This window comes from Caldimonas taiwanensis NBRC 104434 (assembly GCF_001592165.1).
In the GTDB taxonomy this organism is placed as follows: Bacteria; Pseudomonadota; Gammaproteobacteria; order Burkholderiales; family Burkholderiaceae_C; genus Caldimonas; species Caldimonas manganoxidans.
On the sequence record NZ_BCWK01000018.1, the window covers coordinates 1 to 55,992 of the forward strand.

The following is a 55,992-nucleotide window of genomic DNA, read 5'->3' on the forward strand; positions in this document are numbered from 1 at the left end:
TACGTCGGGCTGCCGCTGGAGTCCTGAGTCGCGGTTTGACGCGCACGACGCGGCGCCGGCCTCACTGCAGCATGAAGGTCTGGTATTCCAGTTTTCGGAACAGCCGCTGCACCAGGGTCAGGCCCAGCAGCAGCGCACCCAGCAGGGCCAGGGCCAGGCCGTAGCCGAAGAACTCGGCCCCCAGCTCGATCGACCAGCGAGACAGCACGAGGTTGAGCACGACCAGGCTCAACGTGATGGCCACCACTTCGCGCCGCCGGTCGAGGTAGTACAGCACGTTCAGCACGGCCAGCAGCATGACCTGGAAGCTGGCGGCTGCTGCTTGCACGAGGAACAGCGGAATGTACAGATCGCTGATGCCGATCCAGTCGAACAGCGACGGGACGAAGGTGTAGACGGCCAGCAAGGTGATCGTCTGCACCTTCATGATCTGGTACAAGCCTTCGCGCACGGTTTCTTGCATGCGGTCGTGGTAGTGCGCGATGTCGTACAGCGAGCCGCCTTCGCGCACGGCGTTGTAGAACTTGTCGTACCACTCCACGAAGTCGGTTTCGAATTTGACCAGGAAGATGCCCATGCCAGGGATCACGCACAAGTAGGCGAGGAACACCGGCAAGTCGTAGATCACCGAGGCGCGCATCCAGCCGATGATGTGCTGCGAGGTCGCCTCCGACCACCAAAACACCAGCTTGTCGATCCAGACACCCAGGTTGTAGAACAACCCGGCCCACAGCAGCTCGGGGTACATCTGGCGTCGGCCGAAGCAGGCCAGCGAGATCGGTTCGCGCAGCGGGAAGTTGCGCAGGATGAGGGCCACCATGCCGAACCACAGCGCGAACTGCCCGCCCAGGAAGCCGGCGAACAGGCCTTCCATGCCCAGGGGGCGCAAGGCCCATGCCAAGCCCACCGACAAGCCGTATCCGCCACCGTACAACCACAGGATCGCCCGATACTGCTTCAAGCCCGACAGCAAGACCGTGGCCACCCAGATGTTGTTGAGCAGCGCAAAGCCGCACACCAGCAGCACACGGTACAGATGGCTGGCCTCGCGAAAACCGAACCAGGCCACGACCCAGGCCAGCGTGCCGCTGAGGGCGGTGGTCACCAAGGTCACCCCCAGGAAGTTGGGCACCACCACCTGGGGGCGTTTTTCGAACAATCGGTCGGCCACCCAGCGGGTGAATGCCAGTTGCAGGCCGCCGGTGAAGATGAGCGAGCCCATGATGAGGTGCGTCACCGTCACCTGGAATTGCACGATCAGCACATCGGGGTAGACCGTGCCCAGCGACAACACGCCGATGGCGATGAGGCCGACGATGGAAAACACCCACGGCCCGGAGCTGATGATGGAGGCGTAGGTATAGGCCCGCAGCAGCCCGAGGTAGGACTCGGTGCGCAGCAGTTTGCGCAGCTCGAAGCCGATGCCAGCCATCAGTGGGTTCCTCCAGCGTCTGGCCAGGGGGCTTCGCCACGCAGGATGGCCGCGACTCGGCCGACCTCGTCGGCCTGCCCTTGCGCTCGCTGGCGGCTGCGCGCCAGCGCATCTTCATAGACCAGGCGGTACTTGTCGAACATGAGCGGTTGGGTGTAGTAGCGCTCGACCCGGGCGATGCCGGCGGCTTGGGCGCTGCGGTAGGCGCCGGGGTCGCCGAGCAGTCGTGCGCAGGCCATGCCCAGCGCTTGCGCATCGGCGATCCCGACGACTTGGCCGGCAGCCCCCAGGGCTTGGTCCTCGGGCCCCAGGCCCTCGATCAATTGCCGGCATGAACCGACATCGGTGGTGACCGCGGGCACGCCGGCCGCAAAGCCTTCCAACAGCACCAAGGGCAGCGCTTCGCTGATCGAAGACAACACCACCAGCCCGATGCGCGGCATCAATTCCACCAGCTTTTGAAAGCCGAGGAAGCGCACCTTGTCTTCCAGCTCCAAGCTGCGCACCAGCTCGTGACATTCGCGGGCGTAGTCGGGGTTTTCGTCTTCGGGGCCGGCGATCCAGCCTTGCAGCCCGGGCACGCGATTGCTGGCCACGCGCACGGCACGAATGAAGGTTTTGACGTCCTTGATGGGCACGACACGCCCGATCAGGCACATCACTGGCGGTGGGGGGTCGGGGCGCTGCGCGCGGGTGGCGGCCAATGGGGTGATGTTGATGCCATTGGCGATGTTGCAGGTGGTGCGAGGGTCGGCACCGTCGGCGATCTGTCGCTGGCGATTGGCCTCGTACAGGGCGATGACCGGGTCGGCGGCGTCGTAGCACATCTGTCCCAGCGACTCGAACATGCGAATCCACAGCTCACGGAAATAGCCGGTTTGTCCCGCGCTGCGTTCGAGCACCGGCAAGTTGTCGCTGATCCACTGTGCCGAGAACAGGTCGATGCGGCGCTCTTTGGTGTAGATGCCATGCTCGGACAGCACCAGCGGCCGGTCGTGGCGGCGTGCCAGCACCGCGCCCAAATAGCCGGCATAGCCGGTCGAGACCGTGTGATACACCTGCGCCGGCGGCAGTTGCTCGGCCAAATCGGCCAGGGTCCACAGCGGGGTGTGCATGGTGCGCACCGTCCAAAAGTAGTCGACGAAGGACGGGTCGGTGCAACGCAACTGATACTGCTCGGTGAGGTACCGCCAGGCCTCATGCGAGTGCAACAGATACGACAGGGTCATGTCCTCGCGCATGAGCTTGAGGCTGCGCGCCAGCAGTTCGGCCCGGGCATGGGCGTCTTGCTTGCGGCGCAACTCCTCGTGCAAGCGTTCGACCACCTCGGCCGTGCGGCGCTGGCCACGCCATTCTCTGGGCGCAGGCAAGGCCGACTCGGCAAACAGGTAGTGGTGCGTCAAGCCGACCACGTTGGACGGCATTTGGTAGCGCGGTGCGCCGTAGTCTTCGGGGCGCGACCCGATGAACACGATGTGAAAGCGCAGGTCGGCAAAGCCGCTGACGATTTGATGCACCCAGCTGGAGACGCCGCCGGACACATAGGGGTAGGTGCCTTCCAGCAGCAGCATCACGTCGATGCGTTGGCCAGGGGCAGGCACACGGTCCAGTGGGGGGCGACTCATACCAGGGCCTCGGTGATGTCACTCAGCGGGCGCGCATCGCTCAAGGGCGCGGGCCGCGAGACGCGTGGCTCGCCGCGCTGCGGGCGCGCCCACACACGCACCACCGGGCGCAGGCGCGGGGCGACTTGGTCGGCGTGCATCGGGCGCAGCACCTCGCGCACGTCTTGGTAGCGTCGTTCCTGCCACGCCAGCTCGGCTGCATAGGGACGCCACATCGTTGGGCTGGCATCGGTGGCGCGCAGCCGCAGCAGCATGTCGCGCGCTTCGCCGTGCGCCCCTTGGGCCAGACTCAGGCGCAAGTGCATCATCAACAGGCTGGGCTCCTCGGGGGTGGCTTCCAAGGCGATGCGGCAGTAGGTGCGGGCTTGATCCATCGTGAAGTCGCGCAAATCGCCTTGGGCCAAGCCTTGGTAGACGAACTCGAGCTGTAGCTCGGCCACTTGCTGGGCTGCGCGCGACAGCACCGGGCCGTGGGCGCCTTGCGCGCGCAAGGCCTGCAGCTCGCGCAGGGCGGCTTGCAGCTTGGCGGTGAGCTCGCGCTCCCAGACCTCGACGATGCTGTAGGCCAGCAAGCGGATTTCTTCGTCGGGGTCGGCCAGCAGCGCACGCAGGGTGGGCACGGCCACGCGCGGGGCCATCTCGCGCAACGCCAGCACGGCCCGGATGCGTTGCGCGCGCGCGCGGCCCGGATCGCGTGCCATGCGGGCGACTTGTCCAGCGGGCAATTCGTCGGGGCGTTGTTCGATGTCCAGGCTGATGGCAAAGACCTCCAGTGTGGGCGCCTCGCGCAGATGGTCGCGCCGGCGCACGCGCGCTGGCAGCGCATGGGCCAGCCAAGCGGCCAGCACCACGCCCACCACCCCCAACACGGGCATCATCAAGGCCACGGTGTAGGACAGGGCCAGCGACCAGCGCTTGGGCCGTTGCAAAGGGGGCGGCAGGAGCTTCCAGCCCAGCAAGGCGGTGGGTGCGGCCGCTGCGGCGTGGCCGGCCCAGAAGGCCCAGTACATCGCCGGATCGGGGCTCCACAGCAGGGCCAAAGCGCCAGCTTCCAGCGCCACTGCGCCACTGGCCAACTTGCTCAGGCTGGTCGTGTCCATGGCGGCTCAAGCGGTGGTGTGCAAATGGCGTCGCACCTCATCGCGCAGCTGCGCGAAGCTGTGCGCGGCCTGGATGTCGTAGATCGACGGTTCGAACTCGCCGGCCAGCGCGGTTTGCAAGACCTCGCGGGCTTGTCGCAAATACGCGTCGAGGGTGGCTGCACTGCTGAGCGGCAGCACGGTCACCCAGGCCACGCGGCCCGTGGGGCCGGTCAATTGCCAGCTTTCGCTTTCCACCGGTTGGGCCTGCTCCATGCGGGCACGCGCGTCGGCTGGCAGGTCTTTGGGCAAGGCCCACAGCACGGCATGGCTGTGCAGCCGAGCGCGGCGGCTCAGGCGGACCAGCGCCGTCCATTCTTGTTGCAACTCGATGGGGGCCTCGGGCCAGGTTTCTCGCTGCTCACCGACGCCTTGTTCCCGTTCGACGAAGTCGCGATAGGCATCGACCAGCACTTGCAGGCGCTGCAGATTGGTGTGCTCGAAGGCCATGAAGGGCATGGTGTGGGCCACCAGCAGGGCTTGCACTTGGCCTTGTTCGTCGCTGCGCAAGACCGCGGCATACACCCAGTCGCTGGTGTCCACATCGCCCAGGGCTTCCTGGGCGATGTGGGCCGCATGGCCATTGTCCAGCACGGTGGCGATCAGGGGATGGGTGTCGTCGAGCTCGGGCAGCTCGTGGCCGAGCACCGCGGCCTGATGCCAACCGCTCGGTTGCGCGGGATCGCGCACGAAGATCGCGGACTCCACGACCCGGCACGATTGGCTGAGCAACTGCAAGAACCCGACGGCTTGCGGCAGACGGATGCGTTCGGCGTCGTCGGCCTCGGGGTGGGTGCGCTGCCACTGCGCGCACAGTTGCCGAAAGTCCAGCAAGGCATCTCGCAGCGTCAAGGGGCGGTCCACCAGTTCTTGTTCCAGCGTGGCCAAGGCTTCTTTGACGATGAACAGCCGGCGCTTGGTGCGCTCCAGGCGCACGCTCAAGTCCCGGGCGGTTTCTTGGTGCAGGCGTTCGCTGCGCCGATACGCGGAGCCGAATTCGCCGAGCACGAGCGTCATCAAGGTGCCGCCGAGAAAAAATTCGCCGGGAAAGTGCCCCCCGCTGGGCCCGAACAGTGCCACACCGGCCACGGGCGCGCCGTGTTGCCACCACCACACGATGGCATACAGCGCCGCGCCGGCCAGTCCATAGCCCGCCCCGTAGCGCACGGCCGCCAGCCAGGCGCCGAACCACACCCACGGAAAGGCGGCATGCAGCGCCAGCGGATCGGACGGGTTCAAGCGCCAGGCCACCCCCAGCGCAATCACCGGCAGCAAAGCGCTTTCGGTCCAGGCCCACCAGGCGGCGGTGGTCGCGCGCGGGCGCCACACCCGGCTCAGCCAGGAGCGACGGCGGCGCAGTCGGCTACGGGCCCGTTTGGACAGCATCAGCGCGGGCCCTCGCTGGTTCCGGCAGCGCGCACTTGCACGCCTCGCAACAGCTCTTCGATTTGCGCTTGTCCCACGGCGGCCAAGGCTTGATAACCCCAACCGGTGCGTGCACCGGTGGCCGACCAGACGACCTCGCCGCTGCGCAGGTCGATCAGTTGCAGGGTCAGACCGACGGCGGGCTCACCGTCCACGCCGCTTTTGTAGCGCCATTCGGTGACCGTGCCGGTGAGGGCCCAGGTGGCGCCTTCGCGCCGCGCCCACTGCAGGGCTTCGGACGTGCTGGGCGGCACACTGGCCTGCAGCGGGTTGTCGGTGGGGGCTTGGGGATAGAGCGTGGTTTTCAGGCCGCGCTGTTGCAGCAGGGACAGCAAGATGGCCTGGGCGCGTCGGTCGGCGTAAGCCGCCTCGGTGGCATTGTGCAAGGGCAAGACGGCCAGCGTGTCTTGCGCTGCGATCGTGAAGGCGCGCGGCGGCAGGGCTTGCACCGCGCAGGCGCCCAGGCTCAGGCTCAGCAGGATCGTCCAGCAGACGCTCCACCAGCGGCGCGTGGTCATCGAATCGTTCATGGGCGAGGCTCCTTGGGCATGTGCTTGGTCGGGTGGGTCAGCTTGAAGGGGGTCATCGATCGAACCAATGTCGGTATTGCCATTGCACGGATCGGCTGGGGCCGGTGTCGGACTGACTGTGCTGCACGCTCAACTGCCACTCATCACCGCCCAGCAAAGGGCCGCGCCAGCCGAGGGATGCGCTGGGCACCAAGCCGTTGCGGCGGGAGTGCGCCAGGCCCAGTTCCAACTGCGGCCACCAGCGGCGCGAGGCCAGACCGTCGGCTTGTCCCCAGCGCACGCTCAGTCCGACTTCGTCTTGCGAGCCGGGCATCACTTGCGCGCCGGACAGCCCGGTGTCGCCCGAGGCCAGCCAGCGGCCCAGCTCGGGGCGGGGGGTGTCGTCGGTCCGTTCGCGCCGCACCGCAGCATACCCTCGCACGGCCAGAACCGGTTCGGTGCGGCGCAGCCAGTATCCGGCCTCGGCGCGCCATTGGCTGGCCTGACCGAGCCGGCCGCCGGCGTCGGTGTGGTAGCGCGCCAGGCTGAGCTGGGTGCTGGCATACAAACGCCCATGCGAGCCTTCCCACTGGGCTTGTAGCTGGTGACGGCGGGCTGCCACGCGCAGCAGCTCGGTGTCCAAGACAGGCGCATCCAGTGCGACATGCAGCTGCAGGCGCTGATGGTCGGTGAGCTGGTAGCCGGTGTCGAGCCCCCAGGTGTTGCGGCGCGCACCCAGTCCGTGGGTGCGCCACCAAGCCCCCAGCGACCAGCGTTCATCATGCCAAGTGGCGCTCAGTCCCCCCATCCGAAGGTCCGAGGGCAGGGGCGCCAGCAGGGAGTCTGTGCGGCGCCTCAGCTGCTCTTGGCCCAGGTGCGCTTGCAGGGTCCAGCGTTCGCCCCAGGCCAGGTCGGCTTGCACTTGGGTGCGTTGTATCGACAAGCCGGCCAGCGTGTCCTGTGTTTGCTCCAGGCGCAGTTGATGCGCTTGCTCGCGTTGCCGCTCGGCCGTGAGGGTGGCGATGCTGCGCAGGCGCTGCGGATCGTCGTCGCGCGCGGCGGCGGCTTCCAGTTGTGCGCCCAGCGCGGCCAGGGCGCTGCCGCGCTGGCCGATCGCCCAGGCGGCTTCGGCCTGGTCCACCGGGCTGAGGGCGGCGCGGCCGGGGTCCAGATGGTCGCGCACGCCCTGGACGTCGCGGTGCGCGAGGGCGCGCAGCACGCGCAAGCCCGCGCCGAGGGCCCCGCTCAGGGTGCGGCGGGCCAACCACCAATCGGCCCAGGAGTCGAGCTCCATCGCCAACAAGGCGTGCACCAGGTTGGCGTCGACTTGCGTTTGGCTGTCCGCGTCGAGGTCCCCCAGGCGCAGGCGCTCGCGCAGCCCGGCCAGCAGCGCTTGTACTTGCTCTGGGGGCATGCGCCCGGTGGCCAGGCGCAGTTGCAACAACTGCGCTTGCAAAGCGCGCGCGGCCTGGGCCGCATCGGCCGGCGCGTCGGTGCCGGAGCGAGGCGCTCGCAACAAGGCCCAGGCGCGCTCACGCGCGTGTCGGGCCTGAGCCTCCTGGCCGAGTTCTTCGAGCACCTCGGCATAGGCGGCCAGCCACAGCGGGTCGTGCTGGCGTTGCTCCCGCTGCGCGCGCATCAGCCGCAGCGCCCAGGCCGGGTGGTCGAGCGCGCGCACGGCTTCGGTCAATACCAGGCGCCCTTCGGGGTCGCGTTCGAGCCGCTGGGCATGCTCGGACAAGGTGTGCCGCAAATCGTCCCAGCGGCGCTGATCGACCAGCCAACTCACCCAGTCGGTCAGGATGGAGACGTCTTGCGGTGCCAGCGCGTGGGCGCGTCGCAGCAAGGGCTCGGCGCGCTCGCTGCGGCCCAACAACCGCCACACCGCGGCTTGGCGCTGCAGCAGGCTCGGTCGCTGTCGGACCAAGGCCCCTACGGCGGTCTCGGCCATGGCCTGTTCCCATTGACGCAAGGTGTGCACGCTGGGCTGCTCGGCAATGACATCGAGCCACAGCTCGGCCAAACCTTCGGAGGCACCGCGCAGCCACAATGCCGGGGCCAAGCGCAGGGCGGCTGCAGCGCCGTCCAGGCGTCGCGTCAAGGTCAGCAGACGCTGGGCCCGATAGTCACTCATCTCGGCATCGTTGCTTTGGGCTTCACGGTACAAGCGTTCGTAGTCGCGCCGGGCGTCTTGGTGTCGGCCCAGTTCCCAGGCCAGATCGGCGCGCAATTCCAGATAGCTCTCGCGCAGCGCGGCAGGGGTGGGTGCCGGGGGATCGGGGGCGAGCAGGCCGGCGGCTTCTTCCAGGCGCAAGGCGATCAGCATGGCGCTGGCGGCTTCCAGGCGGGCTTCGGTGTCGAGCCAGCCGCCGCGTGCGGCGCGCCGGTATGCGGCCAGGGCGTCGTCGATGTGTCCTTCGTTCCACAGCAAGGCGGCCAAGACGCGATCCAGCGCGGGGTGCTGGGCCGCGGCCTGTCGTGCCACTTCGACGGCTTGCTCGCTCAGGCCTTGCTGGCGCAGCAAGTCGATGTAGCTGCGCCACTCTTCGGCCGACAAGGTCGATGTGGCCGCGCGCGTGCGCCAGTAGCCGATCAAAGCGTTCCAATCGAACAGGCCGGGAGCCAGGGCGCGCACCCTTTGCTGCGCCAGACGGGCGACAGGGCCGCGCATCAGCTGCACCCACAAGGCCAAGGCCTCTTGGGGGCGGCCGCTCCATTCGAGCACGCGGGCGTGCCGTTCGGCCCACACGGTGCTGTGGGGCGCGAGACGGCGCGCTCGATCGCTGATGGCCAAAGCAGCGGCATGGTCCCCTGCACTGACGAAGATCGCCCAGGCTTCTTCCAGGGTGGCTTCATCGAGGGTCGGGGCTGCGCCCAGCCTCTCGGGTTCGTGCAGCCGCAGGGCCAGGCGCAGCCAGCGCGCGGCGGTTTGCGGCTGATCGGTCATCAAGGCCAAGCGGGCCAGCAGCCAGGCGTCGGCCTGTGGCACCGGTGTGCGCGCGGCCAAGGCCTGGGCGGTGTGCCAGGCCCGCAGGGGTTCGTTGGCGCTCAGCCAAGCCTGGACGGCGGCGCGCCACAGGGCCGGTTGGGCCGCCGCCGTGCTGGCTCGCGCGGCTTCGGTGAGCAGCTCGGCCGCTGCCCGTGGGCGCGCCAGCCCGAGCAAGCGGCGCGCCAAGGCCTGGGCTTGCGAGGGCGCACGGCGTCCCCAGGTGCCGGCTTGCTTCAACCAAGGGCTTTCGGCCTCCAGGGCCTCGAGTTCGTGCAGCCGTTCCAGCGTGTCGATCCAGGCCTCTGCCGAGGTGGGGCGGCGCTGGGCGAGGTGTCCCAGCAGCCAGCCCCGCCAGCGCTCGGCCTCTTCGAGACGGCCTTCGGAGCGGGCGGCGCGCCAGGATTGCAGCGCCACGCGCTCGCGCAGGGCCTGGGCCGAGGCGTCCTCCACGGTTTGCAACACGTCCCAGGCGCGCTGCACCTCGCCGATGGCCAGATAGCGCTCGGCCAGCAGCCGCAGCAGCCGTGCATCGCCCGGGTGCAAACGCAAGAGGTTGTGCAGGTAGTCGATGGCCAAGGCATGATTGGCCGAGCGTTCGACCAAGCGCATCAGGCCCTCGCCGGGAAAGACGATGGCCAAGACGGCCAGGCACACGCCGCCGACGCCCAGCAAGGCGCCTCGCGGTAGCAGTCGGCTACGGCGAGGGTCGTCGGGCGACACACTCAGCAGTGGGGCCCGGGGCGGAGCCTCGGCGGTGGAGGCTGGCGTGTTCAACCCGGCAGGCATTGCACCTCGAGCCAAGAACTGGCGCTTTGCATCACGGCCAACGGGCCCTCTCGCCGCAGGCGCGCAGAGGTGAGCACTCGCCAACCGGCGGGCAATTCCACGCGCAATTCCACCGGCACATGGCCTTGTAGCCGGGCCTGCCAGCCGCCGTCGGGCCGTTGTCGAAACGCCACGATCGCGGCGTTCGCATCGACGATGCGAGCGGCCGCAGCGCCGCTGCGCAGCTCGGCCCGGTCGGCCGTGAGGTGCACATAGCGCAGCGGGCCATGGTCCTGCCAGCCGGCCACCTGTCGGCTGCGACTCACCGAAGGCGGCTGGGCGGCGCGGGGCTGTCGCCATTGCCGCAGCGGCGCAGGGCTGCTCAAGCGCCAGCTGCCGTCCAGCCGCCGTCCGACGGCCGCCGCCCGCCACGCATGCACGGTGTCGTGATACTGACGCGCGGTGATCGGATGCAGGGCTTGGTCCAGCGCCCAGGCAAATGCCGCATGCAGCGCCTTGGCGCCGGCCGGCTGGGTCACGAGATATGGATGAAAGTAAATGTTCACTGGCTTGAGTCGGTAGGGCCCATCCGTCATCGTGAAGGTATCGACCACGTGTTCGTAGCCGGTATACGGGGGCTGCCAGTTGTTCGTGTAATCCATCTCATTGGATGCGGGGGCGTAGACCTGGTACTCGGCTTTTTTGGGCAGGCCCATGGGCCACAGCGCGGTCAGGCTGGGGCGCAGGCGGCTCATGGTGCCACCGCCGCCGTTGAGCGTGCCCAGGCCGGCTTGCCGCGCCAGTGCCAATGCCGAGGGGGGCGGGTTGCAATCCCCCGACCACAACAACATCTCCACCGGTTTGCCGGGGGGGCAGAGGCGATCGGCGATCCAATCCTTGGCCCCGACGATTTCGGTGCGCATGTCGAAAACGTAGCCGGGCAGCTTCAGGTGGACACCGTAGTGCAACTCGTAGGAGGCATCGGCCTTGCCCGAGGCTTCGCCCCAGTGAAACGGATGCGACCAGGTGTGGCTGGCGGCTTGCACATGGGGCAGCGCCAGGGCTTGGCGCGCCCATTCCTGGGCCAGCGCAGCCTGCTCGGGAAACACCCCTTGCTCGCTGAGTTCCCCCACGATGAACGAGGCGGTGATGGGGATCCGGTAGCGCATCAAATACTCGCGCACCAGGTACTCGCCGGCCGTGGGCGTGCCAGGCAGGTTGCAGCGATTGAGCCAGCCGTCGCCGTCGAAATGCACGAAAAAGGCGCGGCGGCCCACGCAGGTGGTGACATCGGGCATGGGGTCGAGTCCCCGCCGCAAGGCGCGGCGCAGGAACTCGATCGGCTCCACGCACCAACGGTGGCCCAGCCCCCCGGGCAGGTTGTACAGCGCAAAGCCTGGCAAGGCGTAGCCGCCCCAAGGCGTGATGGCCGCACCGTCCATGCGGCGCCCCTGGTCGTCCTCGGCCCACAGCCACACTTGCGCCTGGGCGTTTGCGCGCAGCAACACGGAAGCCTCGGGCAACACGCGGGGCAAGGCTTCGGCGGCTGGAACGTCCGGGGCGCGCCGCACCTGCACCGGCGCTTGCAGCCGGCCCGAGGTCAGCGTGGCGCCCCAGCGGCTCAGCAGGGCCGCGGGCACTTGGCCCAGCAGCACGACCGGCACGCCCTCCGACCGGGCACGGTCCAACAGCGGCACGGCAGCGTCGGCATGGGCCACATTGTCCAGGTAGAGCACCACGCCGGCGTAACGGCCCGCCAGGGGGCCGACCGGGGCCGGCGCATCGACCGCGAGGTAGCGTGGCACCAGGCCCAAGGCTTCCAAGGGCAAGGCGCCGTACAAATGGGCCGAACGCTGTCGGAGCTCCAGATGGTGGGGGTCGACCGGATCGTGCAGCAGCAGCACCTCGCGCGGCACGGCTTCGATGGCGCCCACCCCGAGCGTCTCCAGCGCCGGATCGGCCACCCAGGGGATCAATCCATGGGCGGCGATGCGTTGCGCCGTCTGCCGGGCCAGGTCGCGCTGGCCGAGGGGCACGTAGTCGATGGCGATGCCGGGCAGGCCCCGGCGCTTGAGTTCGGCCCAACGCTGCAACAGCCAGCGCCGATCGGCCTCGGGCACCTCGACATAGGTGTTGCTGGCGGCATCGTAGCGCCGATACAGGGATTCGGCGGCCACGGCCACCACGTGCGGGGTCAGCTCCTCGTCGATGAGCTCGAACCCACGATTGAGCATCAGCCGCACCTGCGGCCAGCGCCGCACCATGGCGCGCAGGGTCTCGCGCAGGGCTTGGGCTTGGGCGCCGCGGCTGGCCTCGTCCGTGGCGAACAGCAGGTAGGCGTCGAGCGTGTCGAGGAAGAAGGCTCGAAAGCCAGCGTTCCACAGCGGCGCAATCACCCGGTCCAGGAAGAAGGCTGGCCAGCCCGGCGCGCTCTGGTCGATCACCCAGGAGCCCCAGGCTTCATTGCGTTGGCGCACCCAGGCCGAGGGCAGGGCCGCAGCATAGGGGCGCTGAGGGTGGACCTCGCCCACAGACACATAGGCAAAGGCCAAGCTGTGCGGCGCCAGCCAGGAGGCCACGTCGGCACGCGCGGCCAGCGCGTGCTCGGGTTCGAGCACGACCCAGTCGTACAAGCGCAAGGCATCCAGCGGCGGCTGCGGGCCATAAAAGAAGGCAACGGCCGGATCGTCGCCGTCGCCGACGATCATGGAACTGGGGGTGGGGCTGGTTGTTTGGGCTTGGATCAGCGGCCAGGCGCTCCATCCGGCGGCCCATGCGGGCCATTGCCGCAGAAAGTCGCGTCGATGCATCACGGGGCGCATTGTCGTTCAGCCCCTGGCAGCGCGCCGTGGCGGCGCGCCAAAGCCGGTCGGCTGACTTGGGCTTACGGGTTGGGGCCGCGCGGCCTCGCACCACCGGTCAGTGCACGAACCCGATCGGGCTGCGACGTGTGCCCAGATCGGGCAGGTCGCGCACCTCGATGCGGCTGCGCCGCTCGAGCTTGGCGTTGCCAAAGGCCGTCATCCAGGCGCGGCGCATCTCGCGCGGGGCCAACTCGGCCAAGCGGTCCAGCACGGCTTCCTGCGGTTCGGGCTCGAAGCGCGCGCCCCAATCGTGCTCGGCGCGGATGGAGGCATACAAGCGCAGCGCGATCTTGCGCGCGGCCTCGCGGTCCGGCGCGGGCACGGTGTAGACGTTCATCCGGTTCAGGATCGGCTCCGGGATGGCGCGCTCGTCATTGGCCGTGGCCACCCAGATCACTTGGCTGGCGTCGATGGGGACTTCGGCGAACTCATCGGTGAAGCTGCCGGCCGTGTCGTGTTCGAGCAGGCTGTACAGCGAGCCCAGCGGATCGTAGGTCGAATCGGCCGAGGCTTTGTCGATTTCATCGACCACGATGACCGGGTTGGCATACTGACCTTCCACCAAGGTCTCGAAGACCTTGCCAGCACGCGCGCCCTTCCATTGCGATGAGGCGCCCGAGAGCACCCAGCCGGCGGTCAGGGAGCTCATCGCAACGAACCCCATGCCCGTGCCCAGCAGCTGCGCCAGCCGCCGGGCAAAGTGTGTCTTGCCCACCCCGGGCGGGCCCAACAGCAGCATCGGCGTGATCTCCAGCGCGTCGCGGCTGTCCTCGCACAGGGCGAGTTGGCGCTTCACGTCGTCGAGCACTTCGGTGAAATTGGGCAACTCGTCGTACAGCGGAGCCATCGCCGGCAGGCCCGAGGGCTTGACTTGGAAGCGCTCGGGGCCGCGTTCGATCATGCGCTCATACGTGGCGCGCAAATGCTCATGTTCTTTTTGCGGCAGCTTGTCCAGCCGGCGCTCCACGTCGCTGAGGCGGTAGACGCTGCGCATGTGCGCGATCGGAATGGTGGTGTCTTTCACGGGAACCAGATCATGCGAGCTCATCGACAACCTCCACTGCTGCGGCCGGTGGGGTCATTGCAGCAAAGCCTAGCGGGATGCATGTCCCGATTAAACGGGGAAACCCCCGCCTGTTGATGGCCGAAGCCCGGCCCGGGCCGCATCACGTGAAGATTCGCACATACCAAAAGCCAGTGGTCTTCGGGGGCTTTGCGCAACCTGCCGTGCGCATCGACGCATGAGAGCCTTCCCGCGGCCCGCCTGTTCCCCTGCTTGAGCCCCGTCCCTGCGCCCCGGGGCTGCGGTGGGCCCGGGGGGGGGGCTGCGCGGCTTGCCGGGGTCTACTTCACCCAGGTGTTGAGCTGGATGATGGGCAGCAGCACCGCCAGCACGATGAGCATGACGATCACGCCCATGCCCACGATGAGCACAGGCTCCAGCACGGTGGCCAGTTGCAGGGCTCGGCGTTGCACCTCCTGGCCCAGTTGGGTCGAGGCCCGCGCCAACATCGTGGGCAAGGTGCCGGTTTGCTCGCCCAGGCGGATGAACATCGCCAGCAAGCCGGGAAAGCGTTTCTTGCTGGCCAGTGCCGCGGCCAGGGGCGCTCCTTCGCGCACCTGCACCAGGGCGTCCAGCGCATCGGCACGCAGTGCGCGATTGCTCAGCGTCTCGGCTGCGGCTTGCAAGGCCTTCAGGATGGGCACCCCCGCGCCGGCCAGCATGGCCAGAGTGCCGGCAAAGCGAGCGGCGTTGTACCCGCGCGAAAGCCGTCCCAGCAGGGGCAGGCGCAGCCAGGCCGCATCGAAACTTTCACGGAAGCCGTCATGGCGCAAGGCATAGGCCAGCAGCACGCCAGCGCCGGTGAGGCCCAGCGCGGCCAGCCAGCCCCACTGGCGCACGAAGTCGCTGAGGCCCAACATGGCCACCGTCAACCAGGGCAGGGCGCGTTTGCTGCCGGTGAACACCGAGGCCACTTGGGGCACCACATAGGTGACCAGAAAGACCACGATGACCACGGCCACCAGCGAAACGATGGCCGGGTACAGCGCCGCACCGACGAGTCGGGCCTTGAGGGCTTGGCGCTCCTCCAGGTCGTCGGCCAGCTTTTCGAGCACCTGACCCAGCCCGCCGCTTTGCTCGCCTGCGGCCACCACGGCCCGGTAGATCTCGTCGAACTCGCGTGGGGCCGTGCCCAGGGCTTTGGCAAAGGACGAGCCGGCATTGACCTCGCTGCGCAGATGCGCCACCAGTTCGCGCTGGCGCGGGTCCTCGGCCTCGTCGGCCAGTGCGGTCAGGGCCCGCTCCAGCGGCAGCCCCGAGCCGACCAGCCCGGCCAGCTGGCGGGTCCAGATGGTCAGGGCCGTGGTGCTGAACACCCGTCCACGCAGACGCACCGCACCGGGCGTGTCGGCGACGGCCCCGATGGGGCTGACCGACAGCGGCACGAGCTTTTGCGCGCGCAGTTGCGCACGCGCCGCCTTGGCATTGTCGGCTTCGATCAGGCCGGTGCTGGTGCGCCCGGCGGCATCGAGGGCTTCGAAGCGGTAGGCCGGCATGGGCTCAATCCCGCGTCACGCGCAGCACCTCTTCCAGCGAGGTGATGCCTGCTTGCACGAGGCGCTCGCCGTCTTCGCGCATGGTGCGCATGCCGCCTTGCTCGGCGGCCACGAAGATCTGCGATTCGGCGGCGCGGCCGTGGATGAGCGCACGGATCTTGTCGTCGGCCACCATCAGTTCGTAGACGCCGGTGCGGCCTTTGTAGCCGCTCATGCCGCATTCCTTGCAGCCCACCGGATGCCAACGGCCGGATTCGTCCTGGCGCTTGCAGTGCGGGCACAGCTTGCGCACCAGGCGCTGGGCCAGCACCCCCAACAGGCTGGAGCTGAGCAAGAAGGGCTCGATGCCCATGTCGATCAGCCGGGTGACGGCCGAAGGCGCGTCGTTGGTGTGCAGCGTGGCCAGCACCAAATGGCCGGTCAGCGAGGCTTGGATGGCGATTTGCGCGGTTTCGAAGTCGCGGATTTCCCCGATCATGATCACGTCCGGGTCTTGCCGCAAGATGGCGCGTAGCGCCTTGGCGAAGGTCAGGTCGATCTTGGGGTTGACTTGGGTCTGCCCGATGCCGGGCAGTTCGTATTCGATCGGGTCTTCCACCGTCAGCACATTGCTGGTGCTGGTGTCGATGCGGCCCAGGGCGGCATACAGTGTGGTGGTTTTGCCGCTGCCCGTGGGGCCGGTGACCAGCACGATGCCGTGAGGCTGGTCGATCAACCGAGAAAACCGCGCCAGGGTGTCGCCGCCCATGCCCAGGCTCTCCAGTGTGAAGCGGGTGTCGCCCTTGTCCAGCAGGCGCAGCACGGCCCGCTCGCCATGGGCCGAGGGCAGGGTGGAGACGCGCACATCCACCCCGCGGCCGCCAATGCGCAGCGAGATGCGCCCGTCTTGCGGCAGACGCTTTTCGGCGATGTCGAGCTCGGCCATGATCTTCAGCCGGGAAATCAGCGCCGCATGCAGGGCCTTGTTGGGCTGCACCACTTCGCGCAAGGTGCCGTCCACACGGAAGCGCACCGAGGAGCTGCGCTCGTAGGGCTCGATGTGGATGTCGCTGGCTCCGTCCTTGGCCGCCTGGGTGAGCAAGGCGTTGAGCATGCGGATGATGGGCGCATCATTGGCGGCCTCCAGCAGATCCTCCACCGCAGGCAGGTCTTGCATCATGCGCGACAGGTCCACGGCGCTTTCGACCTCGCCCACCACCGCTGCGGCACTGGACTCGCCGCCGGCATAGGCCGCGGCGATGCGCGGGGCCAGGCTGGCCTGGGGCTCGTGTTCGAGGCGGTCCACCCGGAAATGGCGCAGCACTTCGGACAGTGCCGGGGCGGCGGCCTGGGCGTCGGCCCACAAGGTCAGCTGTTGGCCATCGTCTTCCAGCAGCAAGTGGTGGGCCTTGGCGAAGGCGTAAGGCAAAGGGTATCGGGCAGCCATCGCGACGCGGGCCTCTTCAGTTCGGGGGCGCTGCAGGGGCCGGCACTGGGGGTGTGGCGGCATCGGCCGGTGGCGGCAGCTCGCGCGCAGGCAGCACCGGGGCTTCGTTGACCGGCAGCAGCACCCGTGGCACCGGCTGGGAGGCCAGCTGCTGAGCGCGCATGTGGTCGTAGCGGTCCCAAGACAGGCGGTTGGAGGCGTCCTGATCGCGCATCACCACCGGACGCAGAAACACCATCAGATTGGTTTTCACGCGCGAGCGGTTCTCGCTGCGGAACAGTCCGCCAAGCACCGGCACGTCACCGAGCACCGGCACCTTGTCGCGGTTGTCGGTGAATTGGTCTTGCATCAGCCCGCCCAGCACGATGATCTGGCCGTCATCGACCACCACGCTCGATTCGATCGAGCGCTTGTTGGTGACCAGTCCCGCGGTGGCATCGGCCACGCCTTGCGAGACGTTTTGGTTGACCACGCTGGAGACTTCTTGATAGATCGTCAGGCGCACCGTGCCGTTTTCGCCGATTTGCGGCTTGACGCGCAGGGTGATGCCCACGTCCTTGCGTTCGATGGTTTGGAACGGGTTGACCGTGCCGCTGCTGCCGGTGTTGGCGTACTGGCCCGTGACGAAGGGCACGTTCTGGCCGATGGTGATCTTGGCCTCCTCGTTGTCCAGCGTCACGAGATTGGGCGTGGACAGGATGTTGCCGTCCACGTTTTGCTCCAGGAAGCGCGCCAGCGCAGCCAGCGAGTAGGTGCCCAGGAAATTGCGCACGATGCCCACGTTCAGGCCGGCCGAAGGCAGCGAGCCGCTTTGCCCGCCGGTGGCCGCGGCCAAGGACAGCTGGATGATGTTGTTGCCGCCGCTGCCGAAGTTGGTGCCGCCGATCAGCCCCCATTTGTCGCCGTCTTTGCCCAACAGCCCTTGCCACTGGAAACCCACGTCGGCGGCCTTGGTGGCATTGACCTCGACGATCATCGTCTCGACATAGACCTGGGCGCGTCGCGAGTCGAGTTGGTCGATCACCGCGCGCAACTGGCGGTACAGCGGGTCGGGGGCGGTGATGATCAGCGAGTTGGTGGCCGGGTCGGCCTGGATGAAGCCGCCGGTGGACGGCTGCGCCGTGGCGGCCACCGGGGCCGTGGCCTGGGTCGAGCCGAGGCTGCTGCCGGCGGCGCTGCCCAGCGTGGCGCCGGTGGCGCTGGCCGGCGCGCCGGTGAGCGTGCCGCTGCCACTGCTGCTGGCGCTGCCGCCGCGCCCGTCGCTGGGGAAGGCAGCGCGCAGCACCTGGGCCAGCCGCACCGCGTCGGCGTTCTTCAGATAGACCACGTGGATGTTGCTGCCGCCGGCGCCGGCAGCACCGGGCACGTCGAGCTTGGCCACGATCGAGCGGATCAGCGCCAAACGGGCCGGGTTGGTGGCGCGCACCAGCAAGGCATTGGTGCGTGAATCGGCCAGCACCACGCCGGCCGAGGTGCTGCCGCCGGCCACGGCTTGCGCGGCGCCTGGGGCGGCGGCGGCCGGGGCGTTGCTGGCGGCCGTGGCGGTGCTTTGCTGATCGACCAGGCGCTGCACCAGCACGGCCACGTCGGCCGCCACCGCGTGTTGCAGCGGGATCACTTCCACATCGGTGGCATTGGGCAGGTCCAGCGCGGCGATGATGCGCGACAGCCGCCGCAGGTTGTCGGCATAGTCGGTGATCACCAGCGAGTTGTTGCCCGGGTTGACGTTGATCGTGTTGTTGGGGCTGATCAACGGGCGCAGGATGGTGACGAGGTTGTTCGCGTTTTCGTGTTGGATGCGGAAGATCTGGGTGAGGATGGTGTCTCCGCGTGCGGCCACGCCCGGCCCGGCGGACACCACGCCGGTTTGCAGCTTGGCGTCGGCTTCGGGCACGATCTTGTACAGGCCCTCGACCTCGACCACCGCAAAGCCCAGGCCGCGCAGCGCGGCCAGGAAGCTCATGTAGGCCTCCGCACGGCTCATGGGCTGCTCGCTGTACAGCGTCATTTGCCCTTTGACGCGCGGGTCGATGACGAACTGGCGGCGCAGGATCAGGCCCATCGCGCGGGCCACGCCGTCGATCTCGGCATTGACGAAATTCAGCGTGACTTGGCCGCTGGCGTCGCCGGCTGGCGCCTGCGCCCAGACCGCCACAGGGGTGCACAGGCACAGCAGGCCGGCGGCCAGGGCCGCTCGCAGGGCTTGCAGGCCACGTCGAGCCGAAAGAATGCGTTCCATGCTCATCCGATCGAGATGACCGAGCGCGCGCCATCACGCCGCCCGATGATGTTCAGAAGATTGTCCAGCGCGTCCTGGAAGCCTTCGCTGGCGCGGGCCTCGCCTCGGAAGCGTACGCCGCTGGGCCCCCAAAGGCCATCGCCACTGAGCTGCAGCGCGCCTTCCCGGGTGGACAGCACGATTTGCACCTGGCCCTGCTCGTTGCTGAACAGGCTCAAGCGATAGCTTCCCAGCTGACTGAGCGTGACCAGGGGCGAGGACGCGTCGAGGATGTCCAGGTCGGCGCGGCCTTGCACCAGCCATCGGCCGGCGGCGCTTTCCAGCGTCAGGCCCGGGCTGGACAGCCGCAGCACGCCGCCGAGCTGCAACGTGTTCCAGGGCGTGCCCAGGCCGCCCAGCAAGGCGCTGGGCCATTGAGCCGCCCAGTCCGGCGGGGCTTGCAGTTGCACCGACAGGCGCGACCAACCGGCGCGCACACGCAGTCCCACCTCGCCATGGAGACAACAGGCCTGGCTCAGCCGCACGCTGACGCCCAGACCGGCGGGCCGCAGCCTCCAGTGCAGGCGCCCGGGCAGGGCCGTGGCGTCGCGGCTGCCCGGGCCGCCAGACAGCACCAGCACCGCATCGCCATTCCAGACCGTGCCCCGGGCCTGCGCCAGCAGCACGCGTTCGCCGCTGGCGGCTGCCACGGCCGAGGCCAGCCACGTGGCCGGGGCGTACAACAGCACGGCCAGCAGCGCACCGGTGAGGGCGCCGGCCCAGCTCCAACGGCGCAAACGGGCTTGGCGGGCCCGGGCGGCGGCGCTGGCGGCCGAGTCCAAGCGCGACACGGGGAAGCGCGAAGCGCCGAAGCGGGACGGTCCGAACTGCGAGACCGCAAAGTGCGAATCCCGTGCATCGGTCCGACGGCGGCCGGCGCGCCAGCGGCCCAGGCGGGTGGCCAGCCAGCTCATGGCGCGTCTCCACCGAGCACCAGCACGATGGTGCCGTTGTAGCCATTGCCGCTGCGGGTGAGCTGCACATCCACCGGACGGGCCCGCGCCGCATTGCGGGCCTCGCCCAGCCAGGTCCACAGCAGGTCGCCGGGCACGCCTTGCACGACCAAGGTGGCCTGCGGCCCCTGCAGATTCAAGCGGGCTGATGGGCCCAGCCGCTCGGCGGCGGCCTGCAGGGCCCGCGTGGCCTGCGCCATGGCCACCGTGGGCGCTTCACGCAGGCTGCGGGCCTCTTGGGCCAGGCGCTGCATGTGTTGCAATTGGGTGCTGACATCGGCCAGCCGCGCCGGGGTGTCGCGCAAGGTGCGCAGCGCCGGTTGCAGCCCCACGGCCCACAGCAGCGCAAGCAGCACCATCGTGGCGGCGGCGCGGATGAGGCGGCGTTCACGCTCGTCCAGCGCGCTCCAGCGCGAACGCAGCCGTTGCTGCCAGTGCTGACGCAGTTCCTCCAGCGTCATGAGCGCCCTCCCATGGAGCGTCGCACGGTGACTTGAGAGCCGTTGCGCTCCACGGCCCAGCCCTCGGGGGCGAGCTGCCGGGCCAGCTCGGCGATGGCCTCGTCGGGCCAGTCGCCCACCGCCAGGGTGAGTTGCCCGGGCTCGAATCTCAGCCCTTCGAGCACCCGGCCTGGCGGCCAGGCCCGGGCCACCGCTTGCAGCATCGGCTCCAGATCGGTCTCCCCCGGGCGGCCGGCACGGGCACGCAGCAGCTCGATTTCACGTTGCATCTGCACGGGCGCGTCGAGCACCGCGCGCACGTGCGGAAACGTGGCCTGCAGCAAGGCCACTTGTTCGGCCCGCAAGGCTTGCAGCTCCTGTCGCTGTTTCCAGGCCCAGGCATTCAGCCCCACGAGCTGCACGCCCAGCAGCACGGCCAGGCCCAGCCGCACGGGACGCCACGTCGGCCCAAGCAGGGTGCTCCAGGCTTTGCGCAGTGCGCGCACACCGCGCGGCCGACTGCTCAGCTCGAACTGGCGCAGGTTCCAGGCCGATTGAGCCGCCTGCAGCGCTGCCTCGGGGCGCGGCCACACGTCCACGGGCTGTCCCAGCATGGCCTCGGCAGCGGCCACGGCCGCCGGTTCGGCGGCCCAGGACACGCCCCAGTCCCCCGATTGCAGCTCGCTGAGGCATTGGCGCAGCCAGGTGCCCGTCGGCTGCAGGGACAGCACCCCGTCGGGGCGGGCCCACACCATCCGCAGACGTTCGTCCTCGCCGGAATCGTCGAGGTAGAAATACGCGCGGCTGGGCTCGCCGGGCTCGGCCGGCGGGACGACCCGATCGACGACGACGCCAGCGGCCTCCAGCGCGGCCAGCTGCGCGACCAACCAGGCCCGGTGGGTCGCGATCACCCAGGTGTCTTCCCCGGCCCGCGCGGCCGGAGCCACTGCCAAATGGGTGTCCTCGGCCTCCTCGAGCAACATCTCCTCCAGCACCCCGACCAACGCGGCCCGCAGGCGCGCCTGCGGGGCTTTGGGCAAGGTCACGCGGTGCCAAGACACATCTTCGGCGGCCACCACGGCTGCGACGCTGTCGGCCCGGGGCAGCAGGGCGGGCGCACAACGGCCGTGCCGGTGGGGCGTCAGGCCGTCGCGGCTCCACACATAGTCGTACTCGCTCGGCGCGCGCAATGCGGCGGCCGACTCTGCGGCGGAGTCGCTGTGCGCACTCAGGCGCGGCCTGGGGGCCAGCGAGATGACGAGCACACTCATGGAAGGCGTTTCAAATCAACACATTATGCGCATCCCTTCACCCCTGGTGTGAAGAAATGTCGCGGCCATGTCCCCGGGGGGACATCGCCAGCCGGCCCGACCGGGGGCTTCAGCGCCCCTGGTCAAGCACCAGGGCGCTGCGTTCGCGCCACAGCGACACCACCTGCAGCCCCCGTCGCTCCACCAGCGAGCGCTCCTGCACGGCGCGCTGATCGATGCGCAACTGCCCCAGCACCTCGAAGAAGTCCGAACTGACGCCGACTTGCTGGTCCGACAAATTCGTCCCCGGGGGCAACAATGGGGCGGCTTCGGCCAGGCTGCGAAACGGTGAGCGCTGGCGATGCTGCACCAGCCGGTCGGCACTGGCCAGGTCCACGCCGAGCACCGCAGCCAGCACCTCGCGCGAGGCGGTGTTCAGATTGACCGGCGTGGGCCGAGGCAGCACGGCCACATAAGGGGCCAGCGCCTGCACCGTGGCGGCATCCAAGCCGAGCCAGCCCAGCAACTGCGGGGTGGGTGGCATGAGGGGGCGATCGGCGGCGGCGTCTTGCCCGGTGGCCGGCGCGGCAAAGCCGGCGGCGAGCCGATCGGCCGTGCTCGGGTCCACATGGACCAGCTCGCACAAGCGCTGCAGCGCTTGCCGGTGGGGCTGCGCGGCATCGGCGGCTTGCGCGAGATTGGTGAGATTGAAGCGGCCTTGCAAGTCGCTCATGCGTCCGGCCAGAAAGGCATCCGGCGCGGCCTCCGCGTCGCCGGGCTGGACGGCCAGAAAGGTGGACAGACGTGCTTCGGCCAGCGGCGTGGCCCAGGGCTCGGACAGGTGATCGACCGAGCCGGAGCGCCGGTCTTCGCGCAGGATCAGCCGGGCCCAGTCCAGCGCGCCGGTGAGGATCCACGACGCCTGCGCACGGCTGCGCTCGGCCGCTTCGATCTGCACCGAGCGCCACTGCCGCCACAGCATGCCGCTGGCCAAGGTGGCCACCACGGTCACGATGATCATGGCCGTCAGCAACGCGGCTCCACGGGGGCGGCGGCGGGCTGCGGTTCTCATTCGGCCCTCAATCGCAACACGATATCGCGCGTGACCTCGCCGGACAGTCCCGACTGCGGCGTCAGCGTCAGCACCAGGCGCACGCCCTGGGGCAGGGCTTGGCTGCGCGGGTCGTTGGCCGACGGGTCGCCCGTGGACTGGGGATTCGTCCAGGCGTTGTTGCGCCAAAAATAAAGTTGCCACTGCGCCACGCCGGGCAAGGCGGCCAGATCCCCCACGTCGCCGTCCAGCAACTGCAACGAGCGCATCCAGGCCTCTTGCAATTCGGCGCTGCGCGTCACCGGCGCGCTGCTCCAGCGATGCCATTGCTGAGCGCGCAGGCTCCACACCACCATCTGCACGCCTTGCTCGCTGCGTCGCGTCAGCCGCGCGGCGCGGCCGTCGAAGCTGAGGGCCGGCACCACCCGCGTGTCATGCAGCGCGGCCAAATCGGCTTCCCATTGCGCCAGCACGGTGTTCAGCCGCAGCATCTGATCCAGCCGGGCCTCGGCGATGTCCTTGGTGCGCACGATGCCGTCCACCCCGCGCCAACCCATGGCCGCCACGATGGCCAAGATGCTGACGGTGACCAGCACCTCGATGAGTGTGAAGCCTCGGCGTGGCCGCATCTTCAGTACCGGGGCAGGATGGTCGACAGGCTCACCAGCGGCAGCCCCTCGGGGGTGCTGACGCGGGCATCGACGCGCCGGAAATTGGGGTTGGGCGTGGGTCGGATCTGCAACAGCCCCACATACGCCCGGCCGGCTTGCTCGCAGGCGAAGCTGGCGTCCCCCACCGAGGGGAACTGCCGCGCCAGCACCAGGCCGGCGAGCTGATTCTCCGCGCACCACTGCGCGGCCATGTTGTCGCTCAGACGCTGCGCGTTGCTGCTGAGCGCACCGGCGGCTTTGAAGCCGGCGGACAAGGCCAGCGCCACCACCGCCAGCGCCACCAGCACCTCGATCAGCGTGAATCCTCGTGTCCCAGGCTTCATGGCACGATCGCAAAGGCTTGCAGACCATCGGTGGCCACGGTCAGACGCCGGTCCTCCAAAAACAGCGTCACGCGCTGCGCCCCGATCAGCGGGTCCGGACCGAGCGTCAGTCCACCGGCCCCATAGACCTCGGCACGCACCCCCTCATGCAACCAGTGCGTGGGCAGCGCCAGGCCATCGGGCAGGCCGACGAAGCGAAAACCCTGTTCGGTCGGGACCCAGCGCACCCCCACGCCCGAAGCCCGTGACTCGACCCGGGCCGATTCCAGCAGCGCGGCCAAGCGCTCGGCCTCGCGTTCCAGCGCGGTGGCCTGCGGATCGCGCACCGCCAGGCTGAGGGTGCCCACCACCACGGCCATCAGGCTCACCACGATCAGCAGTTCCAGCAGAGTGAAGCCGCGCCGGCGCGCCCAACCGAGGGCACGGCCGCCGCACCTGGGAGCCGCCCGCATCATCGCCAACCCTCGCACCGACCTGGCGGATCCGGCCGCGCCGAGGGGGCCGAACGAGGCCATGGCACGCACACCGCAGGCGCCACCGGGCCCGGGGCGGTCACTGCCAAGACCCGATGTCCGCGTTCAGGCCGTCTCCGCCGGCCTGGCCGTCGGCGCCGAAACTGAACACGTCGATCTCGCCGCGCACACCGGGGTTCAGATATTGGTAGGGGCGTCCCCAGGGGTCATTGGGCAGCTTGTCGAGGTAGGGCCGCCAATTCGGCGGAATCGGCGCCGTGGTCGGCTTGGCCACCAGCGCCTGCAAGCCTTGCTCGGCCGTGGGATAGCGTTGATTGTCCAGGCGATACAGCTTGAGCGCCTGCATCAGATTGTTCACGTCGGTGCGCGCGGCCGTCACCCGGGCGTCGTCGGCGCGGTCCAGCACATTGGGCACGATCAGCGCGGCCAGGATGCCGATCACCACCAGCACCACCATCAGCTCGATCAGCGTGAAGCCGCCGTGGTGGCAGGGACGGGCGGCGCGCGGCCGCCAAGAGGTCGAGGTCGAAGTCATGGGTTTCGCGGGTTCAGGGTCCACCGAAGCAGCGGCAGCAGGCCGCCGTCTGCGCGCAGCATAGCGCCAGCGCCGAGCCGCGCAGGTGAGAGCCCACCTCGCCACTGCCGACGGCCATCCATCATAATGGGACCATGATCGCCCAACTCGGTGCCTTCGTCATCTGGGCCTTGGCCGCCGCCAGCATGGTGTTCTGGGCCTTGCGCCTGGGCAGCGCACCGCTGCCAGTGCCGCCGCATGCCGGCACGGTGGTGGCTTCGTCCGGCAGCGCCGTCTCCGTGCTGCGCTTGTTGGGCGGTGGCCCCCAGCCAGCCGGCCCGGCGGCTCCGGCGCCCAGCGCACAAAGCAGCCGCTTCAAACTCGTCGGCGTGATGGCGCCTGCGCCCGGCAGCCCCGCGCCAGGCGCGGCGCTCATCGCGGTGGACGGCAAGACCCCTCGCGCCTATGCGCTGGGCAGCGTCGTCGATGGCGACCTCGTGTTGCTCGGCCTGAGCCACCGCAGCGCATCCCTCGGACCCCGCGAGGGGCCCGCCACGCTCACGCTGGAGCTGCCTGCGCTGCCGGCGCCTCAAACCGGCACCTTGCCGGTGGCACGTCCCGAGGGCCGCACGTCCTGAGCCCGGCCCCGGCTGCGTCGCTCGCCCATGGACACGTCGGCCCCACCTTCCACCCCCCGTCCCGGGCGGCCGCAATGGCTGGCCATGCTGCAGCCGCATCCGCCGTTCTCACAGATGCAGCCGGACCATGTCGAGCAGCTCCTCGAAGCCGCGACCTTGCTGCGCTGCACCAGCGGCCAGGTGCTGCGCCGTCCCGAGGATGGCCCGGTCCACACCTTGTACGTCGTGCTGGCCGGCGCGGTGACCGGCCGACGCGGGCTGGCCGATTTGGAAGCCACGGGTTTCCAATACGAACGCGGCGATGTCTTTCCCGTCGGGGCCTTGATGGGCGCCCGGCCCGTGACCGCCACCTACACCGCCACCGAGCCGGGCTGGTGTTTGCTGATCCCACGCCCAGCCGTCGATGCGGTGGCCGCGCTCAGCCCGCCGTTCGCCGATTTCCTCAGCGGGCGCATCCTGCAATATCTCACCCTGTCGCGTCGTGCCATCCAGGCCGATGCCGCATCCCAGACCCTGGCCGAGCAGTCCTTCGAGACGGCGCTGGCGCACCTGGTGCGCCGCCAGCCCGTCACGTGCCGGCCCGACACGCCGCTGGCGCAGGCGCTGCGCACCATGCACGACCAGCGTCTGGGTGCGATGCTGATCACCGACGACGGCGGCCGCCTGCAAGGCATCCTCACCCGCCAGGATGTGCTCAGCCGCGTGGCCTTGGCGCAGCGGCCGTTGTCCTTGCCGGTGGCTGAAGTCATGACCCGGCCGGTGCACACCCTGGCCGCGCACGACACGGCCCAGGATGCCGCCTTGCTCATGTCCCGTCATGGGATTCGCCATGTGCCGGTGCTCGACGGCGAGCGAATGGTGGGCCTGCTCAGCGAGCGCGACCTCTTCGCGCTGCAACGCCTGTCGCTCAAACAACTCAGCGCCGACCTGCGCCATGCCCGCGATCTGGCGGCGCTGCGGTCGGTGGCCCCCGACATTCGTCGCTTCGCGCGCAGCTTGCTGGCCCAGGGCCTGCGCGCGCGCCAGCTCACCGAGCTCGTCAGCCATCTCAACGACGTGCTGACCTCACGCCTGGTGCAACTGATGGCCCAGGCGCATGGCCTGGACCTGCAGCAAGCCTGCTGGATCGCGCTGGGCTCCGAAGGTCGGGGCGAGCAGACCATCGCCACCGATCAGGACAACGGACTGGTCTTCCACAGCGATGCGCCCGAGCGCGAGCGCGCGCGCTGGCTGGCCTTCGCCCAAGCCGTCAACGAAGGGTTGGCGGCCTGCGGCTATCCGCTGTGCAAGGGCGGGGTGATGGCGATGAACCCGCAGTGGTGCTTGACCCCGCGCGAATGGTGTGCGCGCTTCGACCACTGGATCGAGCACGGCGCCCCCGAGGACTTGCTGCATGCCAGCATCTTTTTCGACTTCCGAGCGCTGGCCGGACAAGCCGCGCTGCTGGAGCCCATGCGCCAGCTCGTGCATCGCCGGGCCCGTGCCGTGCCGCGCTTTTTGCGCCAGATGAGCGAGCTGGCGCTGCGCTTGCGCGTGCCGCTGAACTGGTTGGGCGGGCTGGACACCACCCGCGACGGCCCCCACCAGTGGCTGGACCTCAAGATGCAAGGCGCGGCCTTGTTCGTGGCGGCCGCCCGTGTCTATGCGCTGGCCCATGGCGTCACGGCCACGGGCACGCGCGCGCGCCTGGAGCAGGCTGCGCCGGCCATGGGCGTGGAGCCGCCGGAGAGCCAGGCTTGGATCGCCGGCTTCGAATTCTTGCAAACCCTGCGCTTGCGCGTGCAGATCGGCGCCGAGGAAATGCCTGAGCAGCCCAACCGCATCGACGTGGCCCAACTCAACGACATCGACCGCCGCATGCTCAAGGAAACCTTTCGCTTGGCCCGGCGGCTGCAGCAGCGGCTGGAACTGGACTATCTGCGCTGAGCCCGCCTCACAACCCCATGGGTCGGCTGGGCCCCGGGTCCTCGCCTTCGGCCACCTCGGTCAACAGCGCCGCGGCCGCATGGATCAGCGGCCAAGCCAGCGTGGCGCCGGTGCCGTCGGTGCTTTCCAGCCCCAGCTCGAGCAGCGGCCCCTGCTGGAAGTAGCCCAAGGCCAGACTCAGCCCCGGGCGGCTGTGGCTGCGGGCAAAGACCGCATAGTCCACCACCGGCGCGGCGATGCGCGAGGCCACGGCCAGGGCCGCGCAGGCCGGCAGGCCATCGACGATGATCAAATGGCGCTTGCCTGCGGCCACCAGCATCGCACCGACCATCATGCCGATCTCGAAGCCCCCCATCGCAGCCAGCATTTCCACCGGCTCGCTCACACTGCGGTGGCGCTCCAACACGGCCTGCAACACCGCCACCTGGTGGCCCAGCAGCTGCGGCGACGCCTGCGCGGCCGGCTGCACGAGCTGAGGCAGCGGCAGCAGCGCCAGGCGCGAGAGCAACAGCGCCGCACTGGCCTCGCTGCCCACGCCCAGTCCTGCGCAGGCCAGCACATTGCCCGGCAGCGCATTGGCGATTTCCATGCCGGCGCGGATCGCCGCCTGCGCCTGATCCAAGGACATGGCTGCCCCCACCCGAGAGTTGCGTGTGCCATGGGCGATCTTGCGCGACAACAACAGCGGGTGGCGCCCCAGCGGTTCGGCCAGCCCGGCATCGACCACGGTGAGCCCCAGCCCTTGGATGTGCGCGAACACGGCCAACGGCGTGCGCAAGGTGATGAGGGCTTGCACCTGCTCGGTGCTGGGCGTGGTGTCCGGTGCGGTGATGCCGTCCACCGCCAAGCCATGGTCGCCGGTGAACACCACGAGCTGTGGGGTGTGCAGCCGAGGCTTGAGGGTGTTTTGCACCAGGCCCAGGCGCACCGCCAGGGGTTCGAGTTCGCCCAGGCTGCCTGCGGCGGTGTTGCGCGCGGCCAGCTTCTCGTGCAGCGCCTGCTGCAACGGCGGATGGAACGTGGGGGCAATCAGCGAACGATGCAGACTCATGGGGGGCGCTGGGAGGCGCTGCCAGTGCGAAGCCGCCCCATTCTTTCAGTGGCACCTTCTGGCTGCAATGGGGCGGCCCACCCCCAAACGGGGGTTCAGCGCAAGAACAAGCGATAGGCGGGGTTGTCGGTTTCCTCCACATACGGATAGGCCAGCGTGTCCAGGAACTCCCGGAAGGCCTTCTTGTCCCCCTTGGGCACCTGGATGCCCACCAAGATGCGGCCATAGTCGGCGCCTTGGTTGCGGTAATGGAACAGACTGATGTTCCACCCCGGGTGCATGGTCGAGAGGAACTTCATCAACGCGCCCGGCCGCTCCGGGAAGATGAAGCGAAACAGCCGCTCATCGCGGGCCAGCTCGGAATGCCCGCCCACCATGTGGCGCAGGTGCTGCTTGGCCAGCTCGTCGTGCGTGAGGTCCAGCGTCGGGAAGCCATGCTTTTGGAAATGCGCCGCAATGCGCGCCGACTCCCCATGCTGGCTCGTCGTCAGGCCCACGAAGATGTGCGCCTCGTCGGCGCCAGAGATGCGGTAGTTGAACTCGGTGACACTGCGCTGGCCCAACAACGCGCAAAAGCGCTTGAAGCTGCCGCGCTCCTCGGGAATGGTCACCGCAAACAGCGCCTCGCGTTCCTCGCCCACCTCGGCGCGCTCGGCCACGAAGCGCAGCCGGTCGAAATTCATGTTCGCCCCGCAGGTGATGGCCACGAAGGTCTTGCCCTTGCAGCGATGCGTCTGCACGTACTGCTTGAGGGCCGCCACGCTCATGGCCCCGGAGGGCTCGAGGATGCTGCGCGTGTCCTGGAACACATCCTTGATCGCCGCGCACACCGCATCGGTGTCCACCACGACATAGTCGTCCACCAGTTGGCGCGTCAGGCGGTAGGTTTCCTCGCCCACCAGCTTGACGGCCGTGCCGTCGGCAAACAAGCCCACATCCGACAGCTGCACTCGCTTGCCCTGGCGCACCGAGCGCAGCATCGCATCGGAGTCCTCCATCTGCACGCCGATGACGCGAATCTCGGGCCGCACGGCTTTGACGTAGCTGGCGATGCCCGAAATCAGGCCACCGCCGCCGATGGCCACGAAAATCGCATCGATCGGCCCTTGGTGCTGGCGCAAGATCTCCATCGCGATCGTGCCCTGCCCGGCAATCACGTCCGGGTCGTCGAAAGGGTGCACGAAGGTCAGGCCCTTCTTCGCCTCCAGCTCGCGCGCATGCGCATACGCGTCGGAAAAACTCTCGCCAAACAGCACCACCTCACCGCCCAGCGAGCGCACGGCATCCACCTTCACCTGCGGCGTGGTCACCGGCATCACGATCACCGCGCGGCAGCCCAGACGGCGCGCGCCCAAAGCCACCCCTTGCGCATGGTTGCCGGCCGAGGCGCAGATCACCCCCCGCTTGAGCTGCGCCGGGCTCAAGTGCGCCATCTTGTTGTAGGCCCCGCGCAGCTTGAAGCTGAACACGGGCTGATTGTCCTCGCGCTTGAGCAACACGCGGTTGCCCAAACGCTGCGACAGCTGGCTGGCTGGCTCCAGCTCGGTCTCCACCGCCACGTCATAGACGCGCGCCGTCAAAATCTTCTGGAGATAGTCCGCCAAGGACAGGGGCTTGCGGCGCCGCGCCGGGGCGGCGGTACGGGGGGTCTTGGGGGTGGCTCGTGCCATGGGGCTCCTCCTGCGAAGCCGTCGAATATACGCGAGCCCCGCCCTCGTTTTGCAGTGCAGCAGCCGGTGCAGGGGGCTGCTGCACCAAGAAAAAGGCCCAAGGCCGTGAAGCCTTGGGCCGAATCCACCAAAGGAGGAGGGTGGAGGAGACAAACGTTGCAATGCTGCACAGTGCAGGCATCACATGAACGGAAGTTTAACGCCATTCCATGATGCGCCGCAATAAATTTTTCACGGTTTGCGTGAGAGGCTGTTTTCCAGACCCCCAGGCTGCACGCCGACCGCGCAGCGCCCACAATGAGGGGCTTTCCACCCTGAAGATTGCGTGACATGGAATGCACCATCCACTGGATGCCGGCACACGGCATGGCGTTTTCGGCCGAAACGGGCAGCGGACACTTGCTGAACATGGACGGCGCCCCCGAGGGCGGCGGGCGCAACCTGGCCCCGCGCCCGATGGAAACCCTGCTGGCCGGTGCGGGCGGCTGCACGGCCTATGACGTGGTGCTCATCCTCAAGCGCGGACGCCACGACGTGCGCGGCTGCCAAGTCAAGCTCAGCGCCGAGCGTGCCCCCACCGACCCCAAGGTCTTCACCCGCATCCAGATGCACTTCGTGGTGACTGGCAAGGGTCTGCCCGAGACGGCCGTGCGGCGCGCCATCGAGCTGTCGCACGACAAATACTGCTCGGCCACCATCATGCTGGGCAAGACGGCCGAGATCACCACCAGCTACGAGATCGTCGAGGTCTGACGCTCAGACACGATGGGCGGTCGTGGTCATCACCTTGGCGGCCGCGCGCATCAGCCACTGCACCGGCGCAGGCAGCGGCACGGCACCGGCGGCTTCGGCATCCAAGGCATGACGGACCTCGTCCTCCTTCATCTGCTGCACGATGGCGCGTGAGGAGGCATCCTGTGCCGGCAGACGCTCCAGGTGGCTTTGCAGGTGCTGTTCCACTTGGCGCTCGGTCTCCACCACGAACCCCAGGCTGACCCGGTCGCCGGCCAGCCGCCCGGCCACCCAGCCGATGCCGAAGGCGCCGGCGTACCACAGCGGGTTGAGCCAGCTCGTGCGGTCGCCCAGCTCGGCCAGACGCTGCTCGGTCCAAGCCAGGTGATCCACCTCCTCCCGGGCGGCGGCCTCGAAATGGGCCCGCAGCGCCGGATCGCGTGTGGCCAGCGCCTGGGCGGTGTACAGCGCCTGGGCGCAGACCTCGCCCACATGATTGACGCGCATCAGCGCGCCCGACAGCCGGCGCTCGGGCTCGCTCAAGGGAGCCTGTTGCGCGGGCGGCGTCGGCTGCGGGCAGGGGCGGGCCGCACGGTGCGCGCCGAACACGGTGCGCAAGGCGCCATCGGCAGCGCTGAGCAGGGTATCCAGGGCAGACAAGGGGGGGCGGGCATTCATCGCAACACACTCTCGCAGCGACCAAGCCCCAAGCATAGAGCCTGGCCGGCCGGCGTGGCAGCCCCCCCGGGGGGCACGCGGGTCTGCGTCTCGGTGGGGCATCCGCCGCCGCAGCGCCGGCCTCGGCGGCCAGGCCTGTTGCGCATAGACAACAAACCCCGGTCTTTTCTGCACGCAAGTCTGGCCGCCGCCGCAACCCTCTGGTGCAATAGCGCCAACTTCCGCTGAGGAGGTTGGCTCGGACAGCCCGGTCCTGCACAACAACGGGCGACCGAGACCTCTTGTTCAACCTAGGAGATAGTTGCAATGAAAAAATCTCTTCTCGCTCTCGCCGTGCTGGGCGCCTTCGCTGGCGCTGCGGCCGCCCAGTCGTCCGTGACCATCTACGGCAAGCTGGACATGGCGCTGACCAAGACCAATGACGGCACCTCCACGCTGGCCGGCGCGACCTCCACCAGTGACGCCTGGGGTCTGGACCAACAAGCCGGCTCGCGCCTGGGCTTCCGTGGCACCGAAGACCTCGGCGGCGGTCTGCGCGCCAACTTCCTGATCGAGCATCGTTTCAACAACGATACCGGCGCCCAAACCTCTGCTGCCAACTTCTGGCAGCAAGCTTGGGTGGGTCTGTCGGGCGGTTTCGGTGAAATTCGCCTGGGGCGTGACTACACCCCGCTGTTCTGGGTGGCTCTGGCGGGCGATCCGTTCGGCTACGACACCATCGGGCAGGCCGGTGCTGCGCACAACCAGCTGGGCATTCTGCCGGTGCGTTTCAGCAACTCCTTCTCGTACAAGACGCCCAATCTGGGCGGCTTGACGGCCCTGGTGCAAGTGGCGGCCAAGGAAACCACCGCTGCCGGCACGAAGAACCCGTTCGGCGCCAACGTCGTTTACTCGGCCGGCCCGCTCTACCTGGGTCTGGGCTACGAAAACGCCGGCAACCAAACCCCGGCGGCCCTGGGCGCTGTGAAGACCAGCGTGTGGACGGCCACCGGCGCCTACAACTTCGGCTTCGCCCGCGTCGGCCTGTCCTATACCACGGGCAAGGCCGAGAATGCTGGTGGGGTTGACGTGGCTGACCGCGACAACTGGACCCTGTTTGCCAATGCCCCGGTGGGCGGCGGCGATCTGCGTGCGCTGTTCGCGGTGCGTGACAACGACCTGACCAACACCGACATCAAGAAGTTCGGCGTGGGCTACCACTATCCGCTGTCCAAGCGCACCAAGGTCTACGCCGACCTGGGCACGGCCAAGGAGACGGGCGCAGATCGTCGCACCGGCTTTGACGTGGGCATCCAGCACAACTTCTGATCCCCGCGCTCGCGTTGTGCGAGCCTGAGGATGCAGCAAGTCCAAAAGCCGCCTTCGGGCGGCTTTTCTTTTCCGGGCCGTGCTGGGGTGCCCATCCGGACTTCCCCCTTTGACGATCGGCATGGGTTTTGCTGATCATTCATACCTTCAATATTTCATGTGAGTGAACCCATGTTCAATCGCAGCACCTTTGCCGCCATGGCGGCAGCGGCTGTCGTCTGCACCGGCTGGATGGCGCCGGCAGCCGTGCAGGCCAAGACCTTCAAATGGGCCAGCCAGGGCGAAATCGCCACCTGGGACATCCATTCCCAGAACAATGCGCTGCAAAACGGCTTGCATGCCAACGTCTACGAGTCGCTGGTCTACTACAACAGCCGCACCTTCGAGGTCGAGCCGGTGCTGGCCACGTCCTGGCGCGACATCAGCCCCACGCAGGTGCGTTTCAACCTGCGCCAGGGCGTGAAGTTTCATGATGGATCGCCGATGACGGCCGACGACGTGGTGTTCTCGCTCAACCGGGCGATGGCTCCCACGTCCAACTTCAGCATCTACACCCAGGGCATCGACAAGGTGGTGAAGGTCGACAGCCACACGGTCGATATCTTTTTGAAGAACCCCAACCCTGTGCTGTTGCGCCAGCTCACCGAGCTGCGCATCATGAACAAGGCCTGGGCCGAGAAGAACAATTCGGTGGCGCCCAAGGATCTCAAGACGCCCGAGGAGAACTTCGCCCACCGCAATGCCAATGGCACGGGGCCGTACATCTTGGAATCTTGGCAGCCCGACCAGCGCATGGTGTTCAAGCGCAATCCCCACTGGTGGGGCAAGATGGAGGGCAATGTCACCGAGATCGTCTACACGCCGATCAAGTCGGCCGCCACCCGCATCGCCGCGTTGCTGTCCGGCGAGGTCGATCTGGTGCTCGACCCCACCCCCCAAGACCTGCCGCGTCTGCGCGCCAGCCCCAATCTGAAGGTGGTCGACGGGGTCGAGAACCGCACCATCTTCCTGGGCATGGACCAGTTCCGCGATGAGTTGCCGGGCTCCAACATCAAGGGCAAGAACCCGCTGAAAGACCTGCGGGTGCGCAAGGCGCTGTACCAGGCCATCGACATCGACACCATCTCGCGCAACATCATGCGCGGCCTGGGCAAGCCCACCGGCGCGCTGGTGGCCCCGCAGGTGGCCGGCTGGACGGAAAGCGTGGCCAAGCGCTACCCCTATGACGTGGAAGCGGCCAAGAAGCTGCTGGCCGAAGCCGGCTATCCCGACGGGTTCGAGGTGGATTTCGCCTGCCCGAACAACCGTTACATCAACGACGAGGCCATCTGCCAGGCCATCACCGCGATGTGGGCGCGCATCGGCGTGAAGGCCAAGCTGCGCACGATGCCGCTGGTGACCTATTTCCCGATGATCCAGCGCTACGAGGCCAGCATCTACATGCTGGGCTGGGGCGTGCCGACCTTCGACGCGCTGTATTCGCTGCAATCGCTGGTGCGCAGCGTGGGCACGGGCGGCGACGGCAATTACAACGTGGGCCGCTTCTCCAACGAGCGCATGGACTATCTGGTCGATCGCATCAAGGTGGAAACCGACGCCCCGGTGCGCCGGCGCATGCTGACCGAGGCCTTGCAACTGCAAAACGATCTGGTGGCGCACATTCCCCTGCACGACCAGGTGATCCCCTGGGCGATGAAGAAGAACATCGACTTGGTGCACCGCGCCGACAACCGCATCGACATGCGCTTGGTGAAGGTCAACTGAGGAGGCGTCGCCGCCCTTGCGACTCATCACGGGCTGCGCCGGCGCGCATGCGTTGCGGACGATCCCGCCCCCGCGCGTGCCGGCCCACAGCCCCGTGGATTCCGAAACTCCCAAAGGCGCTCATCACGAGTGAGCGCCTTGGCAACCGGCCAACACAGGCTTCATGCTCGCATTCATTCTTCGTCGACTGGCCCAGGCCATCGTGGTCATGCTCACGGTGGCGTTCATCGCCTTCATGCTGTTTCAGTACGTGGGCGACCCGGTCACCAACATCCTGGGGCAAGATGCCACGCCCGAGCAGCGCGACCAGATGCGCGCCGACCTGGGCCTGGACCAGCCCTTCTTCGTGCAGTTCGGCCGTTTCGTGGCCAATGCGGTGCAGGGCGAGTTCGGGCTCAGCCTGCGTCAAGGACAAAAGGTGTCCACCTTGTTGCTCGAGCGCTTCCCGGCCACGCTGGAGCTGGTGATCGTCGCGGCCGTCATCGCTTTGGCGGTGGGCATCCCGATGGGGGTTTATACCGCCCTGAACCGCGGCAGCTTTTTGTCGCAGTTGATGCTGACGTTTTCGCTGCTGGGGGTGTCGCTGCCCACTTTCTTGATCGGCATTTTGCTGATCATGGTGTTTTCAGTGACGCTGGGCTGGCTGCCGAGCTTTGGACGTGGCGAGGTGGTCAAGCTCGGTGAGGTATGGACCACGGGCTGGCTCACGGCCACGGGCTGGAAGCATTTGATCCTGCCGGCGGTGACTTTGGCGATCTTCCAGCTCACGCTCATCATGCGCTTGGTGCGCGCCGAGATGCTGGAGGTGCTGCGCACCGACTACATCAAGTTCGCGCGGGCGCGGGGCTTGAGCAACCGCGCGGTGCATTTCGGCCATGCGCTGAAGAACACCTTGGTGCCGGTGATCACGATCACGGGCTTGCAGCTGGGCGGGCTGATTGCCTTTGCCATCATCACCGAGACGGTGTTCCAGTGGCCAGGCATGGGCCTGCTGTTCATCCAGGCCGTGACTTTTGCCGACATCCCGGTGATGGCGGCCTACCTGTGTCTGATCGCCCTGATCTTCGTGATCATCAACTTGGCGGTGGACTTGTTGTATTTCGCGGTCGATCCGCGCTTGCGTGTGGAGCGTCCGGGCAGTGCCCACTGAGGGCGGGGCTCGATCATGCGTTTGCTCGATCTGCATCACGGCATCTTTCGCCACATCGTGCCTTTTCATGCCGAGCTCACCGCCTTGCGCCGGGATTTGCATGCGCACCCGGAGCTGGGCTTCGAGGAGGTGCGCACCTCGGCCCGCGTGGTCGAGGCGCTCAAGCTCGCGCGCGTGGACGAAATCCACACCGGCATTGCCAAAACCGGGGTGGTGGCCGTCATCCGGGGCCGTCGGCATGACAGCGGTCGCGCCATCGGCCTGCGCTGCGACATGGACGCCTTGCCGATGCGCGAGGAAAACGACTTCGCTTGGCGCTCGACCAAGCCGGGGCTGATGCATGGTTGCGGCCATGACGGCCACACGACCATGCTGGTGGGCGCAGCGCGCTATTTGGCCGAAACCCGCCGCTTCGATGGCACGGCCTATCTGATCTTCCAACCCGGCGAGGAGGGCTTCGGTGGGGCCAAGGCCATGATCGACGAGGGGCTGTTCGAACGCTTTCCGGCGCAAGCGGTTTATGCCATGCACAACTGGCCGCATCTGCCGGCCGGGCATGTGGGCGTGGCGCCGGGGCCGATGATGGCGGCGGCCGACCGCATCGAGATCACCGTCACCGGCAAGGGGGGGCATGGCGCCCATCCGCATCTGGCCGTGGACCCGGTGCTGGTGGCCGCGCACATCATCACGGCGGCGCAAAGCCTGGTCTCGCGCAATGTCAGCCCTTTCGACCAGGCGGTGGTCAGCATCTGCGCGATGCAAGGCGGCGATGTGGGCGCCATGAGCGTGATCCCGCGCCAGGTCAAGCTGGTGGGCACGGTGCGCAGCTTCCGCTCGCAGGTGCAAGACATGATCGAGGAGCGCCTGGGGCGCTTGGTGGAATCGGTGGCCATGGGATTGGGGGCTTCGGCCACCTTGGACTATCAGCGCATCTACCCGGCCACGGTCAACTCGCCGCGTGAGGCGCAGTTCGCCGCCGACGTGGCCGCCTCGCTGGTCGGCGAGGACCATGTGGTGCGCCACTTGCCGCCCAGCATGGGCGCCGAAGACTTCGCCTTCATGTTGCAGGTCAAGCCTGGGGCCTATCTGCGCATCGGGCAGGGGCGCGAGGTGGCCGATTCCAGCGGCTTCTTGCACAGCAGCCGCTATGACTTCAATGACGAGATCTTGCCGCTGGGCGCGGCCTTGTTCGCTGCTTTGGTCGAACAGGCCATGCCTCTTTCTCCCCACTGATCAAGGAGTGCTGTCGATGAAGTTCAAGCCCACATTGCTGGCCCTGGCGCTGGCCCTGAGCTGCGGGCTGGCCGCTGCCAAGACCCTGCGGGTAGCCAACCAGGGGGATGCCCAGTCGATGGATCCCCATTCGCTCAACGAGTCGATGCAGTTGAGCTTCACCGGCAACATCTACGAACCGTTGGTGGCGCGCGACAAGACCCTGGGCCTGACGCCGGGCCTGGCCACGAGCTGGAAGCAAACGTCTCCCACCGTGTGGCGTTTCGAGCTGCGCCGCAACGTCAGCTTCCACGATGGCACGCCTTTCACCGCCGATGACGTGGTCTTCAGCTTCAAGCGCGCCGCCGGCGAGGGCTCGGACATGCGTGGCTACACCAATGCGATCAAGGAAGTGCGCAAGCTCGATGCCCACACGGTCGAGATCGAAACCAGCGCGCCCTTTCCCATCTTGCCGGACGTCATCACCCTCGTCTACATCATGAGCAAGAAGTGGTGCGAGGAGAACCGCGCCGAGACGCCGGTGGACCGCCGCAAAGGCATCGAGAACACGGCCAGCTTCCGCGCCAATGGCACGGGCCCTTTCCGTCTGCGCGAGCGTCAGCCGGGGCAGCGCACGGTGCTGGTGCGCAATGCCAACTACTGGGGCAAGATCGAGGGCAATGTCACCGAGGTGATCTTCACCCCGATCGGCAACGACGCCACGCGCGTGGCCGCGCTGCTGTCTGGCGAGATCGACCTGATGGAGCCCGTGCCGCTGCAGGACGTGGACCGGCTCAAGGCCAACCCGGGCTTGAAGGTCTTGCAAGGCCCCGAGCTGCGCACCATCTTCTTGGGGATGGACCAGAAGCGCGACGAGCTGCTGTTTTCCAACGTCAAGGGCAAGAACCCGTTCAAGGACGTGCGGGTGCGCCGCGCCTTCTATCAGGCCATCGACATCGAGACCATCCGCACCCGTGTGATGCGCGGGGCCGCCACGCCCACGGCGCTGATGGTGGCCCCGGGCATCAAGGGCTTCGTGCCTGAGTTGAACAAGCGCCTGCCCTACGATCCCGATGCGGCCAAAAAACTGCTGGCCGAAGCCGGCTATCCGAATGGCTTCGAGGTGGGCATGAACTGCCCGAACGACCGCTATGTCAACGATGCGGCGATCTGCCAGGCCGTGGCTGCCAACCTGGCTCGCATCGGGGTGAAGGTGAACCTGCAGGCCGAAACCAAGGCCACCTACTTCCCCAAGATCCTGCGCCGCGACACCAGCTTCTACCTGTTGGGCTGGACGCCTGGCACTTACGATTCCCACAACCCGCTGTCGGCCCTGATGGCCACGCCCAACGACAAGGGGCAAGGCCAGTTCAATCTGGGCTGGTACAGCAACCCCCGGGTGGATGAGTTGACCCAGCGCATCCAGTCCGAAACCGATCCGGCCAAGCGCAACGCCATGATTGCCGAAGCCTTCAAGATTCACCAGGACGAGGTCGGGCACATCCCCTTGCACCAGCAGGCGCTGGCCTGGGCGATGAAGTCCAACATCGACCTGGTCCAGCTGGCCGACAACTTCATGCCTTTCAAGTACATCCATGTGAAGTGACGGCCTGGGCCCAAGCGGGCCCCTCCCGAGCCCGCCGGGAGGCTGCGCTTCACGAGAGCGCGCGCCGACGGCGGGTGCACACGACCTTTGCGTATTCCGATGACGACCTCCACGACTGCTCCACCCAGCGCCTGGCGACGCTTCTTCGACAGCGACCTCTGGTACAGCTTTCGCACCTCGCCAGTGGCCATCGCCGCGGCGGCCATTGCGTTTCTCTGTGCCTTTTGCGCGCTGTTCGCGCCCTGGGTGGCGCCTCACAATCCCTTCGATCTGGCCACGTTGGAGTTGGCGGATTCACGCTTGCCGCCAGCGTGGATGGAGGGCGGCACGACCAAGTACTTGCTGGGCACGGACGACCAGGGCCGCGACATCCTCTCGGCCCTGATGTATGGCGCGCGCATCTCGCTGTTCGTCGGGCTGGCCTCGGTGGTGCTGTCGGTGGTGCTGGGCGTCTCGCTGGGCCTGCTGTCGGGCTTCGTGGGGGGCAAGGTCGATGCCTTCATCATGCGCGTGTGTGACGTGATGTTGTCCTTTCCGGCCATCTTGATCGCCTTGCTGATCGATGGCGTGGGCCGAGCCCTGTTTCCCAATGCGCACGAGACTCTGGCCTTCGGCGTGCTGATCCTGGCCATTGCGCTGACCAAGTGGGTGGACTATGCCCGCACGGTGCGCGGCTCCACGCTGATCGAGCGCAACAAAGACTATGTGCAAGCCGCTCGGGTGATCGGTGTCAGTCCCTTGCGCATCATGCGCAAGCACGTGCTGCCCAATGTGCTGGGGCCGGTGCTGGTGCTGGCCACCATCCAGGTGGCCCAAGCGATCATCATCGAGGCCACGTTGTCCTTCCTGGGGGTCGGGGTGCCGCCCACCTCGCCCTCGCTGGGCACCTTGATTCGCATCGGCAATGATTTCCTGTTTTCCGGCGAGTGGTGGATCACCATCTTCCCCGGCGCCATGCTGGTGCTGATCGCCTTGAGCGTGAACCTGCTGGGCGACTGGCTGCGCGATGCGCTGAACCCCCGCCTGCGCTGAGCCAGGAGTGCCCACGATGAACACGAACGAAACCCCTTTGCTGCAGGTGAAGAACCTGCGCGTGGAATTTCCGACCCGGCGCGGCACGCTGCTGGCGCTGGACGACATCAGCTTCGACATCGCCGCTGGCGAGATCCTTGGCGTGGTCGGCGAGTCCGGTGCGGGCAAGTCGCTCACCGGTGCGGCCATCATCGGTCTGCTGGAGCCGCCGGGCCGCGTGGCCGCCGGAGAGATCCGGCTGGACGGCCGGCGCATCGACAACCTGCCGTACGAGGAGATGCGCAAGGTGCGCGGCCGGCAAATCGGCGCGATCTTCCAGGATCCGCTGACTTCGCTGAACCCGCTGTACACCGTGGGGCGGCAGCTCGTCGAGACCATCCTGACCCACCTGCCGATGAGCCCGGCGCAGGCCCGCCAGCGCGCCATCCAACTGCTCAAGGACACGGGCATTCCGGCGGCCGAGCAACGCATCGACCACTATCCGCACCAGTTCTCCGGCGGCATGCGCCAGCGCGTGGTGATCGCTCTGGCGCTGGCGGCCGAGCCCAAGCTCATCGTGGCCGACGAGCCCACCACGGCGCTGGATGTCTCGATCCAGGCCCAGATCATCGCGTTGCTCAAGCGCTTGTGCAAGGAAAAGGGCGCCGCGGTGATGCTGGTGACGCACGACATGGGCGTGATTGCCGAGACCTGCGATCGTGTGGCCGTGATGTACGCCGGGCGCATCGTCGAAATCGGCCCGGTGCAAGACGTGATCCACGCTCCGGCCCACCCCTACACCGTGGGCCTGATGGGCTCCATTCCCTCGATGGACGAGGACCGCGATCGCCTCACCCAGATCGACGGTGCAATGCCGCGCCTGACGGCCATCCCCAAGGGCTGCGCCTTCAACCCGCGTTGCCCGCAAGCTTTCGACCGTTGCCGCATCGAGCGGCCTGAACTGATGGATGCCGGCCGCACCCGTGCGGCGTGCTGGCTGCACTCACCGCAAGAAAGACGTGCCGCATGACTGCCTTGGTGGAAGTGAAAGACCTGGCCAAGACCTTCGATGTCTCGGCCCCGTGGCTCAACCGAGTGATCGAACGCAAGCCGCGTGAATTCGTGCATGCCGTCGACGGGGTGAGCTTTCGAATCGAGCGCGGGCGCACGCTGGCCTTGGTGGGCGAGTCCGGCTGTGGCAAGAGCACGGTGGCGCGTCTGTTGGTGGGGCTGTACAAGCCCAGCCGTGGCAGCGTGTACTTCGACGGCATCGACACCCAGGCGGTGGCCGGCACGGCCGCAGGCCGAGCGCTGCATCGCCGCATGCAGATGATTTTTCAAGACCCGTATGCCAGCCTCAATCCGCGCTGGAAGGTGCTGGACATCATCGCCGAGCCCTTGCGCGAGCACGGCCTGGTCGACACCGATGCGCAGGCCAAGCAGCGCGTGGGCGAGCTGTTGCAGTCGGTGGGCCTGTCCAGCGCCGACATGGACAAGTTCCCCCACCAGTTTTCCGGTGGGCAGCGTCAACGCATCTCGATCGCCCGTGCCCTGGCCACGCAGCCCGAGTTCCTGGTGTGCGACGAGCCGACCTCGGCGCTGGACGTCTCGGTGCAGGCGCAAGTGCTCAACATCATGAAGGACTTGCAGCGCCAGCGCGGGCTGACCTATCTGTTCATCTCCCACAACCTGGCCGTGGTGCGCCACGTGTCCGACGAGGTGGGCGTGATGTACCTCGGCCGGCTGGTGGAGCTGGCGCCCAAGCGCGAGCTGTTCGGGCGCCCGCGCCACCCGTACACCCGCATGCTGCTGGATGCGATCCCCGACATCCACATGACCGGACGCGCGCGCACGCCGGTGCAAGGCGAGGTGCCCAACCCACTGAACCCGCCCAGCGGCTGTGCGTTCCATCCGCGCTGCCCACATGCCAATGCGCGCTGCTCGCGCGAGCGCCCGGTCCTGCAAGACAGGCAGGGCATCAAAGTGGCCTGCCACGCCGTGGAGGAGGGTCGGCTCTGAGCTGCGGCCGGGCCCGAGCCCGTCAAACGGCGCGCGCGTAGGGGTCTGAGAAACCCAGCGCGCGCATCACCGCCGATTCGCGCGCTTCCATCACCTCGGCGTCGTCGTCGGCTTCGTGGTCGTAGCCTTGTGCATGCAAAGTACCATGCACGAGCAGATGCGCGTAGTGCTCGATCAGCGGCTTGTCCAGCTCGGCGGCTTCGCGCTGGACCACCGGCGCGCACACGACCAGGTCGGCCACCACCACCGGCGCGTGCTGGTAGTCGAAGGTCAGCACATTGGTGGCGTAGTCCCGCTGCCGATAATCGCGGTTGAGCGCGCGTCCTTCCTCGGCATCGACGATGCGTACCGTGATCTGGGCCGGTGCTTCCAAGGCCGCACGGATCCAACGCGCGACTTTGTGCCGGGGCAACAGCGCGCGATGGCGCGCATCGGCAAACTGCAGGGACAGTTGCAGCCTCGGGCGCATGTTCACTCCCCTCGAGCGGGCCGGGCCGCCTCATAGGCTTCGACGATGCGGGCCACGAGCGGGTGGCGCACCACGTCGGCGGCGGTGAACCGTGTCATCGCAATGCCCCGCACCCGCTTGAGCACCCGTTCGGCGTCGATCAGGCCACTGGGGGTGCCGCGCGGCAGATCGATCTGGCTCACGTCGCCGGTGATGACCGCCTTGGAGCCAAAGCCGATGCGGGTGAGGAACATCTTCATTTGTTCGGGCGTGGTGTTCTGCGCTTCGTCCAGGATCACGAAGGCGTGATTGAGCGTGCGTCCACGCATGAAGGCCAATGGCGCAATCTCGAGCTGCCCCTTGTCGAAAGCCTTGGTGACCCGGTCGAAACCCATCAGGTCGTACAGCGCGTCGTACAGCGGGCGCAGATAGGGGTCCACCTTTTGCGTGAGATCGCCGGGCAAAAAGCCCAGGCGCTCGCCGGCTTCCACGGCCGGTCGCGTCAGCACGATGCGCTGCACGGCGGCGCGCTCCAGGGCGTCGATCGCGCAGGCCACGGCCAGGAAGGTCTTGCCGGTGCCGGCCGGACCGATGCCGAACGTGATGTCGTGGCTGAGGATGTTGCGCAGGTACAGCTCTTGGTTCGGGGTGCGTCCTGCCAGATCGGCGCGCCGGGTGCGCAGCACGATGTCCTCGGCCGCATCATCGCCAGCCGGCGCGGGCGGCTCGTCGGCGCGGGCCGCTTGCAGCACCGCCATCTGGACCACATCGGACGGCAGCGGCTGGGCTGCGCGCTCGTAGAGCGACTGCAGCAACGCGGCGGCCCGCTCGGCCTGCCGGCGTGTGCCTTCGATGCGGAAGGACTCATTGCGCCGGCGGATGCTCACATCCAGCGCGGCTTCGATGGTGCGCAGATGCTCGTCGAGGGTGCCGCACAGGTGGGCCAGGCGGGTGTTGTCCAGCGGGATGAAAGCGTGGCGGAGGATCACGGGCACGGGCGATTCAGGGCAGCTCCAGTGCCGGCATTGTCCCCCGACTTCGGGGAAAGTGAAGCGTGGGCCTGGGAAGCCGTCGGCCTTCGTCGCAGAATGCGCGCCATGGAAACGATGGGCGTATCGCGCGGAGCGTGGGTGGGGGTGGCCGTCAGGCTGTGGGTGCTGGGCTGGATGCTGGCCCTGGTGGGCCTCAGCGTGCCGGTGCAGGCCCAGAACCTGGTCATCCGCGAGGCGCTGGTCACGCAGGAGGACCCGGACGGCCGTGTCGGCCGGCCGGTGTTGCGCAACGTCAGCTTGCCTCACGACTGGGCACGCGATCAGCCGGACTTCTCTGGGGTGCTCACCTATTCGGCCAGCTTCGACCTGCGGGCGGACACGCTGGTGGTGCCCGATGGCTTGCTGGCGCTGTACATCGAGCGGGCCTGCACCAATGTCGAGGTGCGCCTCAACGGCCACGTCATTGGCCGCGGCGGCCGCATGAGTGAGCCCGTCAGCCGCAATTGCTACCGTCCTTTTCTATTTGCACTGCCGTCGGGCTTGCTGGAGCCCTCCGGTCGCAACCATCTCGATGTGCGGGTGGTGGGGTTCTCGGCCGGGGAGGTCGCCGCGCGCCAACGCGCCGGGGGGCTGTCGGTGCTCGAAGTGGGTTCCTACGATCAGTTGCGCGCGCGCCACGACCGTGCGCTGTTCTGGAACGTCACCGTTTTGCAAATCGGTGCAGCCGTGCTGTCCGTGATGGGCCTGTTCATGCTCGGGCTGGGCTGGATCCGGCGATCCCAGCCGGTGTATCTCTACTTCGGCGCTCTGTTGATCGGCTGGTCCCTCGTCAGTGCCCGCGTGTGGTGGAGTGACATTCCTCTGACCCATGCCGCAGCCGAAGTCCTGATCGGTTGCCTGGTCGCGCCGGTGACGGCATTTGCCATTTTGTTCCTGCAGCGCCACGCCGGGCTGCGCTACCGCTGGGTGGACATCGCGCTGTGGATGCAATGCCTGCTGGTGCCGCTGAGCCTGGCGCTGGCGGGTCGGGAGCGGCTTTTCGAGGTCATGAACTTGTGGTTTGCGATCTTCACGCTCGAAGTCGGTGTGGCCTCGGTCGACTATCTCATCCAGGCCCGGCGGGCCCAACGCACAAGCTGGCGCGGTGTGGCTGCGGTGATGATCCTGGCGGTGCTGGCCGCGGTGGCTGAGTTGGGGCTGCAACGCGGCTGGCTGGACTTGCCGAACCGACACTTGGTGCATTTCGTCATGCCGGTGCTGATGTTGGTCGTTGCCGTCCAGGTCTTGCGCGAATTCGCGCAGGCGCTGCGCGTGGCCGAGACCATGCGCGACGAACTCGAACGGCGTGTGCACGAGCGCACGGTCGAAATCGAACGCAGCTACGCCCACTTGGCCGAATTGCGCATCGAACAGGTGGCCGAGGCCGAGCGCAAACGCATCGCCGGCGACTTGCACGACGACCTCGGCGCCAAGCTGCTGACCATCGTCCATACCAGCCACGACGAGCGCATCGCCACCTTGGCACGTGAAGCCCTGGAAGAAATGCGGCTGTCGGTGCGCGGGCTCACCGGCAAGCCGGTGCGCATCGCCGATGCCTTGGCCGACTGGCGTGCCGAAACCGTCTCGCGGCTCAGCCAAGCGGCCGTGCAGGTCGAATGGGTCAGCGCGCACGAGCTGGACGAACGCAACCTCTCGGCGCGCGCCTACGTGCAGACCACCCGCATCCTGCGCGAGGCCGTCAGCAACATCATCAAGCACAGCGGAGCCAATGCCTGCACCATCCGCTGCGTGATCGACGACAACGACTTTCATCTCGTCATCCAGGACAACGGCAAAGGCATTCCCATGGAGCTCGATGGCCGCCTCGACCGCGGCCATGGCATGGCCAGTATGAAACGCCGCGCCAAACAGTTGGCCGGACAGTGCCTGGTCGAATCCGGCCCAGGGTTCGGCACCCTGATCCGCCTCACACTGCCCCTGTAGCAGGCCGGGCCGGCCTGCTAATATTTGCCCATCCCCCGCCCGTAAGGGCGCTTCGGCCTCGGTGCCCTGACTCGCCATGCACATCCTGCTGCTCGAAGACTTGCCCGAGATCCGCCAATGGCTCAAAGCCCTGGTGATCCAGGTGTTTCCCAAGGCGCGGCTCGTCGAAAGCGCCCGTGTCCACGATGCGCTGCAACAGATCACCGCCATGCGGTTCGATCTTGCGCTGATCGACCTGGGCCTGCCCGACGGCTCTGGCGTCGAGGTGGTCGCAGCCCTGCGCGAGCAGCAGCCGGAGGCCCAATCGGTCGTGGTCACCATCCATGACGACGACGATCACCTCTTTCCCGCCTTGCAAGCCGGTGCGTTCGGCTACCTGCTCAAGGAGCAATCGCGTGAGATGCTGGCCGAGCAGCTGCAGCGCATCACCCAGGGCGAGCCGCCGCTGTCGCCCTCGATCGCTCGCCGGGTGATCGCCTACTTCGCATCCCACGCGCGGCAGCAGCAAGAGGAGACGCCGCTGCTGCCCGACGTCTCGCTCACCGAGCGTGAAAACGAAGTGCTGCTGCGTGTGGCCAAAGGCTTCACGCTGCCCGAGATCGGACAACAACTCAACTTGTCGCGTCACACCATCGCCGACTACGTCAAGCAGATCTACCGCAAGCTCAATGTGTCCTCGCGTGCCGAGGCGGCCTTGGAGGCGCAGCGCCTGGGCCTGTTCAAGCGCACCCCGCGATGAACCCGAGGCTGCCGTCGGCGGCGACGCCCCCGCGACCCCCGCGATAATGCCGGGATGATCGGTCGTTTGACGGGCGTCATCGCGGAGAAAGCCCCTCCGCAAGTGTTGATCGATGTGGGCGGCGTCGGCTACGAAGTCGACGTGCCGATGAGCACCTTCTACCACCTGCCCCCACTGGGTGAGCGGGCCACGCTGCTGACCCATTTCGTCGTGCGCGAAGACGCGCAAACGCTCTATGGTTTCGGCACGGCGGCCGAGCGCCATGCGTTTCGCCAACTCATCAAGGTCTCGGGCGTGGGGCCGCGCATGGCCCTGTCGCTGCTGTCAGGCCTGAGCGTGGCCGAACTGGCCCAGGCCATCAGTGTGCAAGAGGCAGGCCGCCTGACGCGCATTCCCGGCATCGGCAAAAAGACGGCCGAGCGATTGCTGCTCGAACTCAAGGGCAAGCTCGGCGCGGAACTGGGGGTGGCGGACGTGTCGGTCAAAAACGAAGTGCAGGCCGACGTGCTGCAGGCCCTGGTGGCCCTGGGCTACAGCGAACGGGAGGCCGCCGCGGCCCTCAAGTCTGTGCCCGAGGACGTGGGCGTCAGTGAGGGCATCAAACTGGCGTTGAAGTCCCTTGCCAAGTGAGCCGGCGCCCATGAGCATCCAGACCGACGACTTCACGCCACCGCCACGCGCCAGGGTCGTGTCGGCGGCGCCCACCTCGCCCCAGGAAGAAGCTCTGGAGCGCGCGCTGCGCCCCAAAGGACTGGCCGAGTATGTGGGCCAGACCAAGGCACGCGAGCAGCTCGAAATCTTCATCGGCGCGGCCAAAAAGCGTGGTGAAGCGCTGGACCACGTCTTGCTGTTCGGTCCGCCGGGCCTGGGCAAGACCACGCTGTCGCACATCATTGCCCACGAACTTGGGGTCAACCTGCGCCAGACCTCCGGGCCCGTGCTCGAAAAACCCAAAGACCTGGCCGCCCTGCTGACCAATCTCGAGCGCAACGACGTGCTCTTCATCGACGAAATTCATCGTCTGAGCCCCGTGGTCGAGGAAATCCTCTATCCCGCGTTGGAGGACTACCAGATCGACATCATGATCGGCGAAGGCCCGGCTGCACGCTCGATCAAACTCGACCTGCAGCCCTTCACGCTGGTGGGGGCCACCACCCGCGCGGGCATGCTCACCAATCCTTTGCGTGACCGCTTTGGCATCGTGGCGCGGCTGGAGTTTTACACCGCCGAGGAGCTCACGCGCATCGTCACCCGGTCTGCCGGCCTGCTCAATGCCTCCATCGACCCGCAAGGCGCGATGGAAATCGCCCGACGTTCGCGTGGCACGCCGCGCATCGCCAACCGCCTGCTGCGCCGCGTGCGCGACTATGCCGAGGTCAAAGGCAACGGTCACATCGACAAAGCGATTGCCGATCGTGCCCTGGCCATGCTCGATGTGGATCCCATGGGGTTCGACGTGATGGACCGCAAACTGCTCGAAGCCGTCATCCATCGCTTCGACGGCGGTCCGGTGGGCCTGGACAACCTGGCTGCCGCCATCGGGGAGGAGCGCGACACCATCGAGGATGTGATCGAGCCCTATCTCATCCAGCAGGGCTACTTGCAACGCACCCCGCGCGGCCGCATCGCCACGGCCACGGCTTATCGGCACCTGGGCTTGGTGGCCCCCAAAAGTGGCGAGGGTGGGCTGTTCGACACTGGCCCTTGAGAAGAGGCATCGTCAGCGACATCGTCCGGCCACAGTGCGGCACGCATCCAGCCGCCGAGAAGAATCGATCGACGACCTTGCACGCGATGCCGCGGGCTCCGTGCGGCGGCCTTGCCAACGGTTGTTCTGCCTCGTTGGGGTCACCGCGGCTCGCTCGATCCAACCGGGGCCTGTCGCAGCCAATGCTGCAGACGCAGCCAACGCCAAATCCAACCCCGACTCAGATAGGCCTGGCGCAGTTCACGCAAGTCCAGCGAAATCGTTTGCATGAAATCCTGGCGAAACTCGCGCAGCCTGGCGGCTTGGTGTTGAGGGTGGTGCTTGGCCACATACCGGGCGGCGCCGATGTAGTTTCGGGCCGCCAAGTAAGCCAGTGCGAACTGCGCTCGAGGCGTTGGCTGAAACGGCGCCGAGGCCAGCGCTTCACGCACTCCCAGCAAAGAACGGGACATGTCCTGGGCCTTTTGCATGGACATGGTTGCCAGGATGCTGCCCTGTCGCTGACGGTATCGGATCCAGGGGCGGGCCACGTGATGGAAGCTTTGGGCGCGCAGGACCAGACGAGGGATCACCATCATGTCTTCGAAGTAGCGCCCCTGCGGGAACCGCAGATCATCGGCCCACAGATCGCGCTTGGCGATCTTGGACCACGCATGCAGATTCACTCCCTCGAGCACCCCGGCGAACAACACGGATCGGTCCGTGAGCGTGCGGCCAGACGGACCGATGAAGGTGCGTCGATGCGATTCTCCGCGTAGCCGATGCTTCAGCCGAGGGCGCTCACGCAGCACGCTGAAATCGCAAAGCACCAGGTCCGGCGCGTCACGATCGACGGTGGCTCGCAGCTCACCAATCGCGCCGGGGGCCATCAGATCGTCCGAATCCACGAACCACACGTAACGCCCACGTGCCGCATCCAGCATCGTATTGCGTGCCGCACTCAGCCCACGGTTGCGGTCATGGTGCAAGACGCGTAGCCGTCCCGGCCAGGACTGCTGCAGCCGCGAGATCACCTGCACAGACCCGTCGGTGGAGGCATCGTTCAGCAAGACGATTTCCACCTGCTCGTCGGCCTGCATCAGGATCGACTCCACGCAGGCCTGCAAATAGAGCTCGACGTTGTAGACGGGAATGAGAACGCTTAGCCAAGGAGAGGTGTCCATGAAGGGACTCAGGCATGAGGAGAGGTCGAACCGGCCAGCGCCAGAAACAGCGTTTCATAGCGGCGCTGCATCAGGTCCAGCCCATGTCGGTTCAGCGCCGTCTGGCGTCCTTGTCGAGCCAGCCGACTGGCTTTGGCCGCGTCGGACAGCAGCTCGCACAGCGCATCGGCCAGCGCGACGGGGTCCTCATGGGGAACGAGCAGGCCATTGTGGCCATGGTCGATGAGTTCGCGAACGCCCGGCACGGCCGTGCCCACGACGGCACAGCCGGCGGCCATGCCTTCCACCAGGGACAAGGGCATCCCCTCATAGTGAGTGGACAAAACGCAGATGCGCTGGCTCATCAGCAGACCGGGCAGGTCGCTGCAGTGCCCCAGAAAGTGAACTTGCCCGTCCAGGCCGAGGCGATGGCACAACTGCCGCGCTGCTTCGAGGTGCCGTGGCTTGCCGCCACCGGCCAGCCACACCGGGGGCGTCCACCCCCGAGTCTTCAATACCGCGATGGCCTGTAGCAAGGTGGCGTGGTCTTTTTGCTTGGCGAAGCGGGCCGCCATCACGATGCCTGGCTCACGTGCTTCAAGGGGATGCTCGTCGGCCTGCGCGAATCGCTCCAGCCGGATGCCATTGGGGATCGCCACGGTGCGATCTTGCGGGAAGCCCAGTCTCAGCAGTTGCTCGCGCACACCCTCGGAGACACCAACGATGCGCGCAGTGCGCCGGGCCAGCCAACGCGCCTGCGCCAGACGCCAAGGCGTGTAGCGCTCACGCGAGTTGTGCTCCACATGCACCAAGGCCGGCACCTTGGCCAACAGACCGGCATACCGTCCCCAGAGGTGCTCGCTGAACCCATGTGCCACCAGCACCTGGGGCCGAAACTTGCGGCACAGGCGCACCAGTTGCCAAACCGTCAAGGCGTGGGGCCAAGACGCCACCGTGGCCACTGGCATGCCGCGCTCCTTCAGCGCGTCGATACGGGAGCGTGGCGTTTGAGGCTTGCGCCGCAAGACCAGCAAGGGTTCGGTGCGCGCGCTGGACAGTGCAGCGTCAACGAGGTCGATCGCCACCTGAGTGGCTCCCGAGAAGCCTCCGGTGACGAAATGCAAGATGCGTGGACGGTCAGGTGGGGACGACAAACGCGCGACGACAAAACGATGAGGGCCGCAAGGAAGTTGCTGCCGCAAACTCGGCCAACCCGAGAAGGATAGCACGAGCCTGCGGGCGTCTCAGGCGGTTTGACCCACCGCAGGCACCTGCTGTGGGGCCGAGGTGGTGCACAAGGCCGACACGCCCCACAACCCGGCCATGATCAGCGCTGCGGCGCCGACTTGCGCCCCCAGGCTGAGCGTGTGCGCCTGCCATAGGAAGGCGGCAGTGGCTCCCAACAAGGCCAAGAACAGCGTGCCGGCGGCCCATTGGGCCCAACGCGGCATCGGCGGGTCGTAGCGTTGCACCCGTGACAGATCGAAGGGAGGCTTCGGAAAGCGCTCGGCCACGTCGGCCGGGCGCCAGCCCGGTGGCTTGAACCACACGCGCAGCTTGTCGCTCCAGCGGCGCGTGCGCCAGCAATCCAGCGCCAAGTCGCGATAGACCTGCAGGTTTGCCCAGACGGGATTCCAGCTGCGCAGCGGGCTGCGTGTACCGTAAACGCAGGGCTCGCGGTCGTCCTCTTCCTCGAAGGTGCCAAACAGGCGGTCCCACAAAATCAGAATGCCGCCAAAGTTCTTGTCCAAATACTTGTCATTGACGGCATGGTGCACCCGGTGATTGCTCGGAGAACAAAACACCCGGTCGAACCAGCCCAGTTTGCCGACTTGCTGCGTGTGCACCCAGTATTGGTAGAGCAGGTCGATGAGCGCCACCACACCGAAGACCAGCGGAGGAAATCCCAGCACGGCCATGGGCAGATAGAACAGCCAGCCTCCCATCCAGCCGGAGCTGGTTTGCCGCAAAGCGGTGGACAGGTTGTAGTCCTCGCTTTGATGGTGCACCACATGGGCCGCCCAAAACAACGCACACTCGTGACCCAGGCGATGGTGCCAGTAGTAGCACAGGTCATACAGCAGCAAGCCCAGCACCCACACCCACAGCGCATCGGTCGGCAACTGCCAGAGGGACAGATGCTGGTAAGCCACGGAATAGATCCCGACGGTCCACGCCTTGGTCAAGACCCCCACCACCTGACTCATGATGCCCAGGCCGATGCTGCTGAGCGCGTCATTGAGTCGGTAGGTGTTGCGTCCCCGCCAGCGTCCTACGACATACTCCACGGCGATCAACAACAGAAAAACCGGGGTGGCCAAAACGATGATCTGTGCGCCTTCCATAGGACCTGCCGGAGCCGAGCACAAACTCCCATTGTGCGCAGCTGGGGGCGACCGTGAACTACGGGGAGACCCTCAGCACGCCCGCGGCCCCGCCAGGGTCTCGTCCAGCGCCACATCGTGCAGATGCTGAGTGTCGGCCCACCCCACCAGCGTGAAGCCCTCCGGCGTGTACAGCAGCCGGTTGACGCTGGCGTTGGCCAATTCCCAGGTGCGTGGCGCGCGCAGGTCGATCCGCGTGGCTGCCCGATACAAACAGTCCAGGACGCCACCATGGGCAACCAAGGCGATCGTTTGGCCGGGGTGGGCGCGGGCCAAGGCTTCCGCCTGTGCGACCACCCGCCGGTAAAAGCCGGTCAAGCTCTCACCGCCGTGCGGGCAGAACTCGGGGTGGCGCTGTCGCCATCGCTGGGCCTGCTCGGGCCATTGGGCCTCGATCTCGCGGAAGGTCCGACCCTCGAAATGTCCAAAGGCACGCTCGCGCAAGCCCGGCACGGTGTGCACCGACAAGCCGATGCGCTCGGCCACGGCTTGCGCCGTTTGCCGGGCGCGGCTCAGATCGCTGCTGTACACCGCGTGCAAGCCTTCATCGACCAGGGCCCGAGCCAAACGCGCGGCCTGGCGCCGTCCCGTGTCATTGAGCGGGATGTCCAGGTGACCCTGGATTCGGGCATCGACATTCCAGGCGGTCTCGCCATGGCGGATGGCCACGATGCGGGTAGGGAGCGGATCGGACATGCAAGACAGGACGCAGGACGGCGCAACGCGGGCGGGGGGCGCGCTGGAAACGACGCCACCGACCGTCCCGCGGGACGGTCAGCCAGCGCGCAGGCGCCGATTCAGCGTGTAGGTGCCTACGAAAGACGCCGAGCCTAGCACATGCCCGGCGATGGCTTGGCGCACTTGCGCGCCCGTGAACGCGCCTTCGACGGGGCAGCGCGCCAAATCCAGCGCGAACAGCGTGAACACATAGTGGTGCACCAGCGCATCGTTGAACGGAGGGAAGGGGCCGTCATAGCCGAAATACGAGCCTGCCATGTCAGGGTTGCCGGCAAACCACCCCGTATAGTCGTTCAGGCCGTGCCGCGCCCCGTGCAGGGTGGCGGGGCCGGGCTTGCCCCGCGGCGTGAACCCTCGGGAAAACTCGCCCTCGGCGATCTCGCTCAACGTGGGCGGCAGATCGACCATCACCCAATGAAAAAAGTCCACCCGCGGCAGGTCGGCTGGCACTTCCCGGTCGGGCTGATTGACGTCCTCGCCCCGGCTGGGCACGTCCGGATCGTGACACATCAACACCAGTGATTGCGTGCCCGCGGGCAGCCCACTCCAAGCCAAATGGGGGTTGAGATTGTCCGAGAACGTCACGCCACCCTGCGCATCCGGGCGTCCGGCCGCGTAGCGCTCGGGGATGGCTTGTCCATCGTTCCAGCTCTGGCTCCACAGTTTCATGTTGCTCTCCTGTCAGGCAAGGGTGGGCTTCATACCCCCCAGACGATTTCCTTGTCGGCGGCATGACAGCGCCGGATCATCTCGATCAGGGGCCACAAGCGCTGCCGCAGGCTCACGTCCTCGGGCGGCGGAAGGCTGTGCCCTTCGGCCTGGGCCTCTTGCTCGGCTTGGCGTCGGGCATGTTCTTCCTGCGCGATGGCCTGCTCCAGCGCGCTCAACGCGGCTGGCATCTCCTGCGGCAAGAGAATGCCCTTTTGCCCGGGGGGCTTGCCGATCAGGCGCATCACATGGTCCCCGTGCGCAGACGTCATGATCACCTCGGCGGCGGCCTTGGACTTGAATTTGTACAGCATCGATGTTCCGCCTCAACGGTACATGTATTCCCGGTTGAAAGGATAGGCCGATTGCGCCCCGCGCATCGAGCCCTCGTCCACAGACCCACTGGGCCGCGCCGCCAACAGTTGGAACAGCGAAATCCACCCCTGCTCGAAACTCATTGCGCAACCCGCCAGATACAGACGATAGGCGCGCACCGTTTTGTCGTTGGTGAGCGCGCGCGCCCGCTCCAGCTGGGCTTCCAGCGCGTCGGACCAGGCCCACAACGTGCGCGCGTAGTGAGGCCGAAGGTTTTCCGCATCCAGGAGCTCCAGCCCCCCGGCGCTCAGTGCTTGGGTGACCTCCGAGACATGCTCCAGCTCGCCGCCGGGAAAAATGTACTTCTCGATGAAATCCCCCATGCCGGCGCCGAGCTGGGCATTGTGCAGCCCAGCGGCCGTGATCCCGTGATTCATCACCAGGCCGCCCGGGATCAGCAGGCGGCGGATCTTGTCGAAATAGCTCACCAGCTGAGCCCGCCCGACATGCTCGAACATGCCCACCGAGGCGATGCGATCATAGGGAGTGTCTTCCGGCACGTCGCGGTAATCCCGCAAATGCATTTGCACCCGTCCGCGCAAGCCCAGTTCGTCGATCAGCCGGTTGACATACGCATGCTGATTGCGCGACAGCGTGATCCCCTCGGCCTTCACATCGTAGTGTTGAGCCGCCCACAACAGCAAGCCGCCCCAGCCCGCGCCGATGTCCAAAAAGCGCTGACCGGGCCCAAGCCGCAGCTTGCGGCAGATGTGATCGAGCTTGGCCTCCTGCGCCTGGGCCAGCGTCATGTCCGACTCGCGGAAATACGCGCAGGAATACACCCGTCTCGGATCCAGCCACAGTGCGTAGAAATCGTCCGACACATCGTAATGAAACTCGATCTGCCGCGCGTCGCGCGCCTTGTGATGGCGCCAACGCGAGCGTGCCGACCGCCACCAGCGCTGCCACCAACTCGGCTGCCCTCGTGCGACCGGGTTGCCCACCAAAGCGGCGGCCACGGCCATCAAGTCACGCATGTGGCCGTCGATGTCGAGCTCACCCATCACGTACGCGTCGGCGATCGCGCCGATCTGCCCACGCGCCAAGGCGGCCAACCAGCGCGGTTCATGGAGCTTCAGTCGCACCGCTGCATCTTGCGCGCCGGCGCTGCCGCCGGGCCACTGCAGCGCCACCGGCCGTGGCAAGCCTTCCAGTTTCTGCTCGATCAGGCCCGCAAGCCCTGACATGATGAGGTCCTCCGCAAGCTTGGTCACACATCGGACGCGTCGCTGACGGGCGCGCCGCGCTCGCCCCCGAGTCTGACCGATGCAGGCCGGCTCCTGCAAGGATGCCGGTGCGCAATGCGGACCGGCTGCAAGCCGCTGCGGGTCGCGGCCAACCCTCATGACCGCGGCGGGCGGCGCTGCTAGCATCCGGACATGACCCTCCAAGTCTTCGGATTGCCCGTAGCGCGCGGCGTGGCCATCGGCAAAGCGGTCCTGGTGGCCTCCAGCCGCGTGGACGTGGCCCACTACTTCATCAGCCCTGACCGTGTCGAGGCGGAGATCGACCGGCTGCGCCAGGCACGCGATGCCGTGGCCGAAGAGCTGGCCGGCCTCAAGCGCGACATGCCCGCCGATGCGCCGGCCGAGTTGGCGGCCTTGCTCGATGTCCATCTGATGCTGTTACACGACGAGGCGCTGACCGGGGCCACCAAACAATGGATCGTCGAGCGTCATTACAACGCCGAATGGGCCCTGTCGGCCCAGCTCGAAGTTCTGGCGCGCCAGTTCGACGAGATGGAGGATGACTACCTGCGCGAGCGCAAAGCCGACATCGAGCAGGTCGTCGAACGCTTGCTGCGCGCGCTCGGGCGCAACGGTTCAGTCTTGTCGGCCCCGCCTGCATCCGCCCCCCACGACTGGGGAGGGGAGGACCCCCTCGTGCTCATTGCCAATGACATTGCGCCGGCCGATATGCTGCAGTTCAAGCGCAGCGTCTTTCAGGGGTTCGTCACCGACGTGGGCGGCAAGACCTCGCACACGGCCATCGTCGCGCGCAGCATGGGCATCCCTGCCGTGGTCGGCGCTCGAGAAGCCAGCCATCTCATCCGCCAGGACGACTGGGTCATCATCGACGGCGACGCCGGGGTGGTCATCGTCGATCCTTCGCCCATCATCCTGGAGGAATACCGCTTTCGTCAGCGCCAAAGCGAGCTCGAACGCGAGCGTCTGGCGCGCTTGCGGCACACGCCGGCCGTCACGCTCGACGGTGAGCGCGTCGAACTGCTGGCCAACATCGAGCTGCCGCAGGATGCGCCGGGGGCTTTGCAAGCCGGCGCCGTGGGTGTGGGGCTGTTCCGCACCGAGTTCCTCTTCATGAATCGCAACGGCGCCTTGCCCGGCGAGGACGAGCAGTTCGAGGCCTATCGGGCTGTCGTGCAGGCCATGCAAGGACTGCCCGTGACCATCCGCACGATCGACATCGGCGCCGACAAGCCCTTGGAGCGCATGTCTCACAACGAGTTGCGCCACGAACACACCCTCAATCCTGCGATGGGCTTGCGCGCGATCCGCTGGAGTTTGTCCGAGCCCAGCATGTTTCGCATGCAGCTGCGCGCCATCTTGCGAGCCAGCGCGTACGGCAAGGTGCGCCTATTGATCCCCATGCTCACGCATCTGGCGGAGGTGCGGCAGACCTTCGAGGCCCTGGCGCGGGCCAAACAGCAACTCAGCGATGCGGGTCTGCCCTATACCGATGTCGAAGTGGGAGCCATGATCGAGGTGCCCGGGGCAGCCCTGCAGGTCGAGCGGTTCTTACGGTATTTCGACTTCGTGTCCTTGGGCACCAACGACCTCATCCAGTACACGTTGGCCATCGACCGTGCCGACGAGGCCGTGGCGCATCTGTACGATCCTTGGCATCCTGCGGTACTGCGTCTGGTGGCCGACACCATCGCCTGCGCTCGGGCCGCGGGCAAAGCCGTGAGCATTTGCGGCGAGATGGCCGGCGATCCTGCGTTCACGGCCTTGTTGCTGGGCATGGGCTTGCGCAGCTTCTCGATGCATCCCTCGCAAATCGCCACCATCAAGCAGCGCATCCTGCGTGTGGACACGCGTCGTCTGGCGCAACACGTGCAGACCGTGCTGGCCAGCGAGAACCCGCAGGAAACCTGCGGACAGCTGCTGCGGCCCGAGCTCGCCCGCGAGCACACCCTCGCCCACTGAAGGCCGGGCCGCGCCACCGGGTGGGAGCCTAGGGGGCTGGCACGACCACTCGAAAGTGTGCTATAGTTTCGGTCTTCGCTGCGATACGACAACTGAGCAGCGCGCCGAGGCGACGAAGAGCCCCGGTGGCGCAAGTTCAAGTGAAGCAAAGCAGACG

Annotated in this window: 46 protein-coding genes and 1 pseudogene; 16 read left to right on the forward strand and 31 right to left on the reverse strand. The window is 67.3% G+C overall.

The genetic code is table 11. The features are described 5' to 3' along the window. Positions 1-61: 61 nt before the first annotated feature. The 19 genes from pelG to gspG form a co-directional block, all read right to left on the reverse strand. Positions 62-1,432 (reverse strand): exopolysaccharide Pel transporter PelG, encoded by a 1,371-nt coding sequence (pelG, locus tag CTA01S_RS13145; protein ID WP_062196189.1) that lies wholly within the window; start codon positions 1,430-1,432, stop codon positions 62-64. Next, a complete protein-coding gene (pelF, locus tag CTA01S_RS13150) occupies positions 1,432-3,057 on the reverse strand; it encodes a GT4 family glycosyltransferase PelF (RefSeq protein ID WP_062196191.1) in 1,626 nt (541 codons plus the stop codon). Before pelF ends, pelG begins: the two co-directional genes overlap by 1 nt. Next, positions 3,054-4,157 carry a tetratricopeptide repeat protein gene (locus CTA01S_RS13155; protein ID WP_062196193.1) on the reverse strand — a complete coding sequence of 368 codons (1,104 nt, stop codon included), beginning with the start codon at positions 4,155-4,157 and terminating at the stop codon, positions 3,054-3,056. Before CTA01S_RS13155 ends, pelF begins: the two co-directional genes overlap by 4 nt. Positions 4,158-4,163: 6 nt before the next feature. Beyond that, entirely contained in the window at positions 4,164-5,582 is a 1,419-nt protein-coding gene (locus tag CTA01S_RS13160; protein ID WP_019561340.1) for a hypothetical protein, read from the reverse strand. Further along, positions 5,582-6,151 (reverse strand): LpoB-related protein, encoded by a 570-nt coding sequence (locus CTA01S_RS13165; protein ID WP_019561339.1) that lies wholly within the window; start codon positions 6,149-6,151, stop codon positions 5,582-5,584. Before CTA01S_RS13165 ends, CTA01S_RS13160 begins: the two co-directional genes overlap by 1 nt. 52 nt (positions 6,152-6,203) lie before the next feature. Beyond that, entirely contained in the window at positions 6,204-9,905 is a 3,702-nt protein-coding gene (locus CTA01S_RS13170) for a tetratricopeptide repeat protein (RefSeq protein ID WP_062196195.1), read from the reverse strand. After that, the gene (locus CTA01S_RS13175; protein WP_232301062.1) at positions 9,890-12,694 is read right to left on the reverse strand and encodes a bifunctional glycoside hydrolase/polysaccharide deacetylase family protein; all 2,805 of its coding nucleotides are present in this window, start codon (positions 12,692-12,694) and stop codon (positions 9,890-9,892) included. Before CTA01S_RS13175 ends, CTA01S_RS13170 begins: the two co-directional genes overlap by 16 nt. A 109-nt stretch (positions 12,695-12,803) precedes the next feature. Beyond that, positions 12,804-13,796 carry an AAA family ATPase gene (locus CTA01S_RS13180; RefSeq protein WP_062196199.1) on the reverse strand — a complete coding sequence of 331 codons (993 nt, stop codon included), beginning with the start codon at positions 13,794-13,796 and terminating at the stop codon, positions 12,804-12,806. Positions 13,797-14,092: 296 nt separating this feature from the next. Then, positions 14,093-15,307, reverse strand: a complete 1,215-nt coding sequence (gene gspF, locus CTA01S_RS13185) for a type II secretion system inner membrane protein GspF (protein WP_062196201.1) — start codon at positions 15,305-15,307, stop codon at positions 14,093-14,095. A gap of 4 nt (positions 15,308-15,311) precedes the next feature. Beyond that, positions 15,312-16,733, reverse strand: a complete 1,422-nt coding sequence (gspE, locus tag CTA01S_RS13190; RefSeq protein ID WP_019561334.1) for a type II secretion system ATPase GspE — start codon at positions 16,731-16,733, stop codon at positions 15,312-15,314. 16 nt (positions 16,734-16,749) lie between these two features. Continuing rightward, complete coding sequence (gene gspD / locus CTA01S_RS13195) at positions 16,750-18,978, reverse strand: type II secretion system secretin GspD (RefSeq protein ID WP_062196204.1); 2,229 nt, start codon at positions 18,976-18,978, stop codon at positions 16,750-16,752. After that, positions 18,975-19,925, reverse strand: coding sequence for a type II secretion system protein N (gspN, locus tag CTA01S_RS13200; RefSeq protein ID WP_198150879.1), 951 nt, complete (start codon positions 19,923-19,925; stop codon positions 18,975-18,977). Before gspN ends, gspD begins: the two co-directional genes overlap by 4 nt. After that, the gene (locus CTA01S_RS13205; protein ID WP_062196206.1) at positions 19,922-20,425 is read right to left on the reverse strand and encodes a type II secretion system protein M; all 504 of its coding nucleotides are present in this window, start codon (positions 20,423-20,425) and stop codon (positions 19,922-19,924) included. Before CTA01S_RS13205 ends, gspN begins: the two co-directional genes overlap by 4 nt. Then, complete coding sequence (gspL, locus tag CTA01S_RS13210; RefSeq protein ID WP_062196209.1) at positions 20,422-21,675, reverse strand: type II secretion system protein GspL; 1,254 nt, start codon at positions 21,673-21,675, stop codon at positions 20,422-20,424. The genes CTA01S_RS13205 and gspL overlap by 4 nt, the downstream gene beginning before the upstream one ends. 109 nt (positions 21,676-21,784) lie before the next feature. Then, positions 21,785-22,726: a type II secretion system minor pseudopilin GspK gene (gspK, locus tag CTA01S_RS13215; protein WP_062196211.1), complete on the reverse strand. Its 942-nt coding sequence runs from the start codon at positions 22,724-22,726 to the stop codon at positions 21,785-21,787. Further along, the gene (locus CTA01S_RS13220) at positions 22,723-23,334 is read right to left on the reverse strand and encodes a PulJ/GspJ family protein (protein ID WP_062196213.1); all 612 of its coding nucleotides are present in this window, start codon (positions 23,332-23,334) and stop codon (positions 22,723-22,725) included. The genes gspK and CTA01S_RS13220 overlap by 4 nt, the downstream gene beginning before the upstream one ends. Before the next feature lie 2 nt (positions 23,335-23,336). After that, on the reverse strand, positions 23,337-23,699 hold the full coding sequence (gene gspI, locus CTA01S_RS13225; RefSeq protein ID WP_019561327.1) for a type II secretion system minor pseudopilin GspI: 363 nt from the start codon (positions 23,697-23,699) through the stop codon (positions 23,337-23,339). After that, on the reverse strand, positions 23,696-24,154 hold the full coding sequence (locus tag CTA01S_RS13230) for a pilus assembly FimT family protein (RefSeq protein ID WP_062196215.1): 459 nt from the start codon (positions 24,152-24,154) through the stop codon (positions 23,696-23,698). The genes gspI and CTA01S_RS13230 overlap by 4 nt, the downstream gene beginning before the upstream one ends. A gap of 97 nt (positions 24,155-24,251) precedes the next feature. Next, a complete protein-coding gene (gene gspG / locus CTA01S_RS13235; RefSeq protein WP_062196217.1) occupies positions 24,252-24,707 on the reverse strand; it encodes a type II secretion system major pseudopilin GspG in 456 nt (151 codons plus the stop codon). 134 nt (positions 24,708-24,841) lie between these two features. Between gspG and CTA01S_RS13240 the strand changes: the two genes are divergently transcribed. Both CTA01S_RS13240 and CTA01S_RS13245 read left to right on the forward strand, forming a co-directional pair. Next, positions 24,842-25,324 carry a hypothetical protein gene (locus tag CTA01S_RS13240; protein ID WP_062196219.1) on the forward strand — a complete coding sequence of 161 codons (483 nt, stop codon included), beginning with the start codon at positions 24,842-24,844 and terminating at the stop codon, positions 25,322-25,324. Between the two features lie 27 nt (positions 25,325-25,351). Continuing rightward, positions 25,352-27,250: a DUF294 nucleotidyltransferase-like domain-containing protein gene (locus CTA01S_RS13245; protein ID WP_062196221.1), complete on the forward strand. Its 1,899-nt coding sequence runs from the start codon at positions 25,352-25,354 to the stop codon at positions 27,248-27,250. Between the two features lie 7 nt (positions 27,251-27,257). Here the strand turns inward: CTA01S_RS13245 and CTA01S_RS13250 are convergent, their stop codons facing one another. Both CTA01S_RS13250 and ilvA read right to left on the reverse strand, forming a co-directional pair. Beyond that, entirely contained in the window at positions 27,258-28,301 is a 1,044-nt protein-coding gene (locus CTA01S_RS13250; RefSeq protein ID WP_062196223.1) for a nicotinate-nucleotide--dimethylbenzimidazole phosphoribosyltransferase, read from the reverse strand. Between the two features lie 95 nt (positions 28,302-28,396). After that, positions 28,397-29,971 carry a threonine ammonia-lyase, biosynthetic gene (ilvA, locus tag CTA01S_RS13255; protein WP_019561321.1) on the reverse strand — a complete coding sequence of 525 codons (1,575 nt, stop codon included), beginning with the start codon at positions 29,969-29,971 and terminating at the stop codon, positions 28,397-28,399. Positions 29,972-30,301: 330 nt separating this feature from the next. Here ilvA and CTA01S_RS13260 point away from each other — a divergent pair, with 330 nt between their 5' ends. Then, positions 30,302-30,724, forward strand: coding sequence for an OsmC family protein (locus CTA01S_RS13260; RefSeq protein ID WP_019561320.1), 423 nt, complete (start codon positions 30,302-30,304; stop codon positions 30,722-30,724). Between the two features lie 3 nt (positions 30,725-30,727). Here CTA01S_RS13260 and coq7 read toward each other — a convergent pair whose 3' ends face one another. Then, entirely contained in the window at positions 30,728-31,381 is a 654-nt protein-coding gene (coq7, locus tag CTA01S_RS13265; protein ID WP_062196226.1) for a 2-polyprenyl-3-methyl-6-methoxy-1,4-benzoquinone monooxygenase, read from the reverse strand. 306 nt (positions 31,382-31,687) lie between these two features. Between coq7 and CTA01S_RS13270 the strand changes: the two genes are divergently transcribed. From CTA01S_RS13270 to CTA01S_RS13305, 8 genes are all read left to right on the forward strand, one after another. Next, positions 31,688-32,689 carry a porin gene (locus CTA01S_RS13270; RefSeq protein WP_084362430.1) on the forward strand — a complete coding sequence of 334 codons (1,002 nt, stop codon included), beginning with the start codon at positions 31,688-31,690 and terminating at the stop codon, positions 32,687-32,689. A 171-nt stretch (positions 32,690-32,860) separates the two neighbouring features. Next, positions 32,861-34,453, forward strand: coding sequence for an ABC transporter substrate-binding protein (locus tag CTA01S_RS13275; RefSeq protein ID WP_062196231.1), 1,593 nt, complete (start codon positions 32,861-32,863; stop codon positions 34,451-34,453). A gap of 163 nt (positions 34,454-34,616) precedes the next feature. After that, a complete protein-coding gene (locus CTA01S_RS13280; RefSeq protein ID WP_062196233.1) occupies positions 34,617-35,603 on the forward strand; it encodes an ABC transporter permease in 987 nt (328 codons plus the stop codon). 15 nt (positions 35,604-35,618) lie between these two features. Next, the gene (locus CTA01S_RS13285) at positions 35,619-36,836 is read left to right on the forward strand and encodes a M20 aminoacylase family protein (protein ID WP_019561315.1); all 1,218 of its coding nucleotides are present in this window, start codon (positions 35,619-35,621) and stop codon (positions 36,834-36,836) included. Between the two features lie 16 nt (positions 36,837-36,852). After that, the gene (locus tag CTA01S_RS13290; protein ID WP_019561314.1) at positions 36,853-38,421 is read left to right on the forward strand and encodes an ABC transporter substrate-binding protein; all 1,569 of its coding nucleotides are present in this window, start codon (positions 36,853-36,855) and stop codon (positions 38,419-38,421) included. Between the two features lie 99 nt (positions 38,422-38,520). Continuing rightward, positions 38,521-39,453, forward strand: a complete 933-nt coding sequence (locus CTA01S_RS13295) for an ABC transporter permease (RefSeq protein ID WP_062196236.1) — start codon at positions 38,521-38,523, stop codon at positions 39,451-39,453. Between the two features lie 16 nt (positions 39,454-39,469). Next, positions 39,470-40,462, forward strand: coding sequence for an ABC transporter ATP-binding protein (locus CTA01S_RS13300; protein WP_019561312.1), 993 nt, complete (start codon positions 39,470-39,472; stop codon positions 40,460-40,462). Further along, entirely contained in the window at positions 40,459-41,451 is a 993-nt protein-coding gene (locus CTA01S_RS13305; RefSeq protein ID WP_062196239.1) for an ABC transporter ATP-binding protein, read from the forward strand. The genes CTA01S_RS13300 and CTA01S_RS13305 overlap by 4 nt, the downstream gene beginning before the upstream one ends. 22 nt (positions 41,452-41,473) lie before the next feature. On the opposite strand, the gene ybeY is transcribed toward CTA01S_RS13305, so the two are convergent. Both ybeY and CTA01S_RS13315 read right to left on the reverse strand, forming a co-directional pair. Then, positions 41,474-41,920 (reverse strand): rRNA maturation RNase YbeY, encoded by a 447-nt coding sequence (gene ybeY / locus CTA01S_RS13310; RefSeq protein WP_026330252.1) that lies wholly within the window; start codon positions 41,918-41,920, stop codon positions 41,474-41,476. Between the two features lie 2 nt (positions 41,921-41,922). Further along, positions 41,923-42,888 carry a PhoH family protein gene (locus tag CTA01S_RS13315; RefSeq protein WP_026330251.1) on the reverse strand — a complete coding sequence of 322 codons (966 nt, stop codon included), beginning with the start codon at positions 42,886-42,888 and terminating at the stop codon, positions 41,923-41,925. 108 nt (positions 42,889-42,996) lie between these two features. Between CTA01S_RS13315 and CTA01S_RS13320 the strand changes: the two genes are divergently transcribed. The 4 genes from CTA01S_RS13320 (at position 42,997) to ruvB (ending at position 47,321) form a co-directional block, all read left to right on the forward strand. Continuing rightward, the gene (locus CTA01S_RS13320) at positions 42,997-44,874 is read left to right on the forward strand and encodes a sensor histidine kinase (RefSeq protein ID WP_062196241.1); all 1,878 of its coding nucleotides are present in this window, start codon (positions 42,997-42,999) and stop codon (positions 44,872-44,874) included. A gap of 76 nt (positions 44,875-44,950) precedes the next feature. Continuing rightward, on the forward strand, positions 44,951-45,613 hold the full coding sequence (locus tag CTA01S_RS13325; RefSeq protein ID WP_019561307.1) for a response regulator: 663 nt from the start codon (positions 44,951-44,953) through the stop codon (positions 45,611-45,613). 54 nt (positions 45,614-45,667) lie between these two features. Further along, a complete protein-coding gene (gene ruvA, locus CTA01S_RS13330; RefSeq protein ID WP_062196244.1) occupies positions 45,668-46,243 on the forward strand; it encodes a Holliday junction branch migration protein RuvA in 576 nt (191 codons plus the stop codon). A 10-nt stretch (positions 46,244-46,253) separates the two neighbouring features. Continuing rightward, positions 46,254-47,321 carry a Holliday junction branch migration DNA helicase RuvB gene (ruvB, locus tag CTA01S_RS13335; protein WP_019561305.1) on the forward strand — a complete coding sequence of 356 codons (1,068 nt, stop codon included), beginning with the start codon at positions 46,254-46,256 and terminating at the stop codon, positions 47,319-47,321. A 140-nt stretch (positions 47,322-47,461) separates the two neighbouring features. On the opposite strand, the gene CTA01S_RS13340 is transcribed toward ruvB, so the two are convergent. From CTA01S_RS13340 to CTA01S_RS13370, 7 genes and pseudogenes are all read right to left on the reverse strand, one after another. Beyond that, positions 47,462-48,484, reverse strand: coding sequence for a glycosyltransferase family 2 protein (locus CTA01S_RS13340; protein ID WP_062196248.1), 1,023 nt, complete (start codon positions 48,482-48,484; stop codon positions 47,462-47,464). Between the two features lie 8 nt (positions 48,485-48,492). Next, the gene (locus CTA01S_RS13345; RefSeq protein WP_232301063.1) at positions 48,493-49,548 is read right to left on the reverse strand and encodes a glycosyltransferase; all 1,056 of its coding nucleotides are present in this window, start codon (positions 49,546-49,548) and stop codon (positions 48,493-48,495) included. A 213-nt stretch (positions 49,549-49,761) separates the two neighbouring features. Continuing rightward, a pseudogene (locus tag CTA01S_RS13350) lies at positions 49,762-50,808 on the reverse strand (sterol desaturase family protein); the annotation flags it as partial. Between the two features lie 72 nt (positions 50,809-50,880). Further along, entirely contained in the window at positions 50,881-51,543 is a 663-nt protein-coding gene (locus tag CTA01S_RS13355) for a histidine phosphatase family protein (protein ID WP_062196254.1), read from the reverse strand. Between the two features lie 78 nt (positions 51,544-51,621). After that, entirely contained in the window at positions 51,622-52,254 is a 633-nt protein-coding gene (locus CTA01S_RS13360) for a YbhB/YbcL family Raf kinase inhibitor-like protein (RefSeq protein ID WP_062196257.1), read from the reverse strand. A gap of 29 nt (positions 52,255-52,283) precedes the next feature. Then, entirely contained in the window at positions 52,284-52,607 is a 324-nt protein-coding gene (locus CTA01S_RS13365; protein WP_019561299.1) for a DUF1840 domain-containing protein, read from the reverse strand. Between the two features lie 12 nt (positions 52,608-52,619). After that, positions 52,620-53,855: a class I SAM-dependent methyltransferase gene (locus CTA01S_RS13370; RefSeq protein WP_062196263.1), complete on the reverse strand. Its 1,236-nt coding sequence runs from the start codon at positions 53,853-53,855 to the stop codon at positions 52,620-52,622. A gap of 192 nt (positions 53,856-54,047) precedes the next feature. Here CTA01S_RS13370 and ptsP point away from each other — a divergent pair, with 192 nt between their 5' ends. Continuing rightward, the gene (gene ptsP, locus CTA01S_RS13375; protein ID WP_062196259.1) at positions 54,048-55,835 is read left to right on the forward strand and encodes a phosphoenolpyruvate--protein phosphotransferase; all 1,788 of its coding nucleotides are present in this window, start codon (positions 54,048-54,050) and stop codon (positions 55,833-55,835) included. The last annotated feature ends 157 nt before the right edge of the window (positions 55,836-55,992 follow it).

Excerpts from the sequence above, each read along its gene's own strand:
- pelG (WP_062196189.1), bottom strand. The coding sequence starts at position 1,432 with ATGGCTGGCATCGGCTTCGAGCTGCGCAAACTGCTGCGCACCGAGTCC.
- pelF (WP_062196191.1), bottom strand. The coding sequence starts at position 3,057 with ATGAGTCGCCCCCCACTGGACCGTGTGCCTGCCCCTGGCCAACGCATC.
- CTA01S_RS13155 (WP_062196193.1), bottom strand. The coding sequence starts at position 4,157 with ATGGACACGACCAGCCTGAGCAAGTTGGCCAGTGGCGCAGTGGCGCTG.
- CTA01S_RS13160 (WP_019561340.1), bottom strand. The coding sequence starts at position 5,582 with ATGCTGTCCAAACGGGCCCGTAGCCGACTGCGCCGCCGTCGCTCCTGG.
- CTA01S_RS13165 (WP_019561339.1), bottom strand. The coding sequence starts at position 6,151 with ATGAACGATTCGATGACCACGCGCCGCTGGTGGAGCGTCTGCTGGACG.
- CTA01S_RS13170 (WP_062196195.1), bottom strand. The coding sequence starts at position 9,905 with ATGCCTGCCGGGTTGAACACGCCAGCCTCCACCGCCGAGGCTCCGCCC.
- CTA01S_RS13175 (WP_232301062.1), bottom strand. The coding sequence starts at position 12,694 with ATGCATCGACGCGACTTTCTGCGGCAATGGCCCGCATGGGCCGCCGGA.
- CTA01S_RS13180 (WP_062196199.1), bottom strand. The coding sequence starts at position 13,796 with ATGAGCTCGCATGATCTGGTTCCCGTGAAAGACACCACCATTCCGATC.
- gspF (WP_062196201.1), bottom strand. The coding sequence starts at position 15,307 with ATGCCGGCCTACCGCTTCGAAGCCCTCGATGCCGCCGGGCGCACCAGC.
- gspE (WP_019561334.1), bottom strand. The coding sequence starts at position 16,733 with ATGGCTGCCCGATACCCTTTGCCTTACGCCTTCGCCAAGGCCCACCAC.
- gspD (WP_062196204.1), bottom strand. The coding sequence starts at position 18,978 with ATGAGCATGGAACGCATTCTTTCGGCTCGACGTGGCCTGCAAGCCCTG.
- gspN (WP_198150879.1), bottom strand. The coding sequence starts at position 19,925 with ATGAGCTGGCTGGCCACCCGCCTGGGCCGCTGGCGCGCCGGCCGCCGT.
- CTA01S_RS13205 (WP_062196206.1), bottom strand. The coding sequence starts at position 20,425 with ATGACGCTGGAGGAACTGCGTCAGCACTGGCAGCAACGGCTGCGTTCG.
- gspL (WP_062196209.1), bottom strand. The coding sequence starts at position 21,675 with ATGAGTGTGCTCGTCATCTCGCTGGCCCCCAGGCCGCGCCTGAGTGCG.
- gspK (WP_062196211.1), bottom strand. The coding sequence starts at position 22,726 with ATGAGAACCGCAGCCCGCCGCCGCCCCCGTGGAGCCGCGTTGCTGACG.
- CTA01S_RS13220 (WP_062196213.1), bottom strand. The coding sequence starts at position 23,334 with ATGCGGCCACGCCGAGGCTTCACACTCATCGAGGTGCTGGTCACCGTC.
- gspI (WP_019561327.1), bottom strand. The coding sequence starts at position 23,699 with ATGAAGCCTGGGACACGAGGATTCACGCTGATCGAGGTGCTGGTGGCG.
- CTA01S_RS13230 (WP_062196215.1), bottom strand. The coding sequence starts at position 24,154 with ATGATGCGGGCGGCTCCCAGGTGCGGCGGCCGTGCCCTCGGTTGGGCG.
- gspG (WP_062196217.1), bottom strand. The coding sequence starts at position 24,707 with ATGACTTCGACCTCGACCTCTTGGCGGCCGCGCGCCGCCCGTCCCTGC.
- CTA01S_RS13240 (WP_062196219.1), top strand. The coding sequence starts at position 24,842 with ATGATCGCCCAACTCGGTGCCTTCGTCATCTGGGCCTTGGCCGCCGCC.
- CTA01S_RS13245 (WP_062196221.1), top strand. The coding sequence starts at position 25,352 with ATGGACACGTCGGCCCCACCTTCCACCCCCCGTCCCGGGCGGCCGCAA.
- CTA01S_RS13250 (WP_062196223.1), bottom strand. The coding sequence starts at position 28,301 with ATGAGTCTGCATCGTTCGCTGATTGCCCCCACGTTCCATCCGCCGTTG.
- ilvA (WP_019561321.1), bottom strand. The coding sequence starts at position 29,971 with ATGGCACGAGCCACCCCCAAGACCCCCCGTACCGCCGCCCCGGCGCGG.
- CTA01S_RS13260 (WP_019561320.1), top strand. The coding sequence starts at position 30,302 with ATGGAATGCACCATCCACTGGATGCCGGCACACGGCATGGCGTTTTCG.
- coq7 (WP_062196226.1), bottom strand. The coding sequence starts at position 31,381 with ATGAATGCCCGCCCCCCCTTGTCTGCCCTGGATACCCTGCTCAGCGCT.
- CTA01S_RS13270 (WP_084362430.1), top strand. The coding sequence starts at position 31,688 with ATGAAAAAATCTCTTCTCGCTCTCGCCGTGCTGGGCGCCTTCGCTGGC.
- CTA01S_RS13275 (WP_062196231.1), top strand. The coding sequence starts at position 32,861 with ATGTTCAATCGCAGCACCTTTGCCGCCATGGCGGCAGCGGCTGTCGTC.
- CTA01S_RS13280 (WP_062196233.1), top strand. The coding sequence starts at position 34,617 with ATGCTCGCATTCATTCTTCGTCGACTGGCCCAGGCCATCGTGGTCATG.
- CTA01S_RS13285 (WP_019561315.1), top strand. The coding sequence starts at position 35,619 with ATGCGTTTGCTCGATCTGCATCACGGCATCTTTCGCCACATCGTGCCT.
- CTA01S_RS13290 (WP_019561314.1), top strand. The coding sequence starts at position 36,853 with ATGAAGTTCAAGCCCACATTGCTGGCCCTGGCGCTGGCCCTGAGCTGC.
- CTA01S_RS13295 (WP_062196236.1), top strand. The coding sequence starts at position 38,521 with ATGACGACCTCCACGACTGCTCCACCCAGCGCCTGGCGACGCTTCTTC.
- CTA01S_RS13300 (WP_019561312.1), top strand. The coding sequence starts at position 39,470 with ATGAACACGAACGAAACCCCTTTGCTGCAGGTGAAGAACCTGCGCGTG.
- CTA01S_RS13305 (WP_062196239.1), top strand. The coding sequence starts at position 40,459 with ATGACTGCCTTGGTGGAAGTGAAAGACCTGGCCAAGACCTTCGATGTC.
- ybeY (WP_026330252.1), bottom strand. The coding sequence starts at position 41,920 with ATGCGCCCGAGGCTGCAACTGTCCCTGCAGTTTGCCGATGCGCGCCAT.
- CTA01S_RS13320 (WP_062196241.1), top strand. The coding sequence starts at position 42,997 with ATGGAAACGATGGGCGTATCGCGCGGAGCGTGGGTGGGGGTGGCCGTC.
- CTA01S_RS13325 (WP_019561307.1), top strand. The coding sequence starts at position 44,951 with ATGCACATCCTGCTGCTCGAAGACTTGCCCGAGATCCGCCAATGGCTC.
- ruvA (WP_062196244.1), top strand. The coding sequence starts at position 45,668 with ATGATCGGTCGTTTGACGGGCGTCATCGCGGAGAAAGCCCCTCCGCAA.
- ruvB (WP_019561305.1), top strand. The coding sequence starts at position 46,254 with ATGAGCATCCAGACCGACGACTTCACGCCACCGCCACGCGCCAGGGTC.
- CTA01S_RS13340 (WP_062196248.1), bottom strand. The coding sequence starts at position 48,484 with ATGGACACCTCTCCTTGGCTAAGCGTTCTCATTCCCGTCTACAACGTC.
- CTA01S_RS13355 (WP_062196254.1), bottom strand. The coding sequence starts at position 51,543 with ATGTCCGATCCGCTCCCTACCCGCATCGTGGCCATCCGCCATGGCGAG.
- CTA01S_RS13360 (WP_062196257.1), bottom strand. The coding sequence starts at position 52,254 with ATGAAACTGTGGAGCCAGAGCTGGAACGATGGACAAGCCATCCCCGAG.
- CTA01S_RS13365 (WP_019561299.1), bottom strand. The coding sequence starts at position 52,607 with ATGCTGTACAAATTCAAGTCCAAGGCCGCCGCCGAGGTGATCATGACG.
- CTA01S_RS13370 (WP_062196263.1), bottom strand. The coding sequence starts at position 53,855 with ATGTCAGGGCTTGCGGGCCTGATCGAGCAGAAACTGGAAGGCTTGCCA.
- ptsP (WP_062196259.1), top strand. The coding sequence starts at position 54,048 with ATGACCCTCCAAGTCTTCGGATTGCCCGTAGCGCGCGGCGTGGCCATC.